This is a genomic window from Cryobacterium inferilacus (assembly GCF_019599185.1).
GTDB classification, from domain to species: Bacteria; Actinomycetota; Actinomycetes; order Actinomycetales; family Microbacteriaceae; genus Cryobacterium; species Cryobacterium inferilacus.
This window is the reverse complement of the sequence record NZ_JAIEUL010000002.1, coordinates 227,383-284,069: the sequence shown is the minus strand read 5'-3', so window position 1 is coordinate 284,069 and position 56,687 is coordinate 227,383. Positions and strand designations below refer to the sequence as shown.

At 66.6% G+C, this 56,687-nt stretch carries 51 protein-coding genes and 1 other RNA gene (1 of these 52 running past the window's edge); 22 read left to right on the top strand and 30 right to left on the bottom strand.

Features of this window, described 5'->3' with window-relative positions; genetic code table 11:
* Positions 1-653: the 3' portion of an SDR family oxidoreductase gene (locus K2F54_RS03215; protein WP_255576620.1), read on the top strand. The gene continues 142 nt to the left of window position 1, outside the view; 653 of the gene's 795 nt are visible here — the last part of the coding sequence; its start codon lies off the left edge, out of view; its stop codon occupies positions 651-653.
* A 41-nt stretch (positions 654-694) separates the two neighbouring features.
* Here the strand turns inward: K2F54_RS03215 and K2F54_RS03210 are convergent, their stop codons facing one another.
* From K2F54_RS03210 to dhaK, 5 genes are all read right to left on the bottom strand, one after another.
* Complete coding sequence (locus K2F54_RS03210) at positions 695-1,297, bottom strand: HdeD family acid-resistance protein (RefSeq protein WP_220604379.1); 603 nt, start codon at positions 1,295-1,297, stop codon at positions 695-697.
* Between the two features lie 475 nt (positions 1,298-1,772).
* Complete coding sequence (locus K2F54_RS03205) at positions 1,773-2,093, bottom strand: hypothetical protein (protein ID WP_220604378.1); 321 nt, start codon at positions 2,091-2,093, stop codon at positions 1,773-1,775.
* Between the two features lie 63 nt (positions 2,094-2,156).
* Positions 2,157-2,831: a dihydroxyacetone kinase phosphoryl donor subunit DhaM gene (gene dhaM / locus K2F54_RS03200; RefSeq protein ID WP_308287488.1), complete on the bottom strand. Its 675-nt coding sequence runs from the start codon at positions 2,829-2,831 to the stop codon at positions 2,157-2,159.
* Between the two features lie 35 nt (positions 2,832-2,866).
* Entirely contained in the window at positions 2,867-3,505 is a 639-nt protein-coding gene (gene dhaL, locus K2F54_RS03195) for a dihydroxyacetone kinase subunit DhaL (RefSeq protein ID WP_220604376.1), read from the bottom strand.
* 10 nt (positions 3,506-3,515) lie between these two features.
* Complete coding sequence (dhaK, locus tag K2F54_RS03190; RefSeq protein ID WP_220604375.1) at positions 3,516-4,517, bottom strand: dihydroxyacetone kinase subunit DhaK; 1,002 nt, start codon at positions 4,515-4,517, stop codon at positions 3,516-3,518.
* Positions 4,518-4,801: 284 nt separating this feature from the next.
* On the opposite strand from dhaK, the gene K2F54_RS03185 reads away from it, so the two are divergent.
* Positions 4,802-5,518, top strand: coding sequence for an MIP/aquaporin family protein (locus K2F54_RS03185; RefSeq protein ID WP_374107266.1), 717 nt, complete (start codon positions 4,802-4,804; stop codon positions 5,516-5,518).
* A gap of 143 nt (positions 5,519-5,661) precedes the next feature.
* A complete protein-coding gene (gene glpK / locus K2F54_RS03180; RefSeq protein WP_220604374.1) occupies positions 5,662-7,176 on the top strand; it encodes a glycerol kinase GlpK in 1,515 nt (504 codons plus the stop codon).
* A 126-nt stretch (positions 7,177-7,302) separates the two neighbouring features.
* Here the strand turns inward: glpK and trpD are convergent, their stop codons facing one another.
* The gene (gene trpD / locus K2F54_RS03175; RefSeq protein WP_220604373.1) at positions 7,303-8,355 is read right to left on the bottom strand and encodes an anthranilate phosphoribosyltransferase; all 1,053 of its coding nucleotides are present in this window, start codon (positions 8,353-8,355) and stop codon (positions 7,303-7,305) included.
* Between the two features lie 142 nt (positions 8,356-8,497).
* On the opposite strand from trpD, the gene ctaE reads away from it, so the two are divergent.
* From ctaE to K2F54_RS03150, 5 genes are all read left to right on the top strand, one after another.
* A complete protein-coding gene (ctaE, locus tag K2F54_RS03170; protein WP_431193893.1) occupies positions 8,498-9,127 on the top strand; it encodes an aa3-type cytochrome oxidase subunit III in 630 nt (209 codons plus the stop codon).
* 24 nt (positions 9,128-9,151) lie between these two features.
* The gene (gene qcrC, locus K2F54_RS03165; RefSeq protein WP_220604371.1) at positions 9,152-9,964 is read left to right on the top strand and encodes a cytochrome bc1 complex diheme cytochrome c subunit; all 813 of its coding nucleotides are present in this window, start codon (positions 9,152-9,154) and stop codon (positions 9,962-9,964) included.
* A gap of 109 nt (positions 9,965-10,073) precedes the next feature.
* Positions 10,074-11,147: a cytochrome bc1 complex Rieske iron-sulfur subunit gene (gene qcrA, locus K2F54_RS03160; protein ID WP_220604370.1), complete on the top strand. Its 1,074-nt coding sequence runs from the start codon at positions 10,074-10,076 to the stop codon at positions 11,145-11,147.
* A gap of 14 nt (positions 11,148-11,161) precedes the next feature.
* The gene (gene qcrB / locus K2F54_RS03155; RefSeq protein WP_220604436.1) at positions 11,162-12,766 is read left to right on the top strand and encodes a cytochrome bc1 complex cytochrome b subunit; all 1,605 of its coding nucleotides are present in this window, start codon (positions 11,162-11,164) and stop codon (positions 12,764-12,766) included.
* Positions 12,678-13,718 (top strand): putative RNA methyltransferase, encoded by a 1,041-nt coding sequence (locus K2F54_RS03150; protein ID WP_374107265.1) that lies wholly within the window; start codon positions 12,678-12,680, stop codon positions 13,716-13,718. Before qcrB ends, K2F54_RS03150 begins: the two co-directional genes overlap by 89 nt.
* 84 nt (positions 13,719-13,802) lie before the next feature.
* Here K2F54_RS03150 and ctaF read toward each other — a convergent pair whose 3' ends face one another.
* From ctaF to K2F54_RS03125, 5 genes are all read right to left on the bottom strand, one after another.
* Entirely contained in the window at positions 13,803-14,225 is a 423-nt protein-coding gene (gene ctaF / locus K2F54_RS03145; protein WP_220604368.1) for an aa3-type cytochrome oxidase subunit IV, read from the bottom strand.
* Positions 14,226-15,962, bottom strand: coding sequence for an aa3-type cytochrome oxidase subunit I (ctaD, locus tag K2F54_RS03140; protein WP_220604367.1), 1,737 nt, complete (start codon positions 15,960-15,962; stop codon positions 14,226-14,228).
* Between the two features lie 3 nt (positions 15,963-15,965).
* On the bottom strand, positions 15,966-16,853 hold the full coding sequence (ctaC, locus tag K2F54_RS03135; RefSeq protein ID WP_220604366.1) for an aa3-type cytochrome oxidase subunit II: 888 nt from the start codon (positions 16,851-16,853) through the stop codon (positions 15,966-15,968).
* A gap of 248 nt (positions 16,854-17,101) precedes the next feature.
* On the bottom strand, positions 17,102-17,458 hold the full coding sequence (gene erpA, locus K2F54_RS03130; RefSeq protein ID WP_220604365.1) for an iron-sulfur cluster insertion protein ErpA: 357 nt from the start codon (positions 17,456-17,458) through the stop codon (positions 17,102-17,104).
* A gap of 124 nt (positions 17,459-17,582) precedes the next feature.
* Complete coding sequence (locus tag K2F54_RS03125; protein WP_220604364.1) at positions 17,583-19,019, bottom strand: dipeptidase; 1,437 nt, start codon at positions 19,017-19,019, stop codon at positions 17,583-17,585.
* A 39-nt stretch (positions 19,020-19,058) separates the two neighbouring features.
* On the opposite strand from K2F54_RS03125, the gene K2F54_RS03120 reads away from it, so the two are divergent.
* Positions 19,059-19,655 carry a DUF3043 domain-containing protein gene (locus K2F54_RS03120; RefSeq protein WP_308287487.1) on the top strand — a complete coding sequence of 199 codons (597 nt, stop codon included), beginning with the start codon at positions 19,059-19,061 and terminating at the stop codon, positions 19,653-19,655.
* A 79-nt stretch (positions 19,656-19,734) separates the two neighbouring features.
* Here the strand turns inward: K2F54_RS03120 and K2F54_RS03115 are convergent, their stop codons facing one another.
* Complete coding sequence (locus tag K2F54_RS03115) at positions 19,735-20,871, bottom strand: alkaline phosphatase family protein (RefSeq protein WP_220604363.1); 1,137 nt, start codon at positions 20,869-20,871, stop codon at positions 19,735-19,737.
* Positions 20,872-20,981: 110 nt separating this feature from the next.
* On the opposite strand from K2F54_RS03115, the gene K2F54_RS03110 reads away from it, so the two are divergent.
* Together K2F54_RS03110 and K2F54_RS03105 are read left to right on the top strand one after the other, a co-directional pair.
* Complete coding sequence (locus tag K2F54_RS03110) at positions 20,982-23,456, top strand: DNA gyrase/topoisomerase IV subunit A (protein ID WP_220604362.1); 2,475 nt, start codon at positions 20,982-20,984, stop codon at positions 23,454-23,456.
* 62 nt (positions 23,457-23,518) lie between these two features.
* On the top strand, positions 23,519-24,244 hold the full coding sequence (locus tag K2F54_RS03105) for an SDR family NAD(P)-dependent oxidoreductase (RefSeq protein ID WP_220604361.1): 726 nt from the start codon (positions 23,519-23,521) through the stop codon (positions 24,242-24,244).
* A 108-nt stretch (positions 24,245-24,352) separates the two neighbouring features.
* On the opposite strand, the gene K2F54_RS03100 is transcribed toward K2F54_RS03105, so the two are convergent.
* Entirely contained in the window at positions 24,353-26,431 is a 2,079-nt protein-coding gene (locus tag K2F54_RS03100; RefSeq protein ID WP_220604360.1) for a DNA gyrase/topoisomerase IV subunit B, read from the bottom strand.
* Positions 26,432-26,629: 198 nt separating this feature from the next.
* Between K2F54_RS03100 and K2F54_RS03095 the strand changes: the two genes are divergently transcribed.
* Positions 26,630-26,866 carry a DUF7455 domain-containing protein gene (locus tag K2F54_RS03095; RefSeq protein WP_066595309.1) on the top strand — a complete coding sequence of 79 codons (237 nt, stop codon included), beginning with the start codon at positions 26,630-26,632 and terminating at the stop codon, positions 26,864-26,866.
* 66 nt (positions 26,867-26,932) lie between these two features.
* Here the strand turns inward: K2F54_RS03095 and K2F54_RS03090 are convergent, their stop codons facing one another.
* The 5 genes from K2F54_RS03090 to K2F54_RS03070 form a co-directional block, all read right to left on the bottom strand.
* Positions 26,933-27,670 (bottom strand): type 1 glutamine amidotransferase, encoded by a 738-nt coding sequence (locus K2F54_RS03090; protein WP_220604359.1) that lies wholly within the window; start codon positions 27,668-27,670, stop codon positions 26,933-26,935.
* On the bottom strand, positions 27,667-28,941 hold the full coding sequence (locus K2F54_RS03085; RefSeq protein WP_220604358.1) for a MurT ligase domain-containing protein: 1,275 nt from the start codon (positions 28,939-28,941) through the stop codon (positions 27,667-27,669). The genes K2F54_RS03090 and K2F54_RS03085 overlap by 4 nt, the downstream gene beginning before the upstream one ends.
* Entirely contained in the window at positions 28,942-30,270 is a 1,329-nt protein-coding gene (locus tag K2F54_RS03080) for an RNA polymerase sigma factor (protein ID WP_374107264.1), read from the bottom strand.
* Between the two features lie 229 nt (positions 30,271-30,499).
* On the bottom strand, positions 30,500-31,822 hold the full coding sequence (locus tag K2F54_RS03075) for an MFS transporter (RefSeq protein WP_220604356.1): 1,323 nt from the start codon (positions 31,820-31,822) through the stop codon (positions 30,500-30,502).
* Positions 31,823-31,877: 55 nt separating this feature from the next.
* On the bottom strand, positions 31,878-32,801 hold the full coding sequence (locus K2F54_RS03070; protein ID WP_220604355.1) for a proteasome assembly chaperone family protein: 924 nt from the start codon (positions 32,799-32,801) through the stop codon (positions 31,878-31,880).
* A 95-nt stretch (positions 32,802-32,896) separates the two neighbouring features.
* On the opposite strand from K2F54_RS03070, the gene K2F54_RS03065 reads away from it, so the two are divergent.
* The 3 genes from K2F54_RS03065 to K2F54_RS03055 all read left to right on the top strand — a co-directional run bounded on the left by K2F54_RS03065 (position 32,897) and on the right by K2F54_RS03055 (position 37,382).
* Positions 32,897-34,384 carry a leucyl aminopeptidase gene (locus K2F54_RS03065; protein ID WP_220604354.1) on the top strand — a complete coding sequence of 496 codons (1,488 nt, stop codon included), beginning with the start codon at positions 32,897-32,899 and terminating at the stop codon, positions 34,382-34,384.
* Between the two features lie 107 nt (positions 34,385-34,491).
* Positions 34,492-35,865: a dihydrolipoyl dehydrogenase gene (lpdA, locus tag K2F54_RS03060; RefSeq protein ID WP_220604353.1), complete on the top strand. Its 1,374-nt coding sequence runs from the start codon at positions 34,492-34,494 to the stop codon at positions 35,863-35,865.
* A gap of 68 nt (positions 35,866-35,933) precedes the next feature.
* A complete protein-coding gene (locus K2F54_RS03055; RefSeq protein ID WP_220604352.1) occupies positions 35,934-37,382 on the top strand; it encodes a 2-oxo acid dehydrogenase subunit E2 in 1,449 nt (482 codons plus the stop codon).
* Positions 37,383-37,428: 46 nt separating this feature from the next.
* On the opposite strand, the gene K2F54_RS03050 is transcribed toward K2F54_RS03055, so the two are convergent.
* Positions 37,429-39,123 carry a protein kinase domain-containing protein gene (locus K2F54_RS03050; RefSeq protein WP_220604351.1) on the bottom strand — a complete coding sequence of 565 codons (1,695 nt, stop codon included), beginning with the start codon at positions 39,121-39,123 and terminating at the stop codon, positions 37,429-37,431.
* A gap of 148 nt (positions 39,124-39,271) precedes the next feature.
* Here K2F54_RS03050 and lipB point away from each other — a divergent pair, with 148 nt between their 5' ends.
* From lipB to K2F54_RS03035, 3 genes are read left to right on the top strand one after another with little or no spacing between them, the layout of a single operon-like run.
* A complete protein-coding gene (gene lipB, locus K2F54_RS03045; protein ID WP_220604350.1) occupies positions 39,272-39,907 on the top strand; it encodes a lipoyl(octanoyl) transferase LipB in 636 nt (211 codons plus the stop codon).
* Positions 39,904-40,890 (top strand): lipoyl synthase, encoded by a 987-nt coding sequence (lipA, locus tag K2F54_RS03040; protein ID WP_220604349.1) that lies wholly within the window; start codon positions 39,904-39,906, stop codon positions 40,888-40,890. The genes lipB and lipA overlap by 4 nt, the downstream gene beginning before the upstream one ends.
* A gap of 49 nt (positions 40,891-40,939) precedes the next feature.
* Entirely contained in the window at positions 40,940-41,650 is a 711-nt protein-coding gene (locus K2F54_RS03035) for a DUF4191 domain-containing protein (RefSeq protein WP_220604348.1), read from the top strand.
* An 80-nt stretch (positions 41,651-41,730) separates the two neighbouring features.
* Here the strand turns inward: K2F54_RS03035 and K2F54_RS03030 are convergent, their stop codons facing one another.
* Positions 41,731-42,174 carry an RDD family protein gene (locus K2F54_RS03030; RefSeq protein ID WP_220604347.1) on the bottom strand — a complete coding sequence of 148 codons (444 nt, stop codon included), beginning with the start codon at positions 42,172-42,174 and terminating at the stop codon, positions 41,731-41,733.
* A gap of 146 nt (positions 42,175-42,320) precedes the next feature.
* Between K2F54_RS03030 and glnA (K2F54_RS03025) the strand changes: the two genes are divergently transcribed.
* Positions 42,321-43,745, top strand: coding sequence for a type I glutamate--ammonia ligase (glnA, locus tag K2F54_RS03025; RefSeq protein ID WP_220604346.1), 1,425 nt, complete (start codon positions 42,321-42,323; stop codon positions 43,743-43,745).
* 101 nt (positions 43,746-43,846) lie between these two features.
* On the opposite strand, the gene K2F54_RS03020 is transcribed toward glnA (K2F54_RS03025), so the two are convergent.
* Both K2F54_RS03020 and glnA (K2F54_RS03015) read right to left on the bottom strand, forming a co-directional pair.
* Positions 43,847-46,882 carry a bifunctional [glutamine synthetase] adenylyltransferase/[glutamine synthetase]-adenylyl-L-tyrosine phosphorylase gene (locus K2F54_RS03020; protein WP_220604345.1) on the bottom strand — a complete coding sequence of 1,012 codons (3,036 nt, stop codon included), beginning with the start codon at positions 46,880-46,882 and terminating at the stop codon, positions 43,847-43,849.
* A gap of 25 nt (positions 46,883-46,907) precedes the next feature.
* On the bottom strand, positions 46,908-48,245 hold the full coding sequence (gene glnA / locus K2F54_RS03015; RefSeq protein ID WP_066595282.1) for a type I glutamate--ammonia ligase: 1,338 nt from the start codon (positions 48,243-48,245) through the stop codon (positions 46,908-46,910).
* 112 nt (positions 48,246-48,357) lie between these two features.
* On the opposite strand from glnA (K2F54_RS03015), the gene panB reads away from it, so the two are divergent.
* On the top strand, positions 48,358-49,230 hold the full coding sequence (gene panB, locus K2F54_RS03010; RefSeq protein ID WP_220604344.1) for a 3-methyl-2-oxobutanoate hydroxymethyltransferase: 873 nt from the start codon (positions 48,358-48,360) through the stop codon (positions 49,228-49,230).
* A 46-nt stretch (positions 49,231-49,276) separates the two neighbouring features.
* On the opposite strand, the gene K2F54_RS03005 is transcribed toward panB, so the two are convergent.
* Positions 49,277-49,477 carry an SPOR domain-containing protein gene (locus K2F54_RS03005; protein WP_220604343.1) on the bottom strand — a complete coding sequence of 67 codons (201 nt, stop codon included), beginning with the start codon at positions 49,475-49,477 and terminating at the stop codon, positions 49,277-49,279.
* Between K2F54_RS03005 and map the strand changes: the two genes are divergently transcribed.
* Both map and ppgK read left to right on the top strand, forming a co-directional pair.
* Positions 49,478-50,344, top strand: coding sequence for a type I methionyl aminopeptidase (map, locus tag K2F54_RS03000; RefSeq protein WP_220604342.1), 867 nt, complete (start codon positions 49,478-49,480; stop codon positions 50,342-50,344).
* A gap of 16 nt (positions 50,345-50,360) precedes the next feature.
* Complete coding sequence (gene ppgK, locus K2F54_RS02995) at positions 50,361-51,125, top strand: polyphosphate--glucose phosphotransferase (RefSeq protein ID WP_220604341.1); 765 nt, start codon at positions 50,361-50,363, stop codon at positions 51,123-51,125.
* A gap of 10 nt (positions 51,126-51,135) precedes the next feature.
* Here ppgK and K2F54_RS02990 read toward each other — a convergent pair whose 3' ends face one another.
* From K2F54_RS02990 to K2F54_RS02960, 7 genes are all read right to left on the bottom strand, one after another.
* The gene (locus K2F54_RS02990) at positions 51,136-51,513 is read right to left on the bottom strand and encodes a TIGR02611 family protein (protein ID WP_220604340.1); all 378 of its coding nucleotides are present in this window, start codon (positions 51,511-51,513) and stop codon (positions 51,136-51,138) included.
* A gap of 71 nt (positions 51,514-51,584) precedes the next feature.
* An RNA gene (rnpB, locus tag K2F54_RS02985) (RNase P RNA component class A) lies at positions 51,585-51,959 on the bottom strand.
* Between the two features lie 51 nt (positions 51,960-52,010).
* Positions 52,011-52,748, bottom strand: a complete 738-nt coding sequence (locus tag K2F54_RS02980; protein WP_220604339.1) for a zinc ribbon domain-containing protein — start codon at positions 52,746-52,748, stop codon at positions 52,011-52,013.
* A 55-nt stretch (positions 52,749-52,803) separates the two neighbouring features.
* Positions 52,804-53,625 (bottom strand): Nif3-like dinuclear metal center hexameric protein, encoded by an 822-nt coding sequence (locus K2F54_RS02975; protein WP_220604338.1) that lies wholly within the window; start codon positions 53,623-53,625, stop codon positions 52,804-52,806.
* A 61-nt stretch (positions 53,626-53,686) separates the two neighbouring features.
* Entirely contained in the window at positions 53,687-54,190 is a 504-nt protein-coding gene (locus tag K2F54_RS02970) for a DUF427 domain-containing protein (protein ID WP_220604337.1), read from the bottom strand.
* Positions 54,191-54,196: 6 nt separating this feature from the next.
* Positions 54,197-54,826: a response regulator gene (locus K2F54_RS02965; protein WP_220604336.1), complete on the bottom strand. Its 630-nt coding sequence runs from the start codon at positions 54,824-54,826 to the stop codon at positions 54,197-54,199.
* Positions 54,826-56,550 (bottom strand): sensor histidine kinase, encoded by a 1,725-nt coding sequence (locus K2F54_RS02960; RefSeq protein ID WP_220604335.1) that lies wholly within the window; start codon positions 56,548-56,550, stop codon positions 54,826-54,828. The genes K2F54_RS02965 and K2F54_RS02960 overlap by 1 nt, the downstream gene beginning before the upstream one ends.
* Between the last annotated feature and the right edge of the window lie 137 nt (positions 56,551-56,687).

Genomic DNA, 56,687 nt, shown 5'->3' with positions numbered 1-56,687 from the left:
CCCAGGTCGTCATCAACTACCGCAACAAGGAAGCGCGGGCGAACAAACTCGCCACCGCCATCCGCGCTGCCGGGGGAACCGCCATCACCGTGGCCGCCGACCTCACCGACGCCGCGTCGGTGGCAGCAATGTTCGATACCATCCGCGCCGAGTACGGCGGACTGGACATCCTGGTGATGAATGCGTCCGGCGGCATGGAGAGCGGCATGGCCGAGGACTACGCCATGCAGCTGAACCGGGACGCCCAGGTGAACCTCCTCAACGCCGCTGTACCGCTGTTGAGCGACGGCTCCCGGGTGGTCTTCATCACCAGCCACCAGGCCCACTTCGTCGACACCGCATCCAACGTCGCCGTGTACGAGCCCGTCGCGCGCAGCAAGCGGGCCGGCGAGGACGCCCTCAGGGCCGTGATCCCCGAGCTCGCGGAGGCCGGCATCGGTTTTGTCGTCGTGTCCGGCGACATGATCCAGGGCACCATCACGGCCGTGCTCCTCGAGCGGGCCAACCCCGGTGCGATCAGCGCCAGGCAGGACTCCGCCGGCAAGCTGTACAACGTGGGCGAGTTCGCCGCCGAAATCGTCCTGGCCGCGGTCGAACCGGTGCCGGCGAACAACACCCGGTACGTCGGCGACACGTCGGATTTCACCAGCTGATCCGGCCACCCAGCTGAGCTGCCTGAGCCCGCTCCGGCGGCTCAGGCGGCCGAGCCGGTCACGCCGCGCCCGAAGGTGAATGCCCGCACGAGCTGGACCAGCCCGGAGATGATCAGCATGATCCCGCCGATCGTGACGAGCACCCCGATGGTTTCGACGGGCGCGAACAGCACGATGCCGCCGGCCACGATGCCGACGACGCCGAGAAGGATTCCGACCCACCGGCTGGAGTCTGTGCTGTACTCGACCAGGGCGGCCGCGCCGTCCACGATCCAGACGATGCCGACCAGCAGGCCGAGCACGGCCAGCGATCCCTCCGGGTTGAGCAGGGCGTAGATTCCGAGCACCAGGACCGCGAGCCCGAAAATGACGTTGAGTAGGCGGCTGCCCGCGCCTGCCCCGGAGCTGGTCACTCCACGGGCAATCCGCACGACACCGCTGATCACGAAGTACAGTCCGAACAGCACGGCGATGACGGCCAGGGTCGCCTCGGTCCAGACCAACAGGATCGTGCCGATAACGATGGCCACCAGGCCGCTGACGGCGAAGGCCACCCGGATGCTGGTGAGCTCACGCCCGGTCAGCCTGCCCGGGTCGATCGCGAGGGCGAAGACGGCTTTTCCGTTTTCGGCGCTGTTCGACATGACGCTCCTTCGGTTCGAGACGGCAGGGGAGTGAGAGCTCTGGCTGCGGCCAACCTATTCCGAAGCCGGTGCTGCGGCTACGGCGCTGGCACGGTGCGCACCACCCCGCGACACGCCCTCTTTTTTTCCTGTGCAAAAATAAAGGCGGACTCGGTGACGACCTCCAGCGGGTTCTGGCGGTGCCGAGTCGACGATCGCCATCGTCCGTGGCGTACGGCACCGAGCCGTCAGCGGGTTGCACCTGGCGACCGCACCTCCTGGACGATTCCTACAGTCCGTCAAAAACGCACGCGTCCATCGTGGGAACGACCCGTGAACACCAGGACGCCCCACCGCTTCCGGACCATCCCTACTGTGACCGATAATGCACATTATGTCAACAAGGTGATTTCCAGGGTGCTTCTCGGCCCCTCAGCCGGCGAGGCCGATCACCCGGCGCCGACGCGCCCTCTGGTGGCTCAGGTCGGCTGGTGGCTCAGGTCGGCGGGTCGGTCTCTTGGCGGCGCCGCATGACCATGCCCAGCTCATTCACCGGCTCGAAGGCGTCCCGGTCCCAGGCGCCCGGATGCGGCACCGGACAGTTCAACACCGTGTCGTGGGCAGAGTGTTCGATGGTGTGTTCCGTCATCGGGCGCCCGCAGACCGGGCACTCCGCCAGACCCGTCGTCTCGGCCGCGTCATAGGTGCCCACCGGTGGTGACTCGAAGGCCGGTCGGAGTCGGTTCTCCACCCAGTCGAATAAACGGTCGGGGCCCCTGCGATGCGCCCTGGCCGAGGATTTCTCATTCTGGACCATGGCGACAGCGTACGCCGCGACGCACCCCGAATTCTAGGGGCACAAGCGGTTACGCGACCGGGGTCACTCTTCGCCGAAGCCGGTCTCGATCAGGTCGGCCAGGGCATCCACGGCCGCGCGTGAGCGCTCGTCGGGGCCGGAGATCTCCACCTTCATTCCTCTGGTCAGCCCCAGAGACATGATTCCGAGGAGGCTGTGCGCGTCCTTGCCGTTGACCGTGACGGCGGCGTCGAAGGTGCTGGCCAGCTTGACGAAGTCTGCGGCCGGACGGGCGTGCAGCCCATCCCGGTTTCGCAGCGTCACCGTGCGGGAAACCGTGCCGGAATCCCCCGGCACCGCTCCCCCGGCCGTGTCCGTGCGAGCCTCGGGCTCACGGCCCGCCGAGGATTCGGCAGCGGCGATCACGGCATCCAGGTCGCCGCCGATTTCGGCGGCGACCGCGGCCGCCACCCCACCCTCCACGAGAGGAGCGTCGGCGATGCGGACGCGTTCCCGCACCTCGTCATCGAGGAACTCGAGGGCCGTTTCGGCTGTGAGGATGGCCGAGCCGAGGTCGCACAGCACGACGGCCCCCGCACCGTTCTCGGCCAGGGCGATGCCGGTGGCGATGGCGTCGAAGTCCGTCCCGATTCCGCCGTCCGGACGACCGCCTGCGGCCACCAGGGTGATGGTCGGAGCCATCTGACGAGCCAACTCGACCAGGCCCTGAGCGATCAGGGCGCTGTGCGACACGAACACTAGGCCGACTCGTTCCGGCACGGGCTCAGCCACAATCAGGCCTGCGCGGCCGCATCGGCACCACAGCGCAGGATCAGCGCCGTCGACTGGGCACCAGGGTCACGATGGCCGATGGCTCGCTCGCCCAGATAGCTTGCCCGACCCTTGCGGGCCACCCACGGCTCCGTCGCAACGGCGCCGGCCTCTGCGGCATCCGCGGCGGCGGCGAGGATCAGGGCGGCGCTTGCCCCGGCGGCCGCGGCCTCTGTCGCCGCGTCCACCGCCGGAGTCCAGGCGTCGATCATGGTCTTGTCACCGGATTCCGCCTTGCCGCGCAACACGATTCCATCCCGTCCGGCCGTCAGTAGGGCGATGATCGCCGGCCCGTCCAGTTCCGCCGCACCGCTCACCGCGGCAGCGGCCTTCAGGTAGGCGGTGCCGTAGAGCGGACCGGCGGCACCGCCGACCGTGGAGATGAGCGTGGCCGCGAGGGCCTTGAGCAGCTCGGCGGGCGTCGCCGCGTCGGTCAGGGAGTCGAGCTTGGGCAGCATGGCCTGGAAGCCCCTGTCCATGTTCTCGCCGTGATCACCGTCGCCGATCTCCCGGTCCAGCGTGTTCAATTCTGCGCGGTGCTCAGACAGAACCTTCGCGCTGCTCCGGATCCAGGCCTCTGCCCATGCGACGTCTACGCTCATTCGGTCTTCCCTACTTTCCCCACCGCAGTGCGGCCGTGTGCACCGGAGCGTCCCACAGGGTGGTCAACTCGTCATCGAGTGTGAGAACCGTGATCGACATGCCCTGCATCTCCAGTGATGTTGTGAAATTGCCGACGAGCGTTCGGGTGACCTCGATGCCACGATCGGCGAGAACTTCGGCGGCCCGTCGGAATACAATGTACAGCTCCACCTGGGGCGTCCCGCCCATTCCGTTGACGAACAGGAGGACCTTGTCCCCCGCCGTGACGGGCAGGTCCTCCAGGATCGGTCCCAGGATTCGGTCGACGATGGCGTCGGCCGGTTCCATTTTGATCCGTTCCCGCCCCGGCTCGCCGTGGATCCCGATGCCGATCTCGATCTCGTCGTCGGCCAGCGTGAAGCTCGGCTCGCCGGCGTGCGGGACCACGCACGGGGTGAGGGCCACGCCCATGGAGCGGACCCGACCGATGACCTTCTCGGCGACGGTCGCGACAGTGTCGAGGTCGTCGCCACGCTCGGCGGCGGCACCGGCGATCTTCTCGACCAGGACCGTGCCGGCCACTCCCCTGCGCCCCGCGGTGTAGAGCGAGTCCTTGACCGCGACGTCGTCGTCGACGATCACCGAGCGTACCTCGATGTCGTCTGCCGCCGCCAGATCCGCCGCCGTCTCGAAGTTCAGCACATCACCGGTGTAGTTCTTCACGATGTGCAGCACCCCTGCTCCCCCGTCCACAGCCTTGGTGGCCGCGAGAATCGGGTCGGGCGTCGGCGAGGTGAAGACGGCTCCCGGCACAGCGGCATCGAGCATGCCCAGGCCGACGAAACCGCCGTGCAGCGGCTCGTGACCGCTGCCGCCGCCGCTGACGATGCCGACCTTGCCCGAGACGGGCGCGTCGGTGCGCACAATGAAAACCGGATCCAGGGATACCCGCACGATGTCGCCGTGCGCAGCACCGAACCCGGCGACGGCCTCGTCGACAACGTTTTTCGGATCGTTGACAAGCTTCTTCATTTCCATTCCTTCGTTCGGCGGAATCGAGACGGCACGTTTCTGCACGTGCCGGACACCCACAACAGGTTCACGCACAACCTACGCGCTGCCATCGCTCTCGGTAAGAGGCAGGTTATCCGCCTATTCTGCTCCGTTTCGCTTCGGGCGCGCCCGCGCTATGGTGACTGCACAATCGCTCAGCGCGAAGGGATTGCTCCGGTTCAACCGGCATCTCGCTCCTAACGAGAAAGGTCATCGTGGACAATATCGGTCTTGTGTTTTTGTCGGAGGTGTTGGGCACAGGGATGCTCGTCCTCCTCGGTTGTGGTGTCGTGGCCAACGTGGCGCTGACGAAGAACAAGGGCTTCGGCGGCGGGTTCCTCATGGTGACCTTCGGCTGGGCATTCGCTGTCTTCGCCGGTGTGACCGTGGCGTACAACTCGGGTGCGCACCTCAACCCGGCCGTCACCCTGGGGTTGGTCGCCTCTGGCGCCACCGAATTCGGCCTGGGCGTTCCGGTGAACTTCCTGTCGGTGCTCGTCTATCTGGCCGGCGAGTTCCTCGGTGCTTTCCTCGGCGCCGTCGTGTGCTGGCTGGCCTACAAGCAGCACTACGACGAGGAGCCGGAACCCGCCAACAAGCTGGGCACCTTCTCGACGGGTCCGGCCATCCGCTCGTACGGCTGGAACCTGGTCACCGAGATCATCGGCACCTTCGTGCTGGTGTTCGTGGTGATCGCGTTCGGCGGCGGTCGCCAGGGCGAGACCGGTGGCCTCGCGGCCCTCGGCGCACTGCCCGTCGCCCTGCTCGTGCTTGTGATCGGTGTCTCCCTCGGTGGACCGACCGGATACGCCATCAACCCGGCCCGTGACCTCAGCCCCCGGATCGCGCACTTCATCCTGCCGATCAAGGGCAAGGGTTCATCGGACTGGGCCTATTCCTGGGTCCCGGTCGTGGGGCCCGTCATCGGCGGTGTCCTGGCCGGGTGGGCCTCGCTGGTCTGGCTGCCCGTCATGGCCTAACCGGCAGGCCGGTCCGGCACGGACCGGCCTGCCGCGCTGCCCGGCCCGAGTGGCCATCGCGGTACAGAAGTCACCCGAGCGGAACACTCCGCACGGTTTTATAGTGTGTCCAAGCCATCATGCAACGTACAAGGAGGTACACCATGGCACAGTATGTTCTCGCCATCGACCAGGGCACCACGAGTTCGCGGGCCATCATCTTCGACCACGCCGGCTCGATCGTCTCGACCGGTCAACTCGAGCACGAGCAGATCTTTCCCCGCGCCGGCTGGGTCGAACACAACCCGGTGGAGATCTGGGACAACACCCGTGAGGTCATCGGTCAGGCGCTGTCCAAGGCCAACCTCACCCGGCACGACATCGCCGCCGTCGGCATCACCAACCAGCGTGAGACCGCCGTTGTCTGGGACCGCACCACCGGCCTGCCGGTGTACAACGCCATCGTCTGGCAGGACACCCGCACCCAGCCGATCGTCGACCGGTTGGCCGCGGATGGCGGTGTGGAGCGGTTCAAGCCCAAGGTCGGTCTGCCGTTGGCGACGTACTTCTCCGGCACCAAGATCGTCTGGATCCTGGAGAACGTGGAGGGGGCAAGGGAGAAGGCCGAGCGGGGTGACCTGATGTTCGGTACCACCGACACCTGGGTGCTGTGGAACCTCACCGGCGGGCTGGAGGGCGGCGTGCATGCCACCGACGTCACCAACGCCAGCCGCACCCTGTTCATGGACCTGGAAACGCTTGAATGGGACGACGAGATCCTGGCGGCGTTCGACGTGCCCCGGTCGATGCTGCCGGAGATCAAGTCCTCCAGCGAGGTCTACGGCACCGTCAACGAGCACAGCCTGCTGCGTGAGGTGCCGATCGCCGGCATCCTCGGTGACCAGCAGGCCGCCACCTTCGGTCAGGCCGCGTTCGACCAGGGTGAGGCGAAGAACACCTACGGCACCGGCAACTTCCTGATCTTCAACACCGGCACCGAGATCATCCACTCCAAGAACGGCCTGCTCACCACGCTGGGCTACAAGCTTGGCGACGCCGAACCGCACTACGCCCTCGAGGGTTCGATCGCCGTCACCGGCGCCCTGGTGCAGTGGCTGCGCGACAACCTCGGCATGATCACCTCCTCGGAGGAGATCGAGACACTGGCCGCAAGCGTCGACGACAACGGCGGCGCCTACTTCGTTCCGGCGTTCAGCGGCCTGTTCGCGCCGTACTGGCGCTCGGATGCCCGTGGCGCCCTGGTCGGCCTCACCCGCTTCGTCAACAAGGGCCACATTGCCCGAGCGGCGCTGGAGGCCACCGCCTTCCAGACCCGGGAGGTTCTGGACGCCGTGAACGCGGACTCAGGGGTGCCCCTGACCGAGCTCAAGGTCGACGGCGGCATGATCAAGAACAACCTGCTGATGCAGTTCCAGGCCGACATCATCGGTGTCCCGGTCATCCGTCCGGTCGTGGCCGAGACGACGGCGCTCGGAGCGGCATACGCGGCCGGCTTGGCGGTCGGGTTCTGGAGCACACTGGACGAACTGCGCTCCAACTGGCAGGAGGACAGCCGGTGGACGCCGGTCATGAGCGAGGAGGAAAGCGCCCGCCAGCTGCGGAACTGGAAGAAGGCGGTCACCAAGACCTTCGGCTGGGTGGACGAGGACGTCATCTAGCCAGCAGCTCGCCAGCGAACCGCTTCATCCCGGCCGGTCGGCCGCGACGCCCCGACGTGCGGGGCACGCGGCCGGCCGGTCTTTCCGGTGGCACCGGACGAGCCGACGTCGCGCGACCGGGCTGGCTCAGGCGCGGGTGGCCTGCACCCACTGGGCGAGCTTGGCCGTCGCGGCACCGGAGTCGATCGCCTCGGCCGCGACGAGGAGTTTCGCCCTGAACCGGTCGAGGATGCTGACCTGGGACTGCGCGGGGTCGTGCGCGAGATCGTATGCGACCAGACCACCGGCCGCGTTGAGAAGGACGATGTCGCGCACCGGGCCCGTCTCCCCCGACAGCACGGCGTGCACCACACCGGCATTGTGTTCCGGCGACCCGCCGACCAGCTGGCTCATCGTTGCCCGCGGGATGCCGAGATCGCGCGGGTCGATGTCGTGCTCGGTGACCTGACCCCTGGACACCTCCCAGACGTGGCTGTGACCCGTCGTGGTGAGTTCATCCAGTCCGTCGTCACCCCGAAACACCAGGGCGGAGGCACCCCGGGTCTGAAACACCCCGACGAAGAGCGGCACGCGGTCGAGACTGGCCACCCCGACGGCCGACGCCTCCGGCCTGGCGGGGTTGACCAACGGACCGAGGAAGTTGAAGACCGTGGGGATGCCGAGGTCCGCGCGGACGGCGGCGGCGTGCCGGAAGCCGGGGTGGAATGCCGCAGCGAATGCGAAGGTGATTCCGGTGGAGTCCAGCACGGCCGCGACTTCGTCGGCGGACCGGCTGAGGTCGATGCCGAGTGCGGCGAGGACGTCAGAGGATCCAGAGGCGCTGCTGGCGGCTTTGTTTCCGTGCTTGATCACGGGCACGCCGGCGGCTGCGCAGACGATGGACGCCATGGTGGACACGTTGACCGTGCCGAACCTGTCGCCGCCGGTACCCACGATGTCCAGGCCCATCGAATTCACGTTCAGGGGGATGGCGTGGTCGAGGATAGCGTCTCGGAATCCGACGATCTCATCAACGGTCTCGCCCTTGGCGCGCAAGGCCACCAGGAACCCGGCGATTTGGGCCTCGGACGCCTCCCCCAGCACGATTCTCTCCATGCACCAGGCAGCATCGGCCACGCTCAGGTCTTCGCCCCGCAACAGGACATCAAGAATATTCGGCCAGGACTGGGATTCGAGCATGCTTCGATCTTAGGGAACCCAGCTCCCCGCCCCGCAATTACGGCCCCATCAGGCACTAGTTAGGGTCCCCTAACCCCTAAATTGGGCCTTATGGCACTTCAGTATGAGAAAAACCTGTGGCGTAATCGGCCATAATGGAATAGTGACGACGACCTCAATTACTCCTCGGGCGACCCTCCCCGTAGTGAACAGGCCCAACAGCGTGGCGGTTGGCACCATTGTCTGGCTGGGCAGCGAGGTCATGTTCTTCGCTGGCCTCTTCGCCATCTACTTCACCCTGAGGTCCACCTCTCCGGAGTTGTGGCAGTTCGAGACCGAGAAGCACAACTTCACCTTTGCTCTGGTGAACACGCTGATCCTGGTGTCCTCCTCCATCACCTGCCAGTTCGGCGTTTTCGCCGCCGAGCGCCTGCAGTCTAGGTCGACGGGATGGCGACCGAGCCAGTGGGGCATGGTCGAGTGGTTCTTCCTCACCTACGCCCTCGGCGCGATCTTCGTCTCCGGCCAGGTCTTCGAGTACGCCACCCTGGTGACCGAAGGCGTGACGCTGGCGTCCAACGCCTACGGCTCGGCCTTCTACCTCACCACCGGTTTCCACGGAATTCACGTGACCGCCGGCCTCATCGCCTTCCTCCTCGTGATCGGCCGTGGTTTCGCGGTCAAGAACTTCGGTCACAAGGAAGCCACCAGCGCCATCGTGGTTTCGTACTACTGGCACTTCGTCGACGTCGTCTGGATCGGGCTCTTCCTGGTCATCTACGTTCTTAAATAACAAGCAGGAGCGGACACACTCAGCATGCCCAGGACTCAGAAACCTACCAACGGCACTTCACGTCGTTCCGGCCGGCGCAGCCCTCTCGCCAGCGTTGCCCTCATTGCCATCGGCCTGCTCTTCACCGGCGGCGCCTACGCAGCATTCAGCACCAGCACCGCCAGCGCCGCCACCGAGAGCGCATCAGCGCAGACCGTCGCGGAGGGCGAGAAGCTGTTCGCCGCGAACTGCGCCACCTGCCACGGCCTCAGCGCTGACGGCACGTCGGCCGGTCCCAGCCTGATCGGCGTCGGCGCCGCCTCGGTCGACTTCCAGGTCGGCACCGGTCGGATGCCGATGCAGATGAACGGACCACAGGCCGAGGTCAAGCCCGTGCAGTTCACCGAGGAGCAGACCGCGGCCCTTGCCGCGTATGTCGCATCCCTCGCCCCCGGCCCCGCGATCCCCGCCGCCGAGCTGCTCGACGCGCAGGGTGACGCGGCAGCCGGCGCAGAACTGTTCCGCATCAACTGTGCGATGTGCCACAACGTCGCCGGAGCCGGTGGCGCCCTGACCGAGGGCAAGTACGCACCCGCCCTGGACGGTGTAACCCCGCAGCACATCTACGAGGCCATGATCACCGGCCCGCAGAACATGCCCGTCTTCAATGACATGAACATCTCCCCCGAAGACAAGCGCGACATCATCACGTACCTCAAGTACGTGGAGAACAACCCGTCGCCGGGCGGATTCGCACTGGGTTCGCTCGGTCCGGTTTCCGAAGGCCTTTTCCTCTGGATCTTCGGGCTCGGCGCGATTGTCGCTCTCACCGTGTGGATCACGGCGAAGTCCAACTGATCGGCCGTACGGGATATGACACAGCGATCACGCACAGCAACACCGCACACTGCACAACCCGCGTCATTGCCGACTATGTCGGCACTGACAGCCCCCACGAAGGAGAACAATGGCCAGCGATGAAACCAGCGGAAAGGACCTGACCGCCACCGATTCCGCGGGTGTCGACCACGGTTCGGCTGCCGCAGGCATTGCCGTCGTTTCCCGCGACGCTGTGGCCAACCCCGGTTTCCCGCCGCACCGACCCCGGATCACCGACCTGGATCCCCGCGCGGAGAAGCGTGCAGAGCGCACCGTCTACACCCTGTTCTACCTGTCGATCGTGGGCAGCATCTTCGCCATCGCGGCCTACATGATCTTCCCGATCGTGCCGGAGGACCCGGGCTCTGTTCGTCTGAACAACATGTTCATCGGTATCGGGCTCGCCCTGGCACTGCTTGCACTGGGTATCGGCGCCGTGCACTGGGGCAAGGCGCTCATGCACGACGAAGAAGGTGTCGATGAGCGCCACCCGGTTCGCGGCACCGACGAAACCCGTGCCCGCGCCGTGGAGATCTTCCAGGAAGCGAACACCGAGTCCGGCTTCGGCCGTCGCACCATGATCCGCAACAGCCTGATCGGTGCCCTCGTGGTCTTCCCGCTTCCCGCGGTCGTACTGTTCCGCGGCCTCGCTCCGCAGGACCAGGACCCCGTTGCGCTGCTCAAGCAGACCATGTGGGAAAAGGGGACCAGGCTCGCCCTCGACCCCTCCGGCGTACCGATCAAGGCATCCGATGTCACGCTGGGCTCCTCCTTCGCTGTCATCCCAGAGGGACTGATGGACCTCGGGCACGGTCTGCTCGAAGAGAAAGCCAAGGCCGTGGTCATTCTGGTGCGCATGAAGCCTGAAGACCTCATCGAGACGCCCGAACGTGCCAGCTGGTCATACGACGGAATCGTCGCGTACTCCAAGATCTGCACCCACGTGGGCTGCCCGGTCGGCCTGTACGAACAGCAGACGCACCACCTGCTGTGCCCGTGCCACCAGTCGCAGTTCGACGTGGCCGACAGCGCGAAGGTCATCTTCGGACCGGCCAAGCGCGCCCTTCCCCAGCTCCCCATCGCGGTGGACGCTGATGGATACCTGATCGCACAAAGCGATTTCCTTGAACCCGTCGGACCGAGCTTCTGGGAGCGACAGTGAGTACCACAACCGATATGAAACCCGCCGACACACAGAAGAAGAAGTCCGGCGGCTTCACGGGCGCCGCGGCCAACTACGTTGACGAGCGCACGAGCATCTCCACCGCCGTCAAGGAACTGGGTCGTAAGATCTTCCCCGACCACTGGTCGTTCCTGCTCGGTGAGGTCGCGCTCTACAGCTTCGTCATCATCCTGCTCTCTGGCACGTTTCTGACGTTCTTCTTCCAGGCCTCCATGGTCGAGGTGCACTACGACGGCTCATACGTTCCGCTCAAGGGCGTGGCGATGTCCGTGGCGATGGCGTCATCCCTGGACCTGTCCTTCGACATCCGTGGTGGTCTGCTGATGCGCCAGGTGCATCACTGGGCGGCCCTCCTGTTCGTGGCCTCCATCGGACTGCACATGCTGCGGATCTTCTTCACCGGCGCATTCCGCAAGCCGCGTGAACTCAACTGGGTCATCGGCTTCGTCCTCTTCATCCTGGCGATGGCCGAAGGCTTCACCGGATACTCGCTCCCCGATGACCTGCTGTCCGGTAACGGTCTGCGCATCATCGACGGCATGGTCAAGGGCATCCCCGTGGTGGGAACGTGGATCTCGTTCCTGCTCTTCGGCGGCGAATTCCCCGGCGTCGATATCGTGGGCAGGTTGTACTCGTTGCACATCCTGATCCTGCCGGCGATCATCGTGGCTCTGATCGCGATGCATCTGCTCTTCGTCGTTGTGCACAAGCACACTCAGTACCCCGGAGCCGGTCGCACCAACAACAACGTCGTCGGCTACCCGGTTCTGCCGGTCTACGCTGCCAAGGCCGGTGGATTCTTCTTCATCGTCTTCGGTGTTGTCATGCTGATGGCGTCGTTCTTCACGATCAACCCGATCTGGAACTACGGTCCGTACGATCCCTCCCCCGTTTCCGCCGGAACCCAGCCCGACTGGTACATCGGCTTCGCCGACGGTGCCCTCCGCCTGATTCCGCCGGGGCTCGAGTGGGTCGGACTCGGCGGCACCTGGTCGTTCAACATCCTGATCCCCCTGGTGGGCCTCGGACTGTTCATCGGCGTTGTCCTGCTGTACCCGTTCCTCGAGGCCTGGGTGACCGGTGACAAGCGCGAACACCACATCCTGGACCGTCCGCGCAACGCTCCGACCCGCACCGCCATCGGCGCGGCCGGTGTCACGTTCTACGCCGGCCTGTGGGCCGCGGCGTCGTCGGACATCATCGCCACCCATTTCAAGGTGACGATGGAGGGGGTCATCCACACCCTCCAGGCCGTCGTGATTCTCGGCCCGATCATCGCGTACTTCATCACCAAGCGGGTCTGCCTCGCACTGATGAAGAAGGATCGTGAGATCGTGCTGCACGGCTACGAATCCGGCCGCATCGTGCGTCTCCCCGGTGGCGAGTACATCGAGGTGCACCAGCCCGTCGACGAGTACGAGCGCTGGAAGCTGGTCAGCTACGCCGACTACAAACCGCTCGAGCTCACCCCCAACGCACGGGGCAAGATCTCGCCCGTGCAACGCGTACGTGCCGGACTGTCACGCTGGTTCTTCGAAGACCGGATCGCACCGGTCGGTACCCAGGAAATCGAAAAGAGCCACGGCGATCACCACTGATTCCACGGCTCCACCCGTTCGGGCATCGCAGCACCTCCTGACTCTGTCGGAGTGGCTGCGGTGCCCGAACTGTTTGGCCGACCTGCAACCCGCCGATACTCTCGTCCTGTCCTGCCCCCACGGCCATCGGTTCGATGTGAACCGCCGCGGGTACGTCTCCCTGATCAATGGATCACGCCGCCTGATCGGGGACTCCCCCGCCATGCTCGACGCCAGGGAGACCTTCCTGGAGCACGGCTGGTACTCAGACCTGCGCGATGCCCTGTGCACGCTCGTTGCCCAGGAACGAGCTGGCCGAGTGGCCGACATCGGCTGTGGGACCGGGTACTACCTCAGAGGTGTGCTGGCCGCCCTGGCCGATCAGCGGCGCCCTCAGGAGGGCGCTGTGGACCATACGGCCCGCCAGGGACCCGTGGGCGTGTCTGCCCTGGCCGTCGACCTGTCCGCGCCAGCCGTCGCCCGCACCGTGCGCGCCGCGACGCACGCGGGCAGCGTCACGGCCGGTCTGGTCGCTGACGTTTGGTCTCCGCTGCCCATTCGGGACGCAGCGGCGGATGTGGCCATCAACGTCTTCGCGCCGCGCAATCCGGCCGAGTTCCACCGGATCGTGGCCCCTGGCGGCCTGTTGGTGGTGGTGGTTCCCCATCCGAGCCACCTGGAGGAGCTCCGTGCGGATGGGTTGGCTCTCGACGTGCACGGCAATAAGACGGCCGACCTCATCACGAGCCTCGCCGGCCGCTTTGAACTCGAGTCGGGTACCGAGCTCTCTCAGCAGCTGTCTCTCTCCCCCGCAGACGTCAGAGCGCTGCTCGGCATGGGACCGTCCGCCCACCACTCGGGACGTGCCGGTAGCGCAAGCGAGCTCGGGTCGACGTCACCCGACAGGCCGGAACCGGCGAGGCCGGTCACCGTCGCCTTCCAGCTCCTCGCGTTCCGTCGCCTGACGGTGTAGCCGTCGGCTCCGTCCGACCGGCTCGGACACACAAAACGGCGCCGCCAACCCTGAGGTTGGCGGCGCCGTTTGCGGTTGAGGCGCTTACCGGGCGAACAGGCCCCGGTAGTACTCGTAGATCCAGCCGACCAGGCTGATCACGCCGACGCCCACGGCGATGTACGAGATCCAGAAGCCGACCGCGAGGCCGAGGAACAGCAGCGCCGCACTGGCGGCCAGCATGATGGGCCACCAGCTCCACGGGCTGAAGAAGCCCAGCTCGGGGTCGCCGTCGTCGATGTTCGCGTCGAGAAGGTCCTCGGGCAGTTCCCCGCCCTGCGCCTTGTGCACCTTATCCAGGTAGAAGGCCACGAACGCGACCAAGACACCGCTGAGAGCGATACCGAAGGTCCCCACCCATTCGATGCTCCCCTGCAGGGGGTCGAGCAGGCCCCAGACCACGTAGACGGCCGCGAGCAGCGCGAAGAAGACCGCGAGGATCCAGTAGAGGCTGATATTGGCTTTCATCTACTTGACCTCTTCCGATCCGGCGTCGTATGTGGGGGCGTCAGGCGCGTCCTTGGCCGGACCGATTCCCACGGGCATACCCGCTTCGGGGTGGTTCAGGTCGAAGGCGGGACGCTCGGAGCGGATCCGTGGGATCGACGTGAAGTTGTGGCGCGGAGGCGGGCATGACGTGGCCCACTCCAGCGAAGCGCCGTAACCCCAGGGGTCGTTCACGGTGACCTGCGGGGCATTGCGCGCCGTGATGTACACGTTCAGGAAGAACGGGATCATCGACACCGCCAGCAGCATCGATCCGACGGTGGAGACCTGGTTCATCCAGGTGAAGCCGTCCTCGGGCAGGTAGGACGCGTAACGACGCGGCATACCCACGACACCGAGCCAGTGCTGCACGAGGAAGGTGGTGTGGAAGCCGATGAAGAGCAACCAGAAGTGCCACTTGCCCAGGCGCTCATTGAGCATCTTGCCTGTCCACTTGGGCCACCAGAAGTAGAACCCGCTGAACATCGCGAACACGACGGTACCGAACACGACGTAGTGGAAGTGCGCCACAACGAAGTAGGTGTCCGACACGTGGAAGTCCAGCGGCGGGGACGCGAGGATCACGCCGGTCAGACCACCGAAGGTGAATGTGATCAGGAAGCCGATGGCCCAGAGCATGGGCGTTTCAAAGGTGATGGAGCCCCGCCACATGGTTCCGATCCAGTTGAAGATCTTCACCCCTGTCGGTACCGCGATGAGCATCGTCATCAGGGAGAAGAACGGCAGCAGGACCGAACCGGTCACGTACATGTGGTGTGCCCAGACCGTGACGGACAGGGCGGCGATCGAGATGGTTGCGTAGATCAGCGTCTTGTATCCGAAGATCGGCTTGCGGCTGAACACCGGGAAGACCTCTGACACGATGCCGAAGAACGGCAGCGCGATGATGTACACCTCGGGGTGACCGAAGAACCAGAACAGGTGCTGCCAGAGGATCGCACCGCCGTTGGCTGGGTCGTAGATGCGCGAGAGGAAGATCCGGTCGCTTGCCGCGGCGAGCATGGCTGCGGCCAGGACAGGGAAGGCCATCAGGATCAGGAGCGACGTCACCAGGGTGTTCCAGGTGAAGATCGGCATCCGGAACATGGTCATGCCGGGGGCACGCATGGTGATGATGGTGGTGATGAAGTTCACGCCACCGAGGATCGTGCCGAAACCGGACAGACCGAGACCGACCATCCAGAGATTACCGCCGATACCCGGCGAGAACGTCGTACTGGCCAGTGGTTGATACGCGAACCAGCCGAACGACGCAGCACCCTGCGGGGTGAGGAATCCGCCGACGGCGATCAGGCTGCCGAAGAAGAACAGCCAGAACGAGAAGGCATTGAGCCGCGGGAACGCCACGTCGGGCGCGCCAATCTGCAACGGCATCAACGCGTTGGCGAAGCCGAAGAACAGTGGTGTCGCGAACATCAGCAGCATGATGGTGCCGTGCATGGTGAACAGCTGGTTGTACTGCTCCTTGGTCTGCACGATCTGCAGGCCGGGCTCGAACAGCTGGGCGCGCATGACGAGCGCCATCACGCCACCGAGGCAGAAGTAAACGAATGAGGTGATCAGGTACATGTACCCGATGACCTTGTGGTCGGTAGAGGTGATCCATCGGACAACGATGTTGCCCTTGCGGTCCACACCCGTCGGCCGTGGGGCCTGGGCAGCGGCTGGTGCGCCGGCCGGAGCTGTTGTGGTGCTCATGGTCTAGTTACCTTCCTCTGCCGATGGAGCGCCGGTTCCCGGGAGATTCGAGTTGCGGTCGTACTCGTTGGATACCTGGCCCTCGTTGCCTGCTGCCCTGAGGGACTCGATGTACACGTCGTAGTCGGCCTCTGACACCACCTCGACGTTGAAGAGCATCAGCGAGTGGTACTCACCGCACAGCTCGGCGCACTTGCCGGCGTAGGTGCCGATTCGTTCGGGGATGACCGACATGTAGTTGGTCTTGCCGGGAATCATGTCTTTCTTGTACAGGAAGTCGATGACCCAGAAGGAGTGGATGACGTCGCGTGCTTCGAGCGCGATCTCGATCTCCTGGCCGACGGGGAGCACCAGAGTCGGAATCTCGCTTTCGACGAGCGCGCCCTGCTCCCCGTCGAGGTCTGGCTGGCCCTGGATGCCCTGGGTGAACACGTCGTCGGTGACGTAGTTGAAGTCCCAGGCCCACTGCTTGCCGATGACCTCGATCTGCAGGTCGGGCTCCTCGAAGCGGGCTTCGATGGCGTTCTGATCGCGGGCGGTGAAGGCGAAGAAGCCCAGCACGAGGATCAGCGGCACGATCGTGTAGAAGATCTCGATGGGCATGTTGTACCGCAGCTGCACGGGAAGGCCGGTCTGGCCCTTCCGGCGTCGGTAGACGATCACGGCCCAGAGAGTGAGTCCCCAGGTGATGAGGCCGACGATGAGCAGCACGATCCACGAGGTGGTCCACAGACCGGAAACCCGTTCGGTGTTGTTCGTTACCGGGGCCTCACCCTCCTCGAAACCGGGCAGATACCCGTTGAGTTGAGCCTGGGTGCATCCGGCCAGGACGAAGGCGAGGGTTGCTGCGACCGGTATGACGGCCCATCGGAGACGGCGGTTTTTGAGCACCGGTGACCTTTCGGGGAGACGTGAGGGCACTACACAGGAAGTGCGTTTATCATCTCTAGCCTACTCCGCGCCGGTCCCCCCTCGGTGCACGATCGGGCCCCGTGGCCGAAAAGTCGACGTGTTCGCCGTGCTGTTTCCAGAGGCTAAGGGCCTGTTCCGGGCTTCGTTCCGCCGCCGAGGTGAGTGGGCGCGGATACAGCTGAAGGAGACCACCCGCCGGATGGTCCCCTTCAGTGAGTCGAGAATTCCTAGTTGAAGGAATCTCCGCAGGCGCAGCTACCGCCGGCGTTGGGGTTGTCGATGGTGAAGCCCTGCTTCTGGATGGTGTCCTCGAAGTCGATGGACGCGCCCTCCAGGTACGGGACGCTCATCTTGTCGACGACGACCTCGACTCCGTCGTAGTCCATGACGGCGTCGCCATCGAGGGTGCGCTCGTCGAAGTAGAGCTGGTAGATCAGTCCGGAGCAGCCGCCGGGCTGCACCGCAACCCGAAGTCGCAGGTCCTCGCGACCTTCCTGGGCGAGCAGGCTGCGCACCTTCGCCGCGGCGATGTCGGTGAGGCCAACGCCGTGTGCGGAGGTGCTGGTTTCGATCGTGTCGGTCATGGTACTCCTCGGTATTATCCGGTTCCGCCAGGTCACGGTCCCATCGAGGGCCGGCCGGGCGAGTCTAGTCACAGTGTAGCCGTCGAACCCGTGAGCGGGCAGGACTTGTGGGCACGAGCCGGTGTCAGTGACCGGTTCTGGCGTTCAGGCGGCCCAGGAGGAACGCTTCGCTGAGGATCGCGCGTTTGAAGACGCCGAGATGAAGGGACTCGTTGGGGCTGTGCGCCCTGGAGTCCGGGTCTTCAACACCGGTCACCAGGATCTGGGCCTGCGGGAATTCGCGGACCAGGTCCGCGATGAACGGGATGGATCCGCCGACGCCGATGTCCACCGGGGCGACCCCCCAGGCCTCGGTCATCGCCAGACGCGTCTCGGCCACGGCCCACCCGCCGGTGTCGACCAGGAACGGCTCCCCGGTGTCCAGGTCGTCGATGTCCAGGTGCGCTCCGAAGGGTGCGTGTGAGCGCAGGTGCGTCTCGATGGCGGCTGCGGCCTCACGAGCGGACTGGCCGGGCGCGATGCGCACGCTGATCTGCACCGACACCGACGGGGTCAGGGTGTTCGAGGCGTTCGCGACGCTGGGCGCATCGATGCCGGTGACGGTCAGTGCCGGTTGGGACCATATCCGACTGAGGATGGAACCGTTCCCGATCGGGGACACACCGTCGAGCAGACCGGTCTCCTGCCGCAGGGCGTCCTCACCGTACGCCGGAGTGCCGGCGTTGTGGCTGGTGAGGCCGTCCACGGCGACCGAACCATCCGGCGCGTACAGGGTGCCGAGCAACAGGATGGTTGCCATCATCGCGTCGGGGACGGCGCCTCCGAACATACCCGAATGTGACGCGTGCGCCAGCGTGCTCACCGTGAGGCGGAACGTGACATTGCCGCGCAGCGCGATGGTGATGGCGGGGGTGTTGATGTCCCAGTTGTTCGAGTCGGCCACCACGATCGCGTCGGCGCGCAGGGCCTCCCGGTTGTCGGTCAGGAAGGTGGCGAATGACCGGCTGCCGAATTCCTCCTCCCCCTCGATGAACAGGGCCAGACCCAGGTCGATGTCGCCGGCGGTGGCCGCCACGAGTGCGCGCAATGCGGCAACGTGGGCCATCACGCCGGCCTTGTCATCGGCCGCACCCCGGCCGTAGAGCCGGTCACCACGGAGGGTGGGCTCGAAGGGCGGGGATTCCCAGTGCTCGTCCTGTCCGGGGGGCTGGACATCGTGGTGGGCGTAGAGCAGCACTGTCGGGCGCCCGTTCTTGGCGGCCCTGGTCGCCAGGACGGCGGGCTGGCCAGACTCGTCCGTCCCCGGGATGCCCGCGCGGGTGACCTGAACGGAATCGAAGACGCCGATCTCTCGGACGAGGGCTGCGACGGCATCGGCGCTGGCGCTCACCTCTGCGGGGTCGAACGCCGCCCACGAGACGGAGGGGATCCGCACCAACGCGCACAGGTCAGCGATGGTTCGCGGCAGCCCCGTCTCCACGGCGGTCTGCAGCGCCGGATTGAGCGCGCCTGACCCCTCGTCATGGTTGTTATCTGAACCTGTCTGCACGGTATCCGTCATGCGAGTAATCTTAAGGGACCCTAACTGCAAGGAATTGATGTGGCTAAGCAACCTGTAAACCCCGGAGCAGAACCGTCGATCGAGACCGGCGAAGAGACGCGCGCCCGCCTGGCCGGCGCGCCGACCGGCAAGGGCCAGCCGACGCCCAGCCGACGCGTGCAGGAAGCAGCGAACAAGCGCCCCCTCGTCCCTGACGACCGCAAGCTCGCCGCCAAGCAGGCACGTGCCAAGTCGGCTGCTGCCCGCGAGAAGGCCCGGCTCGGCATGGCCGCCGGCGACGACAAGTACCTGCCGCTGAGAGAACGTGGACCGCAGAAGCGGTTCGCCCGCGACTACATCGACGCCCGATTCAATGTGGGCGAGTTCATGATCCCGGTGATGTTCCTGGTCATCCTGCTCACGTTCTTCCCCGACCCTTCCGTACAGACCTACGGCATCCTGGCGCTGTGGGCGTTCTTCCTCGTCGCCATCGTCGACTGCGTGGTACTCGGGTTCATTCTCACCAAGAAGGTCGAGGCCAAGTTCGGCGCGGACCGGGCCGAGAAGATTCGCTGGTACGCCGCCATGCGAGCCCTGCAGCTGCGAGTGATGCGCCTGCCGAAGCCGCAGGTGAAGCGCGGAGAATACCCCGCCTGACGTTCAGCCGGCTGACCGTGAACGCCCCCCTCACCAGGAGGGGGGCGTTTCGTGTGTCCGTGCCGGTCAGCCGCACCAATCAGCGCCGGTAGGCGCCGAGCCTGAGCACGGGTACACGCAGTTCCTCATCGGTCAGCGACCCATGCTGGCCGATCATGCTCCTGGCGGACTGGTTGGGTTCGCGGGAATCGTAGTATGCGACCAGTTTCCGCGCGGCCACGATCACATCGCCGATCCGGGTCAGCGCCTCCGGTCGAACGAGACCGAACAGGCCCAGCTCCACGGCCTCCGCCCTGGTGAAAATCCAGGCCCGCTCCCCCTCCACGGCTCGCCAGGCCTCGGCCAGGGCATCCGCGTCCACCTCCGGCTCGGTGTACAGCTGCAGGCAACGCGGGTCGCCGCCGATGTGGCGTACTCCGTTGACGAGTTCTGGCACGGTGTCGAAAAGCACCTGCTTGGCGGCCGGCACGTCGACGACACCGTGATCGGCGGTCAGGATGAGGCCTTCATCCTGGCGCAGGCCCCCGGCGAACCTGGCGGTTTCCGCGTCCAGGGCCTCCAGCTGGGCGAGCCAGCGCCCCGACTCCCAGCCGTGGGCATGCGCGTTGATGTCGAGTTCGGGCACGTACAGGTAGACCAGAGCAGATGGTTCGGTGTCGAAGATCTCGCGGGCGGCGGCGAAACGCATGGCCATGGTTTCGGCCGACACGTATGCGGCGCCGCGGAGGACCGCGCCGCTGAAGCCAGACCCCGCGAAGCGTTTGGGCCCGACAGCGAAACTGGCGATCCCCGCGGCCGTCGCCAGTTCGAAGACCGTCGGCTGGTTCTGCCAGGTCAGTGGCTCCATTGCGGCATCCCAGCCGGTCAACTGGTTGACGACCCTGTCATTGGCTAAGTCGAGGACCTTGTAGCCGACAAGCCCGTGGGTGCCAGGGGCGGTGCCGGTGGTGAGCGACGCGATCCCGGCCGCCGTCGTGGCGGGGAACACCCCGTCCACGACATCCGTCTTCGCCAGGTGGCCGGTGAGGAACCGGGCATGCCCGGCTCTGGCGCGCAGGCTGCTCACGCCCAGGCCGTCGGCAAGCACCACGACGGCCTTGGCCGCGGGTGGGAGGCCGAGGGCGTTGGGCGCGGCCTGCAACGATGCCAGCGAACTTGTCAGGACATCGGCAAGGCGAACGGCGCTGAAGGGCCGGACCGGTAGCATAGGGGGCATCTGGCCCAGTCTGACATAGACCGGGCCGCCCAGTACGTAGCGTATGTCCCGTGCGCGTCAGCCTGGTGCAACCGGCCGTTCCGGCGCGCGCCACTCAGCAGAATCTACGAATGAGCCGCTCAGACAAAACCGTGCCCGCCGTGTCCACCGAGCGCATCGAAGACGTCGATGTCTCGACGGAGATGCAGGGGTCGTTCCTCGAATACGCCTACTCGGTGATCTATTCGCGCGCGCTGCCTGATGCCAGGGACGGCCTCAAACCGGTGCAGCGGCGCATCCTGTACCAGATGAGTGAAATGGGTCTGCGGCCCGACCGCGGCCACGTCAAGTCGGCGCGAGTGGTCGGTGAGGTGATGGGCAAGCTGCACCCGCACGGTGACACCGCGATCTATGACGCCATGGTGCGCATGGCGCAGTCGTTCACGTTGCGCGTGCCCCTGATTGACGGTCACGGCAACTTCGGCTCGCTCGACGACGGCCCAGCCGCACCGCGGTACACCGAGGCGCGCCTGGCCGCACCGGCCCTGTCGATGACCGAACACCTCGACGAGGACGTCGTGGATTTTGTGCCGAACTACGACAACCAGCTCACCCAACCGGATGTGCTGCCGGCCGCCTACCCGAACCTGCTCGTGAACGGTGCCAGCGGCATCGCGGTGGGCATGGCCACGAACATGGCGCCGCACAACCTGGTCGAAGTGATCGGTGCCGCCCGGCACCTGCTCGCCCACCCGCGAGCAACGCTCGAGGAACTGATGGAGTTCGTGCCGGGGCCTGACCTTCCCACCGGCGGCACCATCGTGGGCCTGGCCGGGATCAAGGACGCCTACCTCACCGGTCGGGGCAGCTTCAAGACCCGCGCGAAGGTGTCGGTGGAAGCGATCACCGCCCGGAAGTCCGGCCTGGTCGTCACCGAGCTGCCGTACCTCGTCGGCCCCGAACGGGTGATCGAGAAGATCAAAGACGGGGTCAACTCCAAGAAGCTCAGTGGCATCTCCGACGTCACCGACCTCACCGACCGCACCAAGGGATTGCGGCTCGTGATCGGCATCAAGACCGGGTTCAGTCCCGCCGCAGTCCTCGAACAGCTCTACCGGGTGACCCCGCTGGAGGATTCGTTCAACATCAACGCGGTCGCGCTCGTGGACGGCGGCCCGCAGACGCTGGGCCTGGTCGAGTTGTTGCAGGTGTACGTCAACCACCGGGTCGAGGTCGTCACCCGACGCTCCGCGTACAGGCTCGCTCGCCGCCGCGAACGGTTGCACCTGGTCGAGGGGCTGCTCATCGCAATCCTGGACATCGACGAGGTCATCCAGGTGATCAGGGCAAGCGACGACACCGAACAGGCCAGAGTGCGCCTGATCGACGTGTTCGACCTCAGCCAGGTTCAGGCCGAGTACATCCTCGAACTACGGCTGCGTCGGCTGACCCGCTTCTCCCGGATCGAGCTCGAGGCCGAGCGTGACCAGCTCCTCGCCGAGATCAAGGAGCTTGAGGCCCTGCTCGCCAGCAAGCCGGCCATCCGCACCCTCGTCTCCGACGAGCTCGCCACGGTGTCCGACCGGTTCGGCACCCCGCGGCGCACCCTGCTCACCGAGGCCAAGCCCAGCATCGCCACGGCCGCGGCCCGGCGCAGCGCGGCAGTGCTCGAGGTGAGCGATACTCCGACCAGGGTGTACCTGAGCACCACCGGTCGGATCGCCAGAGTCGACCTGCCCCAGCCGGGGGACGACCAGACCGAACGCATCATGCCCGCTCACCGCCGCAGCAAGCACGACGCCGTGCTGTCCGCGCTGGACACCTCGAGCCGCACCGAGATCGGTGCGGTCACCAACCGGGGACGGCTCATCCGCTTCTCCCCCGTCGACCTGCCGGTCGTGCCACCGACGTCTATCCAGCTCGCCGCAGGCGTTCGCGTCCGCGACTACCTCTCCCTGGGCTCTGGCGGTGAGGTGGTCCTCGCGCTGGTGGCGCTGACTGGCGACCGGGCCATCGTGCTGGGCACCCGGCAGGGCATCGTCAAGCGGCTCACGCCGAACGACTGGGCCAACAAACCCGACTTCGAGATCATCGCCCTCAAGCCGGGCGATGAGGTCGTCGGGGCCGTTCAGGGTAACGAGGACGACGAGCTGGTGTTCGTCACGTCGGATGCCCAGCTTCTGCGTTTCCCCGCGGCGTCGGTGCGGCCCCAGGGTCGCACGGCGGGCGGCATGGCCGGCGTCAAGCTCGGCGCCGACGCCAGGGTGATCTTCTTCACCAGTCTCGCTGACGACGCCGTTGAGGAGGCCGTTGTGGCCACCATCGCCGCCAGCAGTCAGACTCTCCCCGGTACGGATCCGGGCAGCGCGAAGGTCTCCCCGTTCTCCGAGTACCCGGCCAAGGGCCGGGCCACGGGCGGAGTGCGCTCGCACCGGTTCCTCAAGGGTGAGGATGTGGTCAGCCTGGCCTGGGTGGGCGCGGCGCCGGCGCGTGCGCTCGGTGCGGAGGGTTCCCCACGGGTATTGCCGGAGACCGGCGCACGCCGGGATGCCTCAGGGACCATGCTCGACGCTGTCATCGGCTCGATCGGGTCCGGCATCGGCTGAGGCCCAGGGCAGGCCGGCGTGAGGGCAAACCTCGAGCCAGCGGCCGCACTAGGGTGAACCGCATGGGCGAATTGCGCGGTTCCACCATCCTGGTCGTCGGTGCGAGCGGCGGCCTCGGGCACCAGATCTCCCGACTGCTCGCTGAAGCCGGCGCGACCCTGGTGCTCAGCGGCCGTGACCCCGACGCCCTCGCCGCTCTGGGCCTGCCCGGCACCCGAGTGACCGCGGACCTCACCGATCCGACGGCGATCAGCGACCTGGTGGCTTCCGCCGAGGCCGTCACCGGTCACCTCGACGGCGTTGTGGTCGCGGCCGGTGTCGTCGCGTTCGGTCCGGCGGAGTCCCTGCGGCCCGAGACTGTGCAGACCCTGGTCGCCGTGAACACGGTCGCTCCGATCCTCTTGATGCAGGCGGCACACGCCGCTCTTGCCCGCTCCGCGTCCGCCGGGCGGGCCCCGTTCCTGCTCACCCTCAGCGGTGTGGTCAGTGAAAGCCCCACCGCGAACCTGGCCGCGTATTCGGCCTCAAAGGCCGGCATGGCGGCCTTCATGACCGCCGCGGGCCGGGAGGTGCGTCGAGCGGGCATCCGCCTCATCGATGCCAGACCCGGGCACACCGAAACGGCGCTGTCGACGCATCCGATTGCGGGCACGGCCCCGGCGCTACCCGCCGGTCTCGACCCTGCCGCCGTAGCCGCCCGAATCGTGCGTGCCATCCTCACCGGCGAACGAGACCTGCCCAGCGCTGCGTTCGTTCCCGCCGCGCCCGCCGCGCCGGCGCCCGCCTGACCGCGCCGGCCGTTCAGGCCGCTAGACCCACAATTGTTCCCCGTGCGGACATCTGCGTCCGGCGTACCGGGCGCAAATGTCCGCTTCGGGAACAGTTAGCGCGGTCGCTCAGACGTCGATGCGGTCCCGGCTGAGCTTGTCGGAGCTCTCGATGATGAATTCCTTGCGGGGGGCCACATCGTTGCCCATCAGCAGCTCGAATACCTTGCCTGCCATTTCGGCGTCGGCCACCCGCACCCGACGCAGGGTGCGGTGGTCCCGCTCCATGGTGGTGGTCGCCAGCTGGTCGGCGTCCATCTCGCCCAGGCCCTTGTACCGTTGGATCGGGTCCTGGAACTTCTTCCCACTCTTTTTCAACGCGGCCAGCACGCCCTGCAACTCAGCCTCGGAGTAGGTGTAGATGGTTTCGTTGGGTTTGCTGCCGGGGTTCATCACGACGACCCGGTGCAGCGGCGGCACGGCGGCGAAGATGCGTCCGGCCTCGATCATGGGCCTCATGTAGCGGAAGAACAGGGTGAGCAGCAGGGTGCGGATGTGAGCACCATCCACATCGGCGTCGGCCATGATGATGACCTTGCCGTAGCGCGCGGCCGAGAGGTCGAAGCTGCGCCCTGAACCGGCCCCGATCACCTGGATGATGGACGCGCACTCCAGGTTGGAGAGCATGTCGGAGACCGAAGCCTTCTGCACATTGAGGATCTTGCCCCTGATCGGCAGCAGCGCCTGGTGTTCACTGTCCCTGGCAAGCTTCGCGGTGCCGAGCGCTGAGTCGCCCTCGACGATGAACAACTCACTGAGTTCGACGTCGTTGCTACGGCAGTCAACGAGCTTCGCCGGCAGGGACGAGCTCTCCAGCGCGTTCTTGCGGCGCTGGGTCTCCTTGTGGGCGCGGGCGGAGATGCGCGACTTCATCTCGGCGACGATCTTGTCGAGCACAACGGCCGACTGGGTCTTGTCGTCGCGTTTGGTCGAGGCGAACCGTTCGGTCATGGTCTTGTTGATCACCGCGGCAACGATGGCACGCACCGCGGGGGTGCCCAGGATCTCCTTGGTCTGACCCTCGAACTGCGGCTCTGGCAGGCGAACGGTGAGCACAGCCGTGAGGCCGGCGAGGATGTCGTCCTTCTCGAGCTTGTCGGAGCCGACCTTGAGCCTTCGGGCGTTCTGCTCCACCTGGGCGCGCAGGAACTTGAGCATGCCCGCATCGAATCCAGCCTGGTGGGTGCCGCCCTTGGGAGTGGCGATGATGTTGACGAAGCTCTTGATGACGGTGTCGTACCCGGTCCCCCAGCGCAGGGCGATGTCCACCTGGCAGTCCCGGACCAGTTCGGTCGGGATCATCGCCCCGGTGTCAGTGAGCACCGGCACCGTTTCGGTGAAGCTCCCGGCTCCGGTCAGGCGCCAGGTATCGGTGATCGGGGTGTCCACCGCGAGGTGGTCGACGAACTCCGAGATACCACCGGCGAATGAGAACGATTCCGCAACGGGTTCCGCGCCCCGCCGGTCATCCACGTTGATGGCCAGCCCGGGGATCAGGAAGGCGGTCTGACGTGCACGGCCCATCAGCTCCTCGGTCTGGAAGGAGGCCCCCTTGGTGAAGATCTGCCGATCGGCCCAGTAGCGGATCCGGGTTCCCGTGACACCCTTGCGGACCTTGCCGACCACGCGGAGTTCGCTGCGGTTCTCAAACGGTGTGAATGGCGCATCGGGGCTTTTCTCGCCGGTGTCGGAGAAGATGCCGGGTTCACCGCGGTGGAAAGACATGGCCCAGGTCTTGCCGTCCCTGTCGACCTCGACGTCGAGGCGTTCTGACAGGGCGTTCACGACGGATGCCCCGACGCCGTGCAGGCCGCCGGACGCGGCATACGAGCCGCTGCCGAACTTCCCGCCCGCGTGCAGCTTGGTGAAGACCACCTCGACTCCGGAGAGTCCGGTCTTGGGTTCGATGTCGACCGGGATTCCGCGAGCGGTGTCGCTCACCTCCACGCTCTCGTCGGCGTGCAGCACGATCCCGATGGCCGAACCGTGCCCGCCGAGGGCCTCGTCCACGGAATTGTCGATGATCTCCCACAGGCAGTGCATGAGGCCACGGGAGTCGGTGGAGCCGATGTACATGCCGGGGCGTTTACGCACAGCGTCCAGGCCCTCGAGGACGGAGAGGTGGCGGGCGGAATAGTCAGAACTCACAACTGTTAAGGATACTGTCCCCGGCGCTCACGGCCTCGATCGACACTCGATCGGGCCCAATGCCGCCGACTCACCGCTGGAATGCTACGCGGTGAGCGAAATGTCACCCAACTGTGGCCCAATCGGGCCGTAGCCGTGTTTACATGGTCAGTAAGGATTCAATTGGTATCACCTGGTATCAGTCTGGAGGAGGAGAATATGTCCCAGATCGCCACCGAAAATGGTGCCGTCGACCAACAGGGCGCCCCCCACCAGCTCACCGCGGCCGACCGCTGCGACGCTTGTGGCGCTCAGGCCTACATCCGTGTAGTCGTGAACAACAGTGAGTTGCTCTTTTGCGCGCATCACGGGCGCAAGCACCAAGAGAAGCTCGCGGCCATCGCCGAAAGCTGGCACGACGAGTCGAGCCGTCTCTTCGAAGACCAGAAGTCCTAGGTGCCTCCCGGCGCCGCACCTCGGTGCGGCGCCGGTGGGCCACCCGGCCGCTGTCGGGCTGAAAACTCAGTCCGCGTCGAGGCCCAGCCGCACAGCAACCTGGTTGCGTGCGGCTTTTGCTATGTCGTCGGCCGTGTCTGCCTGCGCCGACATCGGACGGACGAGTCCCTTGGCGGTGCACGCGAGGCCGAGCATACGATCGGCGAGCTCTGGATTGCGGGCCAGCACCGGACCGTGCAGGTGAGTGCCGATGAAGTTGCCCGCCACGGACCCTTCAAAACCGTCGCCGTTGCCAGTGCCGGAGATCAGCCGTCCCACCGGACGACGGGCGCCGGTGAAGCCCCTGGCGTGATTCTCGAAACCGATCAGCCTGACGTCGTCGCCGGCGACGACGATGTCGTCGGTGGCACGGGCGGGCAGGGAGCTCGCGCGGCCTGCGATGAGCCCGAGCCCGTCGATGGCGGTTCCGTCTGCGAGGTCGAGTCCGCCGCTGAGAAGTTCCCAACCCGTGCCAACAGCGAGAACGGGCACTCCCCCGGCGAGCCACGCTCGCGCCACGTCGGCGAAGGGCAGGAGTGCGTCTCGCGCCATGATCAGGTCGGTGTCCGTGCCGGACCCGATGACCACCAGGTCAACGGAATCGGGTAGGTCGTCGACGGTGTGCACGGGAACCACACTGGCCTCGATGCCGGCCCAGCGGGCGCGCTGCGCGAGCACCCGAGCGTTTGCCGCGTCACCGTTCGTGTTGAGGAGTTTGGGCAGCAGGCTCACGACGGTGAGACCGGGGGTGGGAGCGAGCGTCATGTCGGGTCCGCTTCGTTGGTGGCCAACCCGAGGTGGGCGCGGGTGCGGCGCATCGAGTCGGCAGAGAAGATGATCGTCTTCACGCCGGTGGCCGGTTCGGGAAGGGCCAGAAAGTCATCCAACGCACGACCCAGGTCGGGCTCGATGCGGTCGACGGTGACGCCGTCGTAGACCAGCTGCAGCCCGATGTCGTGCGCCTTGGAGCCGGAGGCGATCAGGACATGACCGAGCCCGGAGGTGTCCGCCGGCCACAGGTAGGACGGGTCGCGAACATCCGAGCCAACAGCCACGAGGATTTGCTCGGTGTTCGGTGCCAGGCTGTCAACGTTGAGCTGCAAACTCGCCGGGTTCTGCACGAGTACGAATTCCACCGTTGTCCCGTTGACGCTCACGACCTCCCCCCGGCCGAAGACCGGGGGAATCGTGGAGATCGCGGTCACTGCGGTGGCCGCATCGAAGCGGGAGCTGAGGGCGGCCTGGGCGGCCGCCAACGCGGTCAGGGCGTCGACGGCGTAGTGCGTTCCTCTGGCCGGCAGGTGTACGGCGTGTTCGGTGCCGTTGATCAGGATCGTCGCGTCCCTGCCGTCGACGGCGCTGAGCAACATGCCGTCCTCGGCGAGCAGGCGGGTGGGTGACGTGAGAGTGTAGCCGAGGCCGCGGGGGTTGGCTGCCAGCACTTCAGGAGTAACGCCGTACCTGGCGACGTCCACCGTGGGGGCGAGCCCGTCGCCGAGACGGGACAGATGTAGGTCGTCGGCGTTGACCACGACGGTACCCGTGGCACGCCCCGCGATCTTGGCGAGCATCGCCGCAACCATGTCGGAGTCATGGAATCGGTCGATCTGGTCGACCATGACGTTGGTGAGCACGACAACTCGGGGCTCCAGGGAGCCGGAGATGAGGGCGCCATGGCCCTCGTCCATCTCGAGGACGGCGATATCACCGGCGATGCGGCCGGCCAGGCTGACCTGCTCGAGCAGAGCTGACGTCAGGCCCTGGCTGATGTTCGCGGTCGACTGATTGGTGAACACGCTGGAACCGTGGGCGCGGAGCGCCGCAACGAGCATCTTGGTGGTGGTCGACTTGCCGCTGGACCCGGTGACGATGACGAGGCCGCCGGGAAAGCTGTTCAAGGTTCGGGGCAGGAACCCGGGCGCGATGGCGTTGACCACCAGCCCTGGGACCGCGGAACCGCCGCCCGGCTTCCGCCAGCGCGCCAGGGTGCGGGCGACCCTGCCGAGCAGGATCGCCGGTGCATACCGCACGGACATTTACTCGAGGTAGTCGCGCAGCGACTGCGACCGGGACGGGTGACGCAGCTTGGCCATCGTCTTCGACTCGATCTGGCGGATCCGCTCGCGCGTGACGCCGAAGGTGTCGCCGATCTGGTCGAGGGTCTTCGGCATACCGTCGCCCAGGCCGAAACGCATCCGGATGACGCCGGCTTCGCGCTCGGACAGCGAGTCGAGCAGGCTTTCGAGCTGCTTCTGCAGCATGGTGAAGCCCACGGCGTCGGCGGGGACGACGGCCTCGGTGTCCTCGATGAGGTCACCGAATTCGCTGTCGCCGTCTTCACCCAGCGGGGTGTGCAGGGAGATCGGCTCGCGGCCGTACTTCTGCACCTCGACGACCTTCTCAGGCGTCATGTCGAGTTCGCGGCTCAGCTCTTCCGGCGTGGGCTCGCGGCCCAGGTCCTGCAACATCTGACGCTGCACGCGAGCCAGCTTGTTGATGACCTCGACCATGTGCACGGGGATACGGATGGTGCGCGCCTGGTCGGCCATGGCGCGGGTGATGGCCTGACGAATCCACCAGGTGGCGTAGGTGGAGAACTTGAAGCCCTTGGTGTAGTCGAACTTCTCGACCGCGCGGATGAGGCCGAGGTTGCCTTCCTGGATCAGGTCCAGGAACTGCATGCCGCGACCGGTGTAGCGCTTGGCGAGGGAGACGACAAGGCGCAGGTTGGCGCCGAGCAGGTGGCTCTTGGCCCTGGCGCCGTCCTTGGCGACCCACTGCAGTTCGCGGCCGAGGGCGCTCTTCTTCTCGGCGTCGGTCATCAGTGACAGCTTGTCCTCGGCGAACAGGCCGGCTTCGATGCGCATGGCCAATTCGACCTCTTCGGCAGCGTTGAGCAGCGCCACCTTACCGATCTGCTTGAGGTAGTCCTTGACCGGGTCGGCCGTGGCGCCGGTGATGGCGCTCGAGTAGACGGGAACCTCATCCTCGTCGTCGACCATGGACAGGACGAGCGCGCCGCTGGGGAGCGGCTCGGCCGGTGCGACGCGCTTGGCGGCACCCTCGGTGTCGTCCTCGTCGGTGTCGTGCTCGTCCGTGGCGGCGGCACCGTCATCGTCTCCGGTTTCGGAGCCGGCCTTCTTCTTGCCCGCCGCGGTCGTCTTGGCAGCGGCGCGCTTGCGCGGTGCGACTGGCTCTGTGGTCTCTGAACCATCGGACTCGGCGGCCCGTGCGGCCTTGGCCGCCTTGGTCGCTGCGCGGGTGACGGCGGCCTTTTCGGCTGGCGTCTTTGCCACCGCAACGGTCTCAGTGGTCTCTTGTGCGGGCTCTGTCTTCGTTGGGGTTGCCATTCGAACACCTCTCATGCCGTAGATCGTGCGCGTGCAGCGCGGCCCCGTTCGTCATGACCACTCGGCGTGGGCCACGGTGAAAGTCGAGCAGGGATTTTGGGCAGTACTTTTTGGGCAGTACTAGGACCCATGTCAAGTCCCCGGCAAGGCATCGGCGTGAAGCCTGTGCAACCAGGAACCAGAACGGGTCCTATTGACAATTATTGCACGGATTGTGTATAGAACGAGCCACGCTCGTCTATTGTCACCGTGCGCGTCGCAGCCTTCGAGACAGTTCAACCCAGAGCGGGGCTACTTCTATTCCCTCATCCCTGAGTAGCCAGCGGGTACGGCGCCGGGTGCGCACCAGCATCAGCACGCCCAGACCGATGACGAGGAATTGCACGGAAAAGGCGATCCGGAAGGAGTCGAGTGAGTAGAGGTCACTCGCGCCTCCCTCTGCTTGTCGCCACGTGTCCTGAAGGTCCAGGAGCACGCCGATCAGGAACATCATCACGAAACTGGCCAGGAACCCACCGACGTTGACCACGCCGTTGGCCGCGCCGAGGCTGTGGCGGGGGTTGAAGGTTCTCGCGAAGTCGAACCCGATGAGCGACCCTGGCCCGCCTCCACCGATCACGATGAGCAGAAGCACCACGAGCCACACCGGTGGTGTCGACGGCCACAGCAGGACCACCGCCCAGGCCGTTCCCATGGCCGTCACGATCGCGAGCACGATGTTGCTGCGGCGGAGCGGATGCCGGGCCGTCAGCACGCCGAGAACCGGTCCGCACACGATGGCGGCTGCAACCGGGATGGTGAGCATGGCCGCGGCCATGCTCGATTCGTAGCCCAGGCCGTAGACCATGAACGGGAATCCCCAGAGCAGGGTGAACACCGTCCCTGAGGACTGGGTCACGAAGTGGGACCAAAAACCGAGTTGGGTGCCGGGCCGGCTGAAGCTGTGCCGCAACAGGGTCAGCGCACCGCCCCACGTTGTGGGCCGGGGTTGGTCGGTGGCGTCCGCCGGTCGGTCCCTGATCGCGACGAGTACGATCACGAAGGCCGTGAACGCCGCCAGGGTGGCGACCAGGAAGGCGGGTGTCCACCCGAATTCGTGCAACACCCAGGCCAAGGGGACGGCGGACAGCACCTGGCCGAGCTGGCCGATATTGCCGAACCACTGCGAGAGCTGGGGGACGATGCGCCCACTGAACCACGACGAGATCAGGCGGATCATCGAGATGAAGATCGTGGCGTCCCCAGCGCCCACCAGCATCCGCCCGATCACCGCGATGGTGATGGACGGGGCGAATGCGAGTGTCAGCTGGCCCACCACCATCAGGGCGGTGCCCGAGAGCATGAGCACCCTGGGGCCGAACCTGTCGATCAGGACGCCGACCGGGATCTGAGCCGCCGCATACACGATGAGTTGCACGACCGCGAGGCTGGACAGGATCGCCGCGGAACCGCCGAATCGTTCGGCGGCTGAGACTCCGGCGATCCCGAGGGACGTGCGTTGCAGGATCGCGGATAGGTACACGAGGGACCCGAAGCCAAAGATCAACCAGGATCGACGAGTATTCACTCCACCCAACTTAGCCGGATGCGCCGGGGCCGCTGACCGGCACGGCCGACGGGGCTCAGCCCTGCTGCCCCTCGTCCCGCCCGCGACGGGTGGCCAGGAACTTCTCCAGCTCTGCGGCGATCTCGTCGGCGGTCGGCAACGCTCCGTCTTCGTCCGTCAGGGGCGAGCGAAGGGTACTGCCCTCCATATAGGCGTCATAGCGCTCTTCCAGCGTGCCGACCAGCTTGGCCAGTTCCGGATTGTCGGCGACCTGCTCGTCGATGCGGGCGATGAAGTCCCGGTTCTTTGCTCGCAGCGCATCGGTGGGGAAGATCAGGCCCGTCGACGCGCTCGTGCTCTCCACAGCGGACAGCGCCGCTGACGGGAACTCGGTGTCGGCCAAATAGTGCGGGATGAGTAGCACATAGCCGATGGCCCACGCGCCGATCTCTTGCAACCGGAACTCGATCAGGTGCAGGGCGTTGGCCGGGACCTGGGTGTGCGGCCGCCACACCGACATGCTCTCGATGAGGTCGGTACGGTTGCCGCTGACCGTCACGCCGATGGGCCGCGTGTGCGGCACCGGCATCGGGATGGCGTGAACCCAGGTGGTGGACGAGACGGTGAATCTCGCCACCAGTGCCAGAACAGCCGCGCTGAATTGTTCCCACCTGAAGTCCGGTTCGAAGCCGGCGAGGAGCAGGAACGGCTGGCCGATCTCATCGTGGGCCAGGTACAGACGCAGCCGCGGAGGCTGGTAGTCGGTCAGGTGGTCCTGGTCGAAATAGATGATGGGACGTCTGGCCCGGTAGTCGAGGAGCAGGTCGGCGTCGAAGTCGGCGATGACGCGGTGCTCGAGGGTGTCGAGCAGATATTCGGTGAACTGGGAGACGGCACCACCGGCGTCGGCGAATCCGGTCAGACCCGCGACGAGGTGCAGCCCCTCAGGGACGTCGGCGGCGTCCGCGGTGAGCTCGTAGATATCGTCTGGATCGCGCATTCCTTAACTCTAGGCTGACCTGTGGCCCGCCGCGGTGAATCGTCGCTGGCCACCGTGATGCCCAGAGCGAACAGCGCAACCCGTAGCATCGAAGCATGACCGTTCCCCGCATCTCAGTGTCCGCAGCGCCCTCGATCGAATCGACCGCCGACATCCTCGTCGTCGGCGCGATGTCGTCCCCTGACGGCCCGGTGCTGTTCGCTGATCCCGGCTTCGACGCGATCGCTGATCAGCTGTCAGCCCTTGCGGTGACCGGCGGGAAGGATCAGGTGGTGCGCCTGGCTGCGGTCGCCGGAGCCGCCCGCAGCATCGCCGTCGTCGGACTGGGCTCCGAGATCACGCCTGATGCGCTGCGCTATGCCGCCGGTTCGGCCGTACGCCAACTGACCGGAGCCGCCACCGTGGCCTTCGGCTTCCCGGTCGCCGATGCCGACCAGGCCGCTGCGGTGCTCGAGGGAGCGGCCATGGGCGCGTACGCCTTCACTACGTATCGCAAGGCCTCCCTGGCCGGCACCACGCTTCCCGCCGGTGACATCACGGTGCACACCGACCAGGCCGCGCCCGACTCTGCCGAGCGAGCCGAGATCGTCGCGGAAGCCGTGAGCCTGGTCAAGGACCTCGTCAACACTCCCCCGCTCGACCTTTTCCCCGAGTCGCTCGCCGCACTCGCCGCCGCCGCCGCGGACGGCCTGCCCGTTCGGTTGACGGTGTGGGACGAGGAGCAGCTGGTTGCCGACGGTTTCGGCGGCATCGCCGGAGTCGGCCAGGGATCGACCCGCCCGCCGCGCCTGGTCAAGGTCGACTACGACCCCATCGACGGGCTCAAGCACCTGGCGCTGGTCGGCAAGGGGATCACCTTCGATACCGGCGGACTGTCCCTCAAGCCGCCGGCATCGATGGTGGGTATGAAGTACGACATGACCGGCGCCGCGACCGTTCTGGCCGTGACACTCGCAGCCGCCCGCCTGCGACTGCCGGTGAGGCTGACCGCGTGGCTGTGCATCGCCGAGAACATGCCCTCCGGAAGCGCCATCCGACCCAACGACGTTCTGACCATGCGCGGGGGGCGAACCGTCGAGGTGCTCAACACGGACGCGGAGGGCCGTCTGGTCCTCGCCGACGGCCTGGTCGCTGCCGGTGAAGAACACCCGGACGCGATCATTGACGTGGCCACACTCACCGGCGCCGCGGTGGTCGCACTGGGTACGAGGTACTCAGCCGTCCTCGGCGACGACGATCTGGTCGCCCATGTCCTGACCGCCAGCAAGGCAGAGGGCGAGTTGGCCTGGCCGATGCCGATGCCGGAGGAACTCCGCGCGCTGCTGAACTCAGACGTCGCTGACATCGCCAACGCGAAGATCGGCAACACCGGCGGCGGCGCGCTGCTGGCCGCCGTCTTCCTGCGGGAGTTCATTCCGACCGTCGGCCAGGGAGCTGAGGCACGGGCCATCCCCTGGGCTCACCTGGATATCGCCGGCAGCGCTCAACTCGTCGGTTCCGGGCTCGGCTTCACCGCCCCCGGCCCCACCGGCGTAACCGTTCGCACGTTGCTTCGACTGGCCGAGGATTTTTCGCGCCCGTAGTAGGGTCGTATAGGCAGGAAAATCCTTGCCGTTCAACGCCTGCCGGCGCAAACCATATGCGCTGGGCAGGCCGTGAAAGTGTATGTGATGCACGAGGGAGTATCTGGGTGTCTGAACAGAATTTTGACCTTGTAGTTCTCGGTGGCGGCAGCGGCGGCTACGCGGCCGCCTTGCGCGCCGTTCAGCTGGGCCTGACCGTCGGCCTGATCGAGAAGGACAAGCTGGGTGGCACCTGCCTCCACGTCGGTTGCATCCCCACGAAGGCGCTGCTGCACTCCGCCGAGGTAGCCGACGTCAGCCGGGAATCCTCCAAGTACGGCGTCACCACGTCGTTCGAGGGCATCGACATGGCCGCAGTTACCGCGTTCCGCGAGGGCATCGTCGCCAGCAAGTTCCGCGGCCTGCAGGGCCTGATCAAGGCCCGCGGCATCACCGTGATCGCGGGAGAGGGCCACCTCATCTCGCCGACGACCGTCCAGGTCGGCGACGACACCATCGTGGGCAAGAACGTGGTGCTGGCCACCGGTTCGTACTCCCGCTCGCTTCCGGGCCTGGCCATCGAGGGTCGCGTCATCACGAGCGAGCAGGCCCTCGAACTCAACTACGTGCCCAAGAAGGTCGCCGTCCTCGGCGGCGGCGTGATCGGCGTCGAGTTCGCCAGCGTCTGGAAGTCCTTCGGCGCCGACGTCACCATCATCGAGGCCCTCCCGCACCTGGCTCCCAACGAAGAAGAGTCGGTGTCCAAGCAGCTCGAGCGGGCTTTCCGCAAGCGTGGCATCAACTTCTCCCTCGGCGTCCGGTTCCAGTCCGTCACGCAGGATGACTCCGGCGTCGTCGTGACGCTCGAGAACGGCACCACCATCGAGGCCGAGCTTCTGCTCGTCGCCGTCGGTCGTGGCCCGTCCACCGCGGGCCTCGGCTTCGAAGAAGCCGGCATCTCCATGGACCGCGGCTTCGTCATCACCGACGAGCGCCTCGCCACCAACATCCCCGGCGTTTACGCCGTCGGTGACATCGTTCCCGGCCTTCAGCTCGCGCACCGCGGTTTCCAGCAGGGCATCTTCGTCGCCGAGGAGATCGCGGGCTTGTCCCCGATCGTCGTGGACGACCTGAACATCCCGAAGGTCACCTACTGCGACCCCGAGATCGCCTCGGTCGGTTACACCGAAGCCAAGGCCGTCGCCAAGTTCGGCGCCGACAATGTCACCAGCTACGAGTACAGCCTTGGCGGCAACGGCAAGAGCTCGATCCTCGGCACCACCGGCTCGATCAAGGTTGTCCGTGAGGCCGACGGCCCCATCATCGGCATCCACATGATCGGCGCCCGCGTGGGCGAGCTGATCGGCGAAGGCCAGCTCATCGTGAACTGGGAAGCGTACCCGGAGGACCTCGCGCCGCTCCTGCACGCGCACCCCACCCAGAACGAAGCGCTGGGCGAGGCCTTCCTGGCCCTGGCCGGCAAGCCCCTGCACGCGATGTAGCCCGCTTTCGGCACACAGTTATTCACTAACATTGGTCAGACATTAATGGTTTCAAAGGAGACAAACGCATGAGCGAATCCGTCAACCTCCCGGCACTCGGAGAGAGTGTCACAGAGGGTACGGTCACCCGCTGGCTGAAAAACGTGGGAGACCGCGTCGAAGTCGACGAACCGCTGCTCGAGGTGTCGACCGACAAGGTCGACACCGAGATCCCATCCCCCATCGCCGGCGTCATCGAAGCCATCCTCGTGCAGGAAGACGAGACCGTCGAGGTCGGAACCCCGCTGGTCACCATCGGCGACGGTTCAGCCCCGGCAGCCGCCCCCGAAGCGGAGGCTCCCGCAGCCGAGGAGGCTCCCGCAGCCGAGGCTGCCGCCCCGGCACCCGCGGCCGAGGTGCCGTCCACAGAAGCTCCGGCACCCGCCGAGGCTCCCGCAGCCGAGGTCGCACCGCCCGCTCCTGCGGCCGTCGAGCCGCCGCCCGCGGCTGCTCCCGCAGCACCGGCTCCCGCAGCACCGGCACCCGCAGCACCGGCACCCGCAGCACCGGCTCCCGCCGCGGCGGCACCCGCTCCGGTCCCCGCAGCACCGGCAGCACCGGCAGCCGCGCCGGCTCGCGGCGCACACGCCGGGCCGAGCGGCTACGTCACGCCCATCGTGCGCAAACTCGCGAACGAGGCCGGCGTCGACCTGTCCACCATCACCGGCACCGGTGTCGGCGGGCGGATCCGCAAGCAGGACATCGAGTCCGCTGCCGCATCGACGACCGCCACGCCGGCCGCCGCCGCCGTGGAGGTATCGCCGCTGCGCGGAACGACCCAGCCGATGTCGCGACTGCGCAAGGTCGTCGCTGAGCGCGCCGTGGCCTCCATGCAGCAGACCGCCCAGCTCACCACCGTTGTGGAAGTCGACGTCACCCGCGTGGCCATGCTGCGCGACAAGGTGAAGGTTTCGTTCCACGAAAAGACCGGCAACAAGCTGTCCTTCCTGCCGTTCTTCGCCCTGGCCGCGGCCGAGGCTCTGAAGGCGAACCCGATCATCAACGCGACCGTCGACGGCACGTCGATCGTGTACCCGGGCCAGGAGAACATGAGCATTGCCGTGGACACCGAGCGCGGGCTGCTGACCCCGGTCATTCGCGACGCCGGTGAGCTGGATCTGGCCGGCTTCGCCGCCCAGATCGCCGACCTGGCTGCTCGCACCAGGGACAACAAGCTCAAGCCAGACGAACTGTCCGGTGGCACGTTCACGCTGACCAACACGGGTTCGCGTGGCGCGCTGTTCGACACCCCGGTGGTCTTCCTGCCGCAGAGCGCCATCCTCGGCACCGGCGTGGTCTACAAGAAGCCCATTGTCGTCAGCGACAAGGGGCTGGACTCCATCGCCATCCGTTCGACGGTGTTCCTCGCCCTCTCCTACGACCACCGCATCATCGATGGAGCGGACGCCTCGCGCTTCCTCACCACCATGAAGGCGCGGCTGGAAGCCGGAGAGTTCGAAGCCAACCTCGGCATCTGATTCGCCTGAGCATCACCCCGAACGGTGACTGCGTGCCCCGTGGGGTTCAGTAGTCGAACAGTTCACGCAGTCTCCAACCGGCCTCGCCCTTGATCACCAGGGCGGAGGCCGGTTGTGTGTTAACGGTGGCTTCTGCGCGGGTCGGTGCGTCGCTGTCGCTGTCGCTGTCGGGCCCAGGGGCGAGCACGACCAGCGCCGCATTACCGGTGCGCTCCTGAACCACCGCAGTGACAGGCGGGGCGTTGCCGGGCACATCGTCGTCCCCACTCGCATTCGGCGTGGCCTGCGCCTGCCGAATCGTGTATCCGTCCGCCGCCATGGCGACCGAGCCCGCCTGGTTCACCCCGTCCAGACACAACACGGATGCGGCGGCCAGGCACGCCTCGCGCTGTCGCAACAGCTCCAGCACGGCTGCGGCCGGATCGTCTGACTCCACTACAGTTCGGTCGGCTTCCATCTGTTCGCTGCCCACCTTCTCCTGTCGCTCCCCGTTGTGCCCGGCAGCGGCGCCGGGCCCGGGATCACCCACCGGCGCAGGCTCGGGGACAGAAGGCACGGTCGCCTCCGGCATCGAACCGCCCAATAGCGCCGAACCACCCGATAGCGCCGACCCACCCTCGAGCGCGGCGATTCCCCCGACCGACAGGACCACCACGAGTGTTCCGCCCAGCAGCAGCGGACGACCGACAGAACGCCGCTGGGAATCCGGTCTCGATCGTGGCCGCGCGGCGCGACGACGGTCCATCCGCAGCCAGGAGAGCGCGGCCCTGCTGCGCTCCACCGCATCGCTCAGCCGTCGCCGAACGACAGCCCGACCCCCGGTCAGGCGCTGGACAGTCGGCCGCTGCGCGGCCCGTTGCGCCGCCGCCCTGGCTGCCCCGCGAGCTGCCGGTAGTGCCGCAGCCCGACGTCTGCCCGGTTCTACGGGCGGGGCCGGCGCCACCCCACCTGCCGCCGCGACAGCCATCAGCCGGGGCACAGCGGCGGGAATCGACACGGGCGCGCCGGCTTCCGCTGGACCGTTCGGCAGACAGTCCACCGGCCCCGCCGCCGCCCACGTGAACAGGGCACTCTCCAGGCTCGTCAGGTCCGCAGGAAACGGTCGGACTGTCAACGTGGACTGGAACTCCGCCAGGAGGGCGGAGGCACCGGCAGCCTCTGCGGTGTCCAGATAGGCCAGAAGGCCGTTCAGGAACCCCGTGAGGCTGACCACGGCATCCCGCCGCGGCCCGACGCCCGCCGCTCCCCCTGGCAGCTCCCCCAGGTCGCCCAGCCCGAGCAACACCGGGCGCCCACACCTGTCGAATCGGACGCTGGAGGTGCGCACCATCGGGTGGGTCAGGCCCGTCTCGTGCAGCGCCTGCAGAGTGGCCGTGATCGTTGCCGCAATGGTGACCACCTCGGCGGCCTTGATCCGTCCCCGCACTGCGAGCAGCCTGTCCAGCGTGAACCCGGGCAGGTACTCCAGCACCAGGCACACCCTGCCATCCGGAGTCGACGCCACGTCTTCGAGACGCGCCAGCGTCGTGGCCGGCGTCGCGAGAAGGGCATGGACCTCCCTGCCGATCCGAGCCGGATCCGTCTGGCGACGGAAGACCTTCAACGCCACCGGGGGCGCGTCGCCGCCAGCCGATGCCGCACGTGCCAGGAACACCAGCGATTGGCCGCCGACTCCGATCCGACGGATCACCCGGTATCCGACCAGTGTGTCCGGGACTGCTGCGCCCCCGGCGAGACCCATGACGCTCTCCTCTCCACCCCTCACCTCGGGACGGTGGGGGTGCACCCACCATCCCGTGCCGGCCGGTACCCGGGGAGGAGTCCATCGCAATCTGCGCGAAATCCTGCACGTGTTCGCCTGGGGAGGGACGGCCCGGTAGGCTCCCCTTATGCTCGACTTTGTCGTCGCGGGGCTAAGCGCCAACTCCGTGCCGTATTTCGAGGGCCTTGAGCTCCAGCGCGCCGTCCATCGCACGGTGGTGTCCGGTCAACGACCGAACACCGTCCTGCTCCTCGAACATCCCGCCGTGTATACGGCCGGTAAACGCACCCAGCCGGAGGACCGTCCCACCGACGGAACCCCCGTCGTGGACGTCGACCGGGGCGGCCGGATCACCTGGCACGGGCCGGGGCAGCTGATCGGCTATCCCATCCTGCGGTTACCAGAGCCGATCGACGTCGTGGGCTATGTCCGCCTGCTCGAGGACATCCTGATCGCCGTGCTGGCCGACTTCGGCATTGCCGGCCGCCGGGTTGTCGGCCGAAGCGGGGTGTGGGTGGGACAGCCCGGCGCCGAAGACAAGATCGCCGCCATCGGCATCCGCATCGCCGACGGCGTCACCATGCACGGATTCGCTTTGAACTGCGACAACTCCCTCGAACCGTATGACCGCATCGTCGCCTGCGGCATCGTCGACGCAGGTGTCACCACAATGTCCGAGGTGCTCGGGCACAGGGTCACCACCGAGGAGACCGTCACGTCCGTCAGCACGCACTTTCGCAACCGGTTCCTGGTGTCGGCATGAGCGCCGAACCCGGCGGCCGCCGGATGCTCCGATTGGAGATCCGCAACGCCGAGACGCCGATCGAGCGCAAGCCAGACTGGATCAAGACCAGGGCCAGGATGGGCCCGGAGTACCGACAGTTGCAGGACCTCGTGAAGGCCGAGAACCTGCACACCGTCTGCCAGGAAGCGGCCTGCCCGAACATCTACGAGTGCTGGGAAGACCGGGAAGCCACCTTCCTCATCGGCGGCTCGCAATGCACCAGGCGCTGCGACTTCTGCCAGATCGATACCGGCAAACCGGCGGACTACGACACCGATGAACCGCGCCGGGTCGCCGAATCCGTACTGGCAATGAAGCTGCGCTACGCGACGGTGACCGGGGTTGCCCGCGACGACCTGCCCGACGAGGGCGCCTGGCTCTACGCCGAAACAATCCGGCAGATCCATCAGCAGAGCCCCGGCACCGGCGTGGAGATCCTGGTGCCGGACTTCACCGGCAACACCGCTCACCTCAACGAGGTGTTCTCCGCCCGGCCCGAGGTCTTCGCGCACAACGTCGAAACCGTGCCTCGCATCTTCAAACGCATCCGCCCGGCCTTCCGCTACGACAGATCCCTCGACGTACTCAGCCAGGGCCGCGCCGCCGGACTGATCACCAAGTCGAATCTGATCCTGGGTATGGGTGAGGAACGCCTCGAGGTGACCCAGGCTCTGCACGATCTGCACGAGGCCGGTACCGACATCATCACCATCACGCAATACCTCCGTCCCAGCCCACGGCACCTGCCTGTGGCCAGGTGGGTACGGCCAGAAGAATTCGTCGAGCTCAAGGCGGAGGCGGAGGAGATCGGATTCCTCGGCGTGCTGGCCGGCCCGCTGGTGCGCTCCTCGTACCGTGCCGGGCGGCTGTGGGCCCAGTCCATGGTGGCGACCGGGCGGGAGGTGCCAGCGCACCTCAGGCACCTTGCCGACGCCACGTTGGGCTTCAGCCAGGCCGTTTGACCCGTGAATCCGTTCCGCGCCGATCGAGCGACTGGGTAGTCTTAGAACCATGGCACGAAGCAAGGACAAGAGTCCCCGCACCCCCAAAGAACCAGGCCGCCTGAAGCAAATGTGGCAGGTCTTCCAGATGACCAAACGCTACGACTCGAACATCGTTCTGTTCATGGTCCTCGGCTTCCTGATCCCCGTGGTCATCGGCCTGGCGTTCGCACTCCTCTTGACTCCCGACAACGGTTTCAGCATCGCACTCTGGATCATCGCCGGCGTCCTCGGCGGGGTCCTGGCCATGCTGATCATCCTGGGCCGCCGGGCCGAGAAGGCAGCGTACTCGCAGATCGAGGGCCAGCCCGGCGCCGTCGGCGCGGTGCTGCGGTCGTCCCTCAAGCGCGGCTGGGTCGGTAGCGAGATGCCGGTCGCGGTCAACGGCAAGACCCAGGATGCCGTCTACCGAGCCGTCGGCCGCGGAGGTGTCGTGCTCATCAGCGAGGGCCCGCGCACCCGCACCGCCCGCATGGTAGATGAGGAGAAGCGTTCGGTCGCCAAGGTCGGCGGCAACGTCGCGGTCACCGTCATCGCCGTCGGTCCAGACTCTGATGCGGTTCCGTTGCACAAGTTGGCCCGTCGCCTCACCAAGATCAAGCCGTCGCTGACCAAGGCCGAGGTCCTCGCGGTGAACAACCGCCTCAACTCGATGACCAAGAAACTGCCGATCCCCAAGGGCGTCGACCCCACCAAGGCCCGCCCGCAGCGCGGCAACTAGCAGCAGTCGGAAGCAGAAGGAAGGGCACGGGGATCTCCCCGTGCCCTTCCGTCGTCATCGGCCGCCGATCCAGCGCCGCGCTAGCGACGGATCAGGACGGTCCCGGCGATCTTGTCGTGAAAGCCCCGCTGGTCCGAATCCCAGACCAGGGCCGGCACGGCCAGGCCCAGAAGCACGGAGCGCACCAGCGGACGCCACACTCCGACGCGTTCGCCGGTGAGCGTGATCAACCGCAAGCCGAGGAGCAGATGACCGGCGCTCCCGCCGAGGGCGGCGAGCTGGACGCTCTGGAGCAGAACGAACACGGCCAACACCACAAAGCCGTCATAGTTCAGCAGGGTGTAGCCCCAGATCAGGCAGGCGAGCGCCACGGCGATGGCCCAGTCGATGAGCAGAGCCGAGATCCGCCGTCCCACCCTGCCCACGGAGTGCGGACCTGCCGGGGGTAATCCGAGCCGCTCCCCCGGCCAGGTGCTGGGCGGGAGCTGGCCGAAAGTGGTCGGCGGAGAGGGGGGTGAATTCACCCGTTCAGTTTACCGAGCAACCCGCTCTGTAACATGGAGGAAACATAAGCGTCATTCTCAAGTAACCCGTCAGTAATAAGGTCGGGGAAGCCGCAGTGTTCGACATTTCCAGTCACACACGCCTACGTCGTTTGGAGTAAACCCGCATGTTCCGCGATTCGTCCGAAGTGCTCTCGTATATCAAGGACACCGATGTCAAATTCCTTGATCTCCGCTTTACCGACCTGCCCGGTGTTCAGCAGCACTTCAACATTCCGGCGTCGACCGTCGACGAGGACTTCTTCACCGTCGGCCAGATGTTCGACGGCTCGTCGATCCGTGGTTTCGCGTCGATCCACGAATCGGACATGCAGCTGATTCCGGACGTGACCAGCGCCTACATCGACGCGTTCCGCGCCGAGCGCACGCTCATCATGCTGTTCGACATCTACAACCCCCGCAACGGTGAGATCTACTCCAAGGACCCCCGCCAGGTGGCCAAGAAGGCCGAGAAGTACCTGGCCTCCACCGGCATCGGCGACACCGCGTTCTTCGGCTCAGAGGCCGAGTTCTACATCTTCGACGACGTGCGCTACGAGGTCAACCAGCACACCAGCTTCTACTCCGTTGACTCCAGCGAGGGTGCCTGGAACTCCGGTCGCAAGGAAGAGGGCGGAAACCTCGCCAACAAGACCCCGTTCAAGGGCGGCTACTTCCCGGTCAGCCCGGTCGACCAGCACGCCGACATGCGCGACGACATCTGCCTCAAGCTGATGGACGCCGGCCTCATCCTCGAGCGCAGCCACCACGAGGTCGGCACAGGCGGCCAGGGCGAGATCAACTACAAGTTCGACACCATGGTGCACGCCGCCGACGATCTGCTGAAGTTCAAGTACATCGTCAAGAACACGGCACACGAGTGGGGCAAGACGGCCACGTTCATGCCCAAGCCGCTCTTCGGCGACAACGGATCCGGCATGCACACCCACCAGTCCCTCTGGGCAGACGGCAAGCCGCTGTTCTACGACGAGGCCGGCTACGGCGGGCTGTCCGACATCGCCCGCTGGTACATCGGTGGCCTGCTCAAGCACGCACCGGCCGTCCTCGCGTTCACCAACCCGACGGTCAACTCGTACCACCGCCTGGTTCCGGGCTTCGAAGCTCCGGTCAACCTGGTCTACTCGGCCGGTAACCGCTCCGCGTCGATCCGTATCCCGATCACCGGTACGAACCCCAAGGCCAAGCGCCTCGAGTTCCGCGCCCCCGACGCTTCCGGCAACCCGTACCTCGCGTTCGCCGCACAGCTGATGGCCGGCCTCGACGGCATCAAGAACCGCATCGAACCGCACGAGCCGGTCGACAAGGACCTCTACGAGCTGCCGCCGGAAGAAGCCAAGAACATCCCCCAGGTTCCCGCTTCGCTGGAAGAAGCCCTACAGGCACTGGAAGCCGACCACGACTTCCTGCTCGCCGGCAACGTCTTCACCCCCGAGCTCATCGAGACCTGGATCGACTACAAGCGCGAAAAGGAAATCAAGCCTCTCGCACAGCGTCCGCACCCGTTCGAGTTCGAACTGTACTACGGCGTCTAGGCTGCGAGAAGCACAGCGCCACTGACAGACGACAGCAGGACCGCATCCACCCGGATGCGGTCCTGCTTTCGTTGAATCTGCTGACGTTGAATCGGTCGGTGTCAGCCGGAGAAGGGTCCAGGCCGCTCCACGGGACCGTAGAAACGGCGCTCGAAGACCGCCCTGGCCCGGCGCGTGACCGCGAGATAATCTTCTTCGAGCTGGTTCGCGGAGCCCGGCGGATACTCCAGCATGCGAGCCACACCGTCGAGTTGCATCCGGTCGCTGGGCAGCACGTCGGCGGTCTTGTTGGTCCACAGGGTGATCGCTGAGCGGCACCGGGACGCGAACAGCCAGGCCGCCCGTAGGGTGGCCGCTTCGGCGTCCGTCACGAACCCGTGCCTGGCCGCCTCCTGCAGGGCCACCAGGGTGGAGGTGGTGCGCAGGGACGGCAGGGCCGCCGCGTGCTGCAACTGCAGCAGTTGCACGAACCATTCCACATCGCTCAACGAACCCCGACCCAGTTTGAGGTGACGATTCGGGTCAGCGCCCTGGGGCAAACGCTCGTTCTCCACGCGCGCCTTGATGCGTTTGATCTCCCGCACATCCTGGTCGCTGATCGCGGTCGGGTAACGCACGGTGTCCATCACGGCGTGAAAACCGGCCAGGAGCGCGGGCTCTCCGGCCACGCCGCGGGCACGCAGCAGAGCTTGCGCCTCCCAGGTGAGCGCCCACCGGCGGTAGTACGCCTGATAGGAATCCAACGACCGCACCACCGGACCGTTCTTGCCCTCGGGGCGCAGCCCGATGTCGAGGTCGAACGGCAGCCGGTTGTCGTCGGTCAGCCGGTTCAACTCGCGCACGATGAACGACGCACGATCGTGCGCCGCTCCCCCCTCCAGGGTGCCGGGGCGGAAAACGTAGAGCACGTCGGCGTCCGAGCCGAAGCCCAGCTCGGCTCCACCGAACCTGCCCATCGCGATGACCCCGAACTCGATACCGTCAGGAGCCACCGGAGAATCCTCGCCGGTGAGGCCGGTCCCGCGGATGGCGCCGAGGACGCCCTGGATGATCACGGTCGCCACATCGGTCAGCCCGGCGGCGAGCTCGTCGATCGTGATGCGACCGAGGATCGCCGATAGCGCCAGGCGCAGCATCTCCCGCCTGCGGCTGGTGCGCAGCACCGACGCCGCGGCGTCTGGGCTGCCATGCCTGGCCAGGACGGCGCGGGCCTCGTCCTGCAGAACGCTGAGTGGACGCGGACGGAGGTCCTTGTCGTGTTCGAGCCAGGCGACGGCTTCGGGAATCGTCTCGAACAGCTCGCCAACGTACCGGGACGCCGAGAGCACCCTGGTCAACCGTTCGGCCGCGCCGGAGGAATCGCGCAGCATCCGGAGGAACCAGTAGGTCGATCCCAGGCTGTCGCTCAGCCGCCGGAAGGCGAGCAAGCCGTAGTCCGGGTCTGCGCCGTCCGAGAGCCACTGCAGCATCACCGGCAGGAGATGCTGCTGGATGGTCGCCCGTCGAGACACCCCGCCGGTGAGCGCGGCGATGTGGGCCAGGGCCCCGGCCGTGTTGCGGAACCCGATGGCCGCGAGTCTGGCTTCAGCCTGGGCGCTGGTGAGGTTGAGCCCCTCAGCAGGGAGCGCGGCGACCGCGGAGAGCAACGGTCGGTAGAAGAGCCGTTCGTGCAGGCCGCGCACGCGGTGCTTGGTGGCCTCCCAGCGGGTGGTGAGTGCGGCAGCGCTCGTCGCCAGGCCCGTAGCCCTGGCCAGGACCCGCAGACCGGCTTCGTCACGCGGCAGCAGGTGGGTGCGCCGCAGCCGGTCCAGCTGCAGCCGGTGCTCCATCAGGCGCAGCGTCCGGTAGTCCCTGGCGAACTCGGCTGCCTCGACGCGGCCGACATAGCCGGACTCGGCCAGGGCGGCGAGGGCGGGCAGTGTGCCGGGCTGGCGGACGTCAGGGTCGGCTTGGCCGTGCACGAGTTGGAGCAGTTGGACGGTGAATTCGATGTCCCGAAGTCCGCCGGGGCCGAGCTTGAGCTGGACGGCGACCTCGTCGGCGGGGATGTTGCTGGTGACCCGTTCGCGCATCCGTTGCACGGAGTCGACGAAGTTCTCCCGGCTCGCGCTCGTCCACACCTTCGGCGCCACGGCGTCGACGTACCGGGTGCCGAGTTCCAGGTCCCCCGCCAGCGGATGCGCCTTGAGCAGGGCCTGGAATTCCCAGCTCTTGGCCCATCGGTCGTAGTAGGCGATGTGCGAGTCGAGGGAGCGCACCAGGGCGCCGGACTTGCCCTCTGGACGCAGGTTCGGGTCCACCTCCCACAATTCGGGTTCCAGGCTCGGCTGGTTGAGTCCGCGCATCATCAGAATCGCCAGGCGAGTCGCAATGTCGACGGCGCGTCCGATCTCGAGGCCTGCGGCCTCATCCCCCTCCGCGACAAAGATGACGTCGACATCGCTGACGTAGTTCAGCTCACCCGCGCCGGCCTTACCCATACCGATCACGGCCAACCGCGTGCGCCGGACCTCGTCGATCGGGAATACGCCGTGCGCGGCGACATCTCCGCCGATCATTCCCCTGGCGACCGCGAGTGCGGCCTCCAGAGCCGCCGATGCCAGGTGCGCAAGCTGGCGGGCGATCAGGTCCAGCCCCGCGACGGGGTCGGCCTGCTCCAGGTCGTATGCGGCCAGTTCCGCGAGTCGACGCCGGTATCGCACCCGCAGGGCCACCCAGCCGTCATCCTCCAGAAGCGAGGCGAATCCGTCGGTGGCCTGCACGGCGGAGAGCAGGTCAGCGGTCAGGTCGGCCAGGCTGGGCAGCGTCGATGTCTTCGCGTGCAGCACCTCGAGTTCGCCGGGGTGCCTCAGGAAGAAGTCGGTCAGACCGGTCGACGCACCCGAGACCAGGACCAGCCGTTGCAGGGCGCCCGGGTGCCGCCTGAGGGCGGCGAACTCGGTCGGAGCCTGCCTCACCAGGCAGAGAACGGCGAACAGGGCCGCATCCGGGTTCGCGGCGCGGCTGAGCAGCGGGAACAGGTCGGACGGGTCCGGTCCGCCCCTCTCACTCACCTCGTCGAGCCGGGCGCGGGCCTCGCCGAGATCGGCGAAGCCCACGCGAGCGAGGTCTGTCAGGGTCAGCTGTTCTCTCGCCATAGTTGTGTGCCTGTCTGGACTGCTCCTAGAGCATCTCGAGGTTCTTGTTGAGCTCGAACGGGGTGACCTGCGACCGGTACTCGCGCCATTCCTGGCGCTTGTTCAGCAGCACGTAGTTGAAGACGTGCTCGCCGAGCGTTTCAGCGACGAGCTCGGACTCCTCCATGTACTGGATGGCGTGGTCGAGGCTGGCAGGAAGCTGGTGGTAGCCGAGCGCACGTCGTTCAGTGTCGCTGAGCCCCCAGACGTTGTCCTCGGCTTCCGGCGGCAACTCGTAGCCCTCTTCGATGCCCTTGAGCCCTGCGGCCAGCATCAGTGAGTACGCGAGGTACGGGTTCGCCGCGGAGTCGATCGCACGGTACTCGATCCGGGAGCTCTGGCCCTTGTTGGGCTTGTAGAGCGGCACCCGGATCAGCGCTGAGCGGTTGTTGTGGCCCCAGCAGACGAAGCTGGGGGCCTCGTCGCCGCCCCACAACCGCTTGTAGGAGTTGACGAACTGGTTGGTGACTGCCGTGATCTCCGGCGCGTGCCTCAGCAGCCCGGCGATGAACTGCCGACCCGTCGTGGAGAGCTGGTACTGTGCGCCGGCCTCGTAGAAGGCGTTGGTGTCGCCCTCGAACAGCGAGAGGTGGGTGTGCATGCCAGAGCCCGGCTGGTCGGAGAGCGGCTTGGGCATGAACGTCGCGTACACACCCTGCTCGATCGCCACCTCCTTGATGACGGTGCGGAAAGTCATGATGTTGTCGGCCGTGGTCAGCGCATCCGCGTACCTCAGGTCGATCTCGTTCTGGCCGGGCCCCGCCTCGTGGTGGCTGAACTCGACGGAGATGCCGAGGTCCTCGAGCATGCGCACCGAACGCCGACGGAAGTCGTGCGCGGTGCCACCGGGGACGTTGTCGAAGTAGCCGGCAGAGTCGACGGGGACGGGCCCGTTCTTGCCGAACTTGGACGACTTGAGCAGGTAGAACTCGATCTCGGGGTGGGTGTAGAAGGTGAAGCCCCGTTCGGCCGCCTTGGCGAGGGTGCGCTTGAGCACGTTGCGCGGGTCGGCGACGGCGGGCTGACCGTCCGGCGTGGTGATGTCGCAGAACATCCGGGCAGTCGGGTCGACCTCTCCGCGCCAGGGCAGGATCTGGAACGTGGTGGGGTCCGGGTGGGCCAGCACATCGGCCTCGAACGACCGGGTGAGACCCTCGATCGCGGACCCGTCGAAGCCGAGGCCCTCAGCGAACGCCCCCTCCACCTCTGCCGGTGCAATGGCGACCGATTTGAGGGTGCCGACCACGTCCGTGAACCATAGTCGAATGAACTTGATGCCCCGTTCCTCGATTGTCCGAAGAACGAAGTCGCGCTGCTTGTCCATTCACGCCCTTTCTTGTTGCACCTAGGCTACCGTGCCGCCCGGCCCGCGGGCCATGACCGGCCGGTCGGGGCCCGATCGGTCCGTGGAATTCGGTGCTGACTACACTGAAGCCATGTCAGAGTCAGCCGCACCCGACGCCGCCACGGCCGTCGAGGTTCAGAACCCGTACGCCAGCGCGCCAGCCGGACCCAAGCGGGTGCGCACCAGGCATTTCCAGAACGCCAAGAACCAGGGCATTCCGATCACCGGCCTGACCAGCTATGACATGTTGACCGCGCAGATCTTCGATCAGGCCGGCATCGACTTCCTCCTCGTCGGAGACTCCGCCGGCAACAACGTCTTCGGCTACGAGACCACGCTGCCGGTCACCGTCGACGAGCTGATTCCGTTGACGCGTGCGGTGGCCCGCTCGGTGACCCGCGCCCTCGTGGTCGCCGATATGCCCTTCGGCAGCTACGAGACCGGCGCGTCAGGGGCACTGCACACCGCGGTGCGCTTCATGAAGGAGGCTCAGGCCCACGCCGTGAAGCTCGAGGGTGGGACGCGTATCCGCAAGCAGATCAAGCGCATCGTGTCGGCGGGGATTCCGGTGATGGCGCACATCGGCTTCACTCCGCAGAGCGAGCACGGATTGGGCGGGCACATCATCCAGGGCCGCGGTGCGGCCGCTGACACCCTGATCGCCGATGCCCTCGCGGTACAGGACGCCGGAGCCTTCGCGGTGGTCCTGGAGATGGTGCCGGCGCAGGTCGCCGCGTTGGTCACCGAGCGGCTGGAGATTCCCACCATCGGCGTCGGTGCTGGGCCGAGCGTCGACGGCCAGCTGATGGTCTGGACCGACTTCGCCGGCATGACGACGGGGCGAGTGCCCAGATTCGTTCGGCAGTACGCGAACGTGCACACCGTGCTCACGGATGCGGTCCACGCGTTCAAGGACGACGTGGCGTCCGGTGCCTATCCGGGGCCGGAACACAGCTACGAGTAGCCGCCACCGGGCCCGCACTCGCCGCCGGGTTGTGTGACGGACCGCGTCAGCGGTCCTCCTCGGCGTCGTCCTCCGCCCATTTGGCGCTGTTCGAACGCAGCTTGTCGAGAGCATGAGTTGCCTCGTCGAAGGTCGAGAACGGCCCGACCCTGTCGACGGACGGCGACATCAGTCCCTTTTCGACCGCACCCGTGCGCATGTTGTACCAGAACTGTTGATCAGCATCTTCGGCCATAAGGTTGATCATATGCCTAAGGATTCTGCCGGTCACCTTCTTCCGGGAACCGTGTCCAGCCACCGTTCCGTACCCGCCCACATCATCAGGCCCGAGTACGTCGGGCGCACCGCACCCGCCCGCTACACCGGCTCCGACGTGTACTCCCCCGAGCGCATCGAATTGATCCGGGAGTCCGGGCGAATCGCTGCAGAGGCGATCCAGGCGGTCGGTCGAGCCGTCGTGCCCGGTGTCACGACCGAGGAACTGGACAGGGTCGGCCACGAGTTCCTCCTGAGCAATGACGCCTACCCGTCCACTCTGGGCTACCGGGGCTACCCCAAGTCGTTGTGCTCGAGTGTGAACGAGGTGATCTGTCACGGGATCCCGGACGACACCGTGCTGGAGAACGGCGACATCGTCAATATCGACATCACCGCGTACAAGAACGGTGTGCACGGCGACTCCAACGTCACCTTCATCGTCGGCGAGGCCTCTGAAGAGGTCACCCTGTTGGTGGACCGCACCAGGGAGGCCCTGGCCCGCGGGATCAAGGCCGTGGCACCCGGCCGCCAGGTCAACGTCATCGGGCGCGCCATCGAGTCGTACGCGCGCAGGTTCGGCTACGGAGTGGTGCGGGACTTCACCGGCCACGGGGTCGGCGATGCCTTCCACTCCGGCCTCATCATTCCGCACTACGACTCCGCGCCCCAGTACGACACCGTGATGGAGGTCGGGATGGTGTTCACGATCGAGCCCATGCTGACCCTGGGTACCAGCGAATGGGACATGTGGGCGGATGACTGGACGGTCCTGACCCGGGATCGCAGCATCACGGCACAGTTCGAGCACACCCTCGTGGTGACCGAGCGCGGTGCCGAAATCCTGACCGTCGTCTAGCCGGTAGATTGTTGCAATGAGTTCACCCACTGCCATCGGCATCGACATCGGCGGAACCGGCATCAAGGGAGCCGTGGTGGATCTCTCCACCGGCGCCCTGCTCTCCGACCGGGTCAAGCTGCCCACCCCCAAGGGCGGGCGCCCCCAGGACATCGTCGACACCACCCGCCAGATCCTGGCCACGGTCTCTGCCGGGGCCGGAGACCTCCCCATCGGTGTGTGTTTCCCCGCCATCGTGAAGCACGGCCACACCATGTCCGCCGCCAACGTGTCGGACAAGTGGATCGGCCTCGCCGCCGAGGCGTTGTTCGAGAAGGGCCTTGGCGTACCCATCCACTTCGTCAACGACGCCGACGCCGCCGGTTACGCCGAGGCCACCTTCGGTGCCGCCAAGGGCGTCGATGGAGTCGTGCTCCTCACCACCCTGGGCACTGGCATCGGGACGGCGCTGATCAATGACGGCGCCCTGGTGCCCAACACCGAGCTCGGTCACCTCGAAATCGACGGCGTCGACTACGAGACCCGCGCCGCGTTCAGCGCCAAGGAGCGCGAGGACCTGAGCTGGTCGAAATGGGCCGGCCGGTTGCAGAAGTACTACTCCCGGCTGGAGGCGCTCTTCTCTCCTGACCTGTTCATCGTCGGCGGCGGGGTCTCCAAGCACCACGAAGACTTCCTCCCGCTGCTCAAGCTGAACACGCGGATCATCCCGGCCGTGCACCGCAACAACGCGGGAATCCTTGGCGCCGCCGCGCTGGCGGCGACGTACACGCCTGGCTCCTGACCCGAGAGGTCTAGGCAGCCGACCCGGTGGGGCCCGCAGCGGCCCGACGGTCCTGCCGGGCGCGCCACCAGGCGCGTACCCGACGTGCCTGGCGTCGTACCAGCTCCGTCAGGCGGTGCGCTGCCGGGAACTCGGTACCGAGCACGGCCACGCCGATGAAGACGATCAGCCAGCCCGGTCCGGGGAGGGGCACCAGGATCAGGCCAACGGTCACGACCAGCAGACCCACCAGGGCGACGAGAATCCGGTACGGCGCCCTGATCCGCGGATGGGCGTGGATCCAGACCCTGGACCCCGCCAGAGCGGCGCGGAGCCGTGGCCAGCGCCCGTTCGTCTCTGGCCGCACCGGCGTACGGTCGGCGGCAGACGAAAAGCCGGGTGTGCTCATGCACCCAGCGTAGAAGCAGCGGCCGAGAATAGGTCATCCAGACCTGTGCTCTAACCGGATTATCAGGAAGTGGAATGGGCCGGCTGGTACGCCGGGTTCTGTCCAGGCTTGCGCCCTGGACGGCCATCTATCTTGGGACTACGTTGCCGCAGCCCTCTAGCGGTCTACCCGGAAACTCGGCGAGCCGCCTTGGCGTTTCCTGTTCGACCTTGCTCCGGGCGAGGTTTACCGAGCCAGCCAGGTCACCCTGGCCGCTGGTGGTCTCTTACACCACCGTTTCACCCTTACCGCAGGCCTGGGGCCTGCGGCGGTCTACTTTCTGTGGCACTGTCTCGCGGGTTACCCCGGGTGGGTGTTACCCACCGCCCTGCTCTGTGGAGCCCGGACGTTCCTCGGCAGCCCCGGCTCCGAAGAGCCTGGACTGACGCGACCGTCTTGCCGACCCATTCCGTTGATCGAGCCTACAGGGCTGCGACGCTTTATCGCGCCGCGCCAGCTCAGATGCCGGATTCTTCCGTCCGCACCAGCACCGCACCGCAATCCGGGCAGAAAACGATGTCGTCGGCGGGGGCCGCGCGCACGTCTTCGAGGTCGCTGCCGGTGAGGGTCATGGTGCACCCGCTGCAGGTACGAGCCCGCAGGAGCGCGGCAGCGTTGCCGCGACCGAGAACGCGGCGTTTTTCGTACAGCGCAGCCAGATCGGCTCCGATGGCGGACGCTATCGCCGCCCGGTCCCTGGCCAGCTCGCCGAGCTGACGATTGAGGTCCTGCAGGAGGGCGTCCCGTTCGGCTTCGATCCCGGCCACCTGGGCCGTGACCGTGGCCCGCTCCGCCGCGGTCTCTGCGACCAGCGCCTCCTTCTCCTCGAGGCGCTCCATGACGGCGAGTTCGATTTCTTCGAGTGCGGTCAGGCGCTTGCCCAACGCGGCGAGTTCGGTCTCGAGGGCCTGGACGTCTTTGATCGAGGACGTGTGCTGGGCCCGTTCGGTGTCCCTCTGGATCCGCTTCTCGACGACCTCGACATCCGATTCGATCCGTCGCAGCTCGATCCGGGCGTCTTCGACGTCTCCGGTGCGGGACGTCAGCACGGTTCTGGAGGCGTCGAGGGTGCGGCCGAGAGCGGTGAGCTCGGCGTGCTGCGGAAGCGCCTTGGCCTGGTGTTCGACCTGCTGAATCTTGGTGTCCATGGCCTGGAGCCGCAGGAGCTCCTTCTGCTCAACTGGAGATGCCTTCACAATGACCTGACCTTCATGATTATGGAGTTGAAAAAAACTGGGGGGTGGGCCGGTTTCACTGGGTGACGACGAAATCCCACGGATCGGTGCGCAGGTCGCTGACGAGGATGCGCACGCCGGGCAATTTCGCGGCGAGTTGCGCCGCCGCGGTGTCCAGCCAGAGCCATTCGCTGGCCCAGTGTGACACGTCGATGAGTGCGGGGCCAACCCCGGCGAGGAGGGTCTGTTCCCTCGACTCCGACGCGGGGTGGTGGCGGAGGTCGGAGGTGATGAACACATCGGCGGTGTGCACGAGCGGTTCCCTGAGCAGGGAGTCCCCTGCGCCGCCGCACAGGGCCACGGTCTGGATCAGGTCGGAGTAGCCGCCGGCGACCCGGATGCCGGATGCCGTGGGCGGGATGAGCTCCGCCAGCTGCCGGGCGAGGGCGCCGAGGCTGACCGGTTCCGGCAGGCGTCCGACCCGGCCGATACCGGTGCCCGCCGTGCTGCCGGTGGTGATCGGACGAACATCGGTCAGCCCCAGCCGCTGAGCGAACACGTCGGAGACCCCGTCGGCGACGACGTCCGCGTTGGTGTGCGCGGCCAGCACGGCACAGTCGGCCCTGATCAGGCGCGCCAGCAGTGCGCCCTTGTAGCGGTCCTCTGCGACGCTGGTGACCCCGCGCAGCAGAAGCGGATGGTGGGCCAGAAGGAGGTCGACTCCCCCGTCCACGGCCTCCGCCACGGTGTCAGAGACGACATCGACGGCCAGCAGGATGGACTCCACCGTGCGGGAGGGGTCACCGCTGACCAGGCCGGGGGCGTCCCACTCCTCTGCACCGGCCAGCGGCCACAGGTCGTGGGCGATCCGGGCTACATCAGCAAGCGAGAAGGACACCGCACCAGCCTACTAGGCGGGCGACGTCGTGCCCTCTGGTCTCGGTCACCAGCCGGTCTGGCTACCAGCCCAGGGTGCCGGGGGCGCCCTTGAACGGCCCGACGATCCGGTCGGTGATCCAGCCGCCGTAGAACCCGCCAGGCTGCGGTCGCACGATCTCGCCGTCCACCAGGCACTCGTCCAGGCGGCCGGGGTACACGGCCACCATGTCGGCGAGGTCGACAAAAGCCGGCTCCGGATCGGGGTAGTACCACGCCACACCATCGGCCTGTCGATCGCCGACGACGATGGAGAGATAGGCGGCCAGGCCCTTGTACTCACACACGCTGTGACCGTGCGCCGGCTGCAGCACCCCGGCGGCGAAATCGCCCCTGGGGAGGTAGTACGTCGGCGGATGGCTGGTTTCCAGCACGCGCACGCTGGTGCGGGTATCGAGGATCGCCCGATTGTTGAAGCGCAACACGATGTGTTCCCGGCTGGCTTCCACCCTGGGCGGACGCGGGTAGTCCCACACCGACTCCTGGCCGGGGCCCGGCGCCACCCGGCGCCGATCGACGCGACTCATCGCCGGTTACCGGGGTCGCAGGCCGGCGCCGTACACGGCCGCCTGGGTGCGCCTGGCCATCCCGAGCTTGGCCAGCAGCCCGGACACGTAGTTCTTGACCGTCTTCTCGGCCAGGTCGAGCTGGTCACCGATCTGACGGTTGGTGAGCCCCTCAGCGATGAGTTCGAGAACCTGGCGTTCCCGCGTGGTGAGGTTGGAGGCCGGCGAATCCGCCGCGGTGCCGGTCAGTTCGGTCACGACCTTGCGAGTGACGGCCTTCTGCACGAGGGACTCCCCCCTGGCGACACGACGGATCGACTCGACGAGGTGCTGGCCGCGGATGTCCTTGAGCACGTAGCCGGACGCGCCGGCGAGAACAGCGGAATAGCTGGCCTTGTCGTCGTCGTAGGCCGTCAGCATCAGGCACTGCACCACCGGATTGGCCGAACGGATGGCGCGGCACACGTCGATGCCGCTGCCGTCCGGCAGGCGGACATCGAGCACGGCGACGTCAGGCACCGTGGCGGCAACGCGAGCGACGGCCTGACGGGCGGTGGCCGCTTCGCCCACCACCTCGAGGTCCGGTTCGGCGTTGATCATGTCGGCGATTCCGCGTCGCACGACCTCATGGTCGTCCACCAGGAAGACTCTGATCATCACGATTCCTTTCGTACAGGTACAGGTTCGGGTTCAATCTGTGCGGTCCACCGCAGCCGGCTGCCGCCCCTGGCCCTGTTCTCCAGCACGACGTCACCGCCCCACTGCTCAGCCCTGGCGGACAGGTTCGCCAGGCCGCTCCGGCGGTCCGATTCGACCACGCCGACTCCGTTGTCGACGATTTCGATCACCACGAGGTCGTCGCCCACGCTCAGGTTCACGACTGTTTCGGTGGCTTCGGCATGCCTCACGACGTTCATCAGGCCCTCGCGGATGACCGCGGCGATGTCGTCGGACATCGCCGGCGGAGTGAGCAGGTCGATCGGGCCGGTGAAGACCAAGCGCGGGGTCTGCTCGAACAGGGAGGCGAGTTCGCTGAGCAGGTCGATGACCCGGTGGCGGATGGAGCCGCGGTCGCGGCTGGTCTGCGCGGTGAGGGCGAAAATGGCCGTGCGGATCTCCACGATGGCGACATCGAGTGCGACGACTTCCTCGATGATGCGTTCACGCACATCGGGGTCTTCCACCGAGCCGCTGATGGCCTGCAGTCCGATGCCCGCGGCGAACACCCGCTGGATGACGTTGTCGTGCAGGTCCCTGGCGATCCGGCTGCGGTCTTCGAATAGGGCGAGCTTCTGGCCGGCGCTACGCCCCCTGGCCAGCTCCAGGGCCACACTGGCCTGACCTGCGAAGTCGGCCGCCATCTCCAGGTCGCTCGTGGTGAAGCGGGGTCGCCCGGTGGACCGTGACACCGTCATCACGCCGTGGGTCCGGCCGGCGGCGAGCAGGGGGATCACCATCGTCGGCCCGAGCACGAGTTTGGCGTCCGGCTGGTCGAGGCTGGCCCCGCCGTCGGCAGTGAGGATCGGCTGTCCGCTGTCGAACGCACGCCCCACCGTGGTTCCGGCCGACGGTATCACCAGGCCCTTGACCTGCTTGCCCCTGGTGCCGCGCGCCGTGTCGACGATGAGCGTACCGGTGCCCGCGGCCAGGACGACGCAGACCAGGTCGGCATCCGCCAGGGAGGCGAATCGTTCGGCGAGCAGCTCGAGGGACGCATCCGCCCGGTCGGAGAGCAGCGCAGCGCTGATCTCGGCCGAGGCGGCCGACCAGCGCTGGCGTCGCCTGGTCTCGTCGAAGAGCCTGGCATTATCGATCGCGATGCCCGCGGTGGCGGCCAGCGCGGTCAACAGTTCCTCGTCTTCTTCGCTGAACGCGCCCGACGCCTGGTTGGAGAGATAGAGGTTGCCGTACACCTCGCCCCGGACTCGGACGGGCACGCCGAGGAAGCTGTCCATGGGCGGGTGGTGCGCGGGGAAACCCGAGGACCGGGGGTCGTCGCCCAGGTGGGTCAGCCGGATGGCGTGCGGATCGTCGATGAGCGCGCCGAGAAGTCCGTGCCCGGCGGGGAGCTGGCCGATACGGGCCGCCAGGTCGTCGGGGATGCCCACGTGGATGAACTGCTCGAGGTTACCGCTCGGAGCGATGACACCGAGCGCCCCGTACTGGGCACCGACCAGGTCGACGGCGACGTCGACGATGCGACGGAGCACGGCCGCGAGATCGAGCTCCTCGACGACGGCCTGACTGGCCTGCAGGAGGCTGCGGAGGCGACCCTGGGTGGCGAGGACCTTCTGCGCGTTCACGACGAGTTCGGTCAGCGCCTGATCGAGGGCTGACCGCGGACCGTCGGGAAAGGAGAGCCTGGTCTCAGGAGCGGTCACAGAATACGTCCCCTTTCGGTCGGCGCTAGCTGAAAGTGTAGCTGACTGGGACCTTCGGCCCTTTCGAAATCCCGGTCGTGAGCGCAGTCTGACTAGGTGACATCTCCCGACGCACCCCGGGAAGAACTGGAGATCGA

Coding starts and splice junctions, on each gene's coding strand:
- K2F54_RS03210 (WP_220604379.1), bottom strand. CDS start 1,297: ATGTCGAACAGCGCCGAAAACGGAAAAGCCGTCTTCGCCCTCGCGATC.
- K2F54_RS03205 (WP_220604378.1), bottom strand. CDS start 2,093: ATGGTCCAGAATGAGAAATCCTCGGCCAGGGCGCATCGCAGGGGCCCC.
- dhaL (WP_220604376.1), bottom strand. CDS start 3,505: ATGAGCGTAGACGTCGCATGGGCAGAGGCCTGGATCCGGAGCAGCGCG.
- dhaK (WP_220604375.1), bottom strand. CDS start 4,517: ATGAAGAAGCTTGTCAACGATCCGAAAAACGTTGTCGACGAGGCCGTC.
- K2F54_RS03185 (WP_374107266.1), top strand. CDS start 4,802: ATGCTCGTCCTCCTCGGTTGTGGTGTCGTGGCCAACGTGGCGCTGACG.
- glpK (WP_220604374.1), top strand. CDS start 5,662: ATGGCACAGTATGTTCTCGCCATCGACCAGGGCACCACGAGTTCGCGG.
- trpD (WP_220604373.1), bottom strand. CDS start 8,355: ATGCTCGAATCCCAGTCCTGGCCGAATATTCTTGATGTCCTGTTGCGG.
- qcrC (WP_220604371.1), top strand. CDS start 9,152: ATGCCCAGGACTCAGAAACCTACCAACGGCACTTCACGTCGTTCCGGC.
- qcrA (WP_220604370.1), top strand. CDS start 10,074: ATGGCCAGCGATGAAACCAGCGGAAAGGACCTGACCGCCACCGATTCC.
- qcrB (WP_220604436.1), top strand. CDS start 11,162: ATGAAACCCGCCGACACACAGAAGAAGAAGTCCGGCGGCTTCACGGGC.
- ctaF (WP_220604368.1), bottom strand. CDS start 14,225: ATGAAAGCCAATATCAGCCTCTACTGGATCCTCGCGGTCTTCTTCGCG.
- ctaD (WP_220604367.1), bottom strand. CDS start 15,962: ATGAGCACCACAACAGCTCCGGCCGGCGCACCAGCCGCTGCCCAGGCC.
- erpA (WP_220604365.1), bottom strand. CDS start 17,458: ATGACCGACACGATCGAAACCAGCACCTCCGCACACGGCGTTGGCCTC.
- K2F54_RS03125 (WP_220604364.1), bottom strand. CDS start 19,019: ATGACGGATACCGTGCAGACAGGTTCAGATAACAACCATGACGAGGGG.
- K2F54_RS03115 (WP_220604363.1), bottom strand. CDS start 20,871: ATGCCCCCTATGCTACCGGTCCGGCCCTTCAGCGCCGTTCGCCTTGCC.
- K2F54_RS03110 (WP_220604362.1), top strand. CDS start 20,982: ATGAGCCGCTCAGACAAAACCGTGCCCGCCGTGTCCACCGAGCGCATC.
- K2F54_RS03105 (WP_220604361.1), top strand. CDS start 23,519: ATGGGCGAATTGCGCGGTTCCACCATCCTGGTCGTCGGTGCGAGCGGC.
- K2F54_RS03095 (WP_066595309.1), top strand. CDS start 26,630: ATGTCCCAGATCGCCACCGAAAATGGTGCCGTCGACCAACAGGGCGCC.
- K2F54_RS03090 (WP_220604359.1), bottom strand. CDS start 27,670: ATGACGCTCGCTCCCACCCCCGGTCTCACCGTCGTGAGCCTGCTGCCC.
- K2F54_RS03085 (WP_220604358.1), bottom strand. CDS start 28,941: ATGTCCGTGCGGTATGCACCGGCGATCCTGCTCGGCAGGGTCGCCCGC.
- K2F54_RS03080 (WP_374107264.1), bottom strand. CDS start 30,270: ATGAGAGGTGTTCGAATGGCAACCCCAACGAAGACAGAGCCCGCACAA.
- K2F54_RS03070 (WP_220604355.1), bottom strand. CDS start 32,801: ATGCGCGATCCAGACGATATCTACGAGCTCACCGCGGACGCCGCCGAC.
- K2F54_RS03065 (WP_220604354.1), top strand. CDS start 32,897: ATGACCGTTCCCCGCATCTCAGTGTCCGCAGCGCCCTCGATCGAATCG.
- K2F54_RS03055 (WP_220604352.1), top strand. CDS start 35,934: ATGAGCGAATCCGTCAACCTCCCGGCACTCGGAGAGAGTGTCACAGAG.
- K2F54_RS03050 (WP_220604351.1), bottom strand. CDS start 39,123: ATGGGTCTCGCCGGGGGCGCAGCAGTCCCGGACACACTGGTCGGATAC.
- lipB (WP_220604350.1), top strand. CDS start 39,272: ATGCTCGACTTTGTCGTCGCGGGGCTAAGCGCCAACTCCGTGCCGTAT.
- lipA (WP_220604349.1), top strand. CDS start 39,904: ATGAGCGCCGAACCCGGCGGCCGCCGGATGCTCCGATTGGAGATCCGC.
- K2F54_RS03035 (WP_220604348.1), top strand. CDS start 40,940: ATGGCACGAAGCAAGGACAAGAGTCCCCGCACCCCCAAAGAACCAGGC.
- glnA (WP_220604346.1), top strand. CDS start 42,321: ATGTTCCGCGATTCGTCCGAAGTGCTCTCGTATATCAAGGACACCGAT.
- K2F54_RS03020 (WP_220604345.1), bottom strand. CDS start 46,882: ATGGCGAGAGAACAGCTGACCCTGACAGACCTCGCTCGCGTGGGCTTC.
- glnA (WP_066595282.1), bottom strand. CDS start 48,245: ATGGACAAGCAGCGCGACTTCGTTCTTCGGACAATCGAGGAACGGGGC.
- panB (WP_220604344.1), top strand. CDS start 48,358: ATGTCAGAGTCAGCCGCACCCGACGCCGCCACGGCCGTCGAGGTTCAG.
- K2F54_RS03005 (WP_220604343.1), bottom strand. CDS start 49,477: ATGATCAACCTTATGGCCGAAGATGCTGATCAACAGTTCTGGTACAAC.
- map (WP_220604342.1), top strand. CDS start 49,478: ATGCCTAAGGATTCTGCCGGTCACCTTCTTCCGGGAACCGTGTCCAGC.
- ppgK (WP_220604341.1), top strand. CDS start 50,361: ATGAGTTCACCCACTGCCATCGGCATCGACATCGGCGGAACCGGCATC.
- K2F54_RS02990 (WP_220604340.1), bottom strand. CDS start 51,513: ATGAGCACACCCGGCTTTTCGTCTGCCGCCGACCGTACGCCGGTGCGG.
- K2F54_RS02970 (WP_220604337.1), bottom strand. CDS start 54,190: ATGAGTCGCGTCGATCGGCGCCGGGTGGCGCCGGGCCCCGGCCAGGAG.
- K2F54_RS02965 (WP_220604336.1), bottom strand. CDS start 54,826: ATGATCAGAGTCTTCCTGGTGGACGACCATGAGGTCGTGCGACGCGGA.